The 45,415-nt window shown below is 62.5% G+C and carries 30 protein-coding genes and 1 tRNA gene; 10 read left to right on the top strand and 21 right to left on the bottom strand.

From position 1 onward, the window contains the following. Positions 1-49: 49 nt before the first annotated feature. The 7 genes from nifJ to dnaX all read right to left on the bottom strand — a co-directional run bounded on the left by nifJ (position 50) and on the right by dnaX (position 11,639). Positions 50-3,589: a pyruvate:ferredoxin (flavodoxin) oxidoreductase gene (gene nifJ / locus ACQRAJ_RS07040; protein ID WP_427748167.1), complete on the bottom strand. Its 3,540-nt coding sequence runs from the start codon at positions 3,587-3,589 to the stop codon at positions 50-52. Positions 3,590-4,065: 476 nt separating this feature from the next. Next, positions 4,066-5,004 carry an FHA domain-containing protein gene (locus ACQRAJ_RS07045; protein WP_154518466.1) on the bottom strand — a complete coding sequence of 313 codons (939 nt, stop codon included), beginning with the start codon at positions 5,002-5,004 and terminating at the stop codon, positions 4,066-4,068. Between the two features lie 3 nt (positions 5,005-5,007). After that, the gene (locus ACQRAJ_RS07050) at positions 5,008-6,849 is read right to left on the bottom strand and encodes a serine/threonine protein kinase (RefSeq protein WP_427727399.1); all 1,842 of its coding nucleotides are present in this window, start codon (positions 6,847-6,849) and stop codon (positions 5,008-5,010) included. Then, positions 6,846-7,748, bottom strand: a complete 903-nt coding sequence (locus ACQRAJ_RS07055; RefSeq protein ID WP_427727397.1) for a hypothetical protein — start codon at positions 7,746-7,748, stop codon at positions 6,846-6,848. Before ACQRAJ_RS07055 ends, ACQRAJ_RS07050 begins: the two co-directional genes overlap by 4 nt. A gap of 243 nt (positions 7,749-7,991) precedes the next feature. Further along, positions 7,992-8,588, bottom strand: a complete 597-nt coding sequence (gene recR / locus ACQRAJ_RS07060; RefSeq protein WP_099432550.1) for a recombination mediator RecR — start codon at positions 8,586-8,588, stop codon at positions 7,992-7,994. 13 nt (positions 8,589-8,601) lie between these two features. Further along, complete coding sequence (locus tag ACQRAJ_RS07065) at positions 8,602-8,922, bottom strand: YbaB/EbfC family nucleoid-associated protein (RefSeq protein WP_427719331.1); 321 nt, start codon at positions 8,920-8,922, stop codon at positions 8,602-8,604. Between the two features lie 221 nt (positions 8,923-9,143). Next, positions 9,144-11,639, bottom strand: a complete 2,496-nt coding sequence (gene dnaX / locus ACQRAJ_RS07070) for a DNA polymerase III subunit gamma/tau (RefSeq protein WP_427748168.1) — start codon at positions 11,637-11,639, stop codon at positions 9,144-9,146. 115 nt (positions 11,640-11,754) lie between these two features. On the opposite strand from dnaX, the gene ACQRAJ_RS07075 reads away from it, so the two are divergent. From ACQRAJ_RS07075 to pknB, 7 genes are all read left to right on the top strand, one after another. Next, complete coding sequence (locus ACQRAJ_RS07075; protein ID WP_427748169.1) at positions 11,755-12,480, top strand: hypothetical protein; 726 nt, start codon at positions 11,755-11,757, stop codon at positions 12,478-12,480. Positions 12,481-12,624: 144 nt separating this feature from the next. Further along, positions 12,625-14,478, top strand: coding sequence for a serine/threonine-protein kinase (locus tag ACQRAJ_RS07080; RefSeq protein WP_427748171.1), 1,854 nt, complete (start codon positions 12,625-12,627; stop codon positions 14,476-14,478). Further along, positions 14,475-15,482 (top strand): FhaA domain-containing protein, encoded by a 1,008-nt coding sequence (locus ACQRAJ_RS07085; RefSeq protein WP_427727391.1) that lies wholly within the window; start codon positions 14,475-14,477, stop codon positions 15,480-15,482. The genes ACQRAJ_RS07080 and ACQRAJ_RS07085 overlap by 4 nt, the downstream gene beginning before the upstream one ends. 6 nt (positions 15,483-15,488) lie before the next feature. Further along, positions 15,489-15,905 carry an FHA domain-containing protein gene (locus ACQRAJ_RS07090; RefSeq protein WP_055250779.1) on the top strand — a complete coding sequence of 139 codons (417 nt, stop codon included), beginning with the start codon at positions 15,489-15,491 and terminating at the stop codon, positions 15,903-15,905. After that, entirely contained in the window at positions 15,902-17,839 is a 1,938-nt protein-coding gene (locus ACQRAJ_RS07095; RefSeq protein ID WP_427727389.1) for a Stp1/IreP family PP2C-type Ser/Thr phosphatase, read from the top strand. Before ACQRAJ_RS07090 ends, ACQRAJ_RS07095 begins: the two co-directional genes overlap by 4 nt. A gap of 16 nt (positions 17,840-17,855) precedes the next feature. Then, positions 17,856-20,726 carry an FtsW/RodA/SpoVE family cell cycle protein gene (locus ACQRAJ_RS07100; protein ID WP_427748173.1) on the top strand — a complete coding sequence of 957 codons (2,871 nt, stop codon included), beginning with the start codon at positions 17,856-17,858 and terminating at the stop codon, positions 20,724-20,726. Between the two features lie 133 nt (positions 20,727-20,859). Further along, positions 20,860-22,809, top strand: coding sequence for a Stk1 family PASTA domain-containing Ser/Thr kinase (gene pknB / locus ACQRAJ_RS07105; RefSeq protein WP_154518435.1), 1,950 nt, complete (start codon positions 20,860-20,862; stop codon positions 22,807-22,809). A gap of 298 nt (positions 22,810-23,107) precedes the next feature. On the opposite strand, the gene ACQRAJ_RS07110 is transcribed toward pknB, so the two are convergent. The 7 genes from ACQRAJ_RS07110 to ACQRAJ_RS07140 all read right to left on the bottom strand — a co-directional run bounded on the left by ACQRAJ_RS07110 (position 23,108) and on the right by ACQRAJ_RS07140 (position 30,579). Next, positions 23,108-23,183 (bottom strand) — tRNA-Arg (locus ACQRAJ_RS07110). 331 nt (positions 23,184-23,514) lie between these two features. Next, on the bottom strand, positions 23,515-23,913 hold the full coding sequence (locus ACQRAJ_RS07115) for a DUF956 family protein (RefSeq protein WP_427719318.1): 399 nt from the start codon (positions 23,911-23,913) through the stop codon (positions 23,515-23,517). Positions 23,914-24,033: 120 nt separating this feature from the next. Then, on the bottom strand, positions 24,034-24,954 hold the full coding sequence (locus ACQRAJ_RS07120) for a PTS system mannose/fructose/sorbose family transporter subunit IID (RefSeq protein ID WP_154518429.1): 921 nt from the start codon (positions 24,952-24,954) through the stop codon (positions 24,034-24,036). Positions 24,955-24,970: 16 nt separating this feature from the next. Further along, positions 24,971-25,789 (bottom strand): PTS mannose/fructose/sorbose transporter subunit IIC, encoded by an 819-nt coding sequence (locus tag ACQRAJ_RS07125; protein ID WP_055285302.1) that lies wholly within the window; start codon positions 25,787-25,789, stop codon positions 24,971-24,973. 18 nt (positions 25,790-25,807) lie between these two features. Continuing rightward, the gene (locus tag ACQRAJ_RS07130; RefSeq protein ID WP_154518426.1) at positions 25,808-26,797 is read right to left on the bottom strand and encodes a PTS sugar transporter subunit IIB; all 990 of its coding nucleotides are present in this window, start codon (positions 26,795-26,797) and stop codon (positions 25,808-25,810) included. A 378-nt stretch (positions 26,798-27,175) separates the two neighbouring features. Beyond that, the gene (locus ACQRAJ_RS07135; protein WP_427719316.1) at positions 27,176-27,604 is read right to left on the bottom strand and encodes a hydrogenase maturation nickel metallochaperone HypA; all 429 of its coding nucleotides are present in this window, start codon (positions 27,602-27,604) and stop codon (positions 27,176-27,178) included. Positions 27,605-27,801: 197 nt separating this feature from the next. Further along, positions 27,802-30,579, bottom strand: a complete 2,778-nt coding sequence (locus ACQRAJ_RS07140; RefSeq protein ID WP_427748175.1) for an FAD-dependent oxidoreductase — start codon at positions 30,577-30,579, stop codon at positions 27,802-27,804. 189 nt (positions 30,580-30,768) lie between these two features. On the opposite strand from ACQRAJ_RS07140, the gene ACQRAJ_RS07145 reads away from it, so the two are divergent. The 3 genes from ACQRAJ_RS07145 to ACQRAJ_RS07155 all read left to right on the top strand — a co-directional run bounded on the left by ACQRAJ_RS07145 (position 30,769) and on the right by ACQRAJ_RS07155 (position 34,221). Next, a complete protein-coding gene (locus ACQRAJ_RS07145; RefSeq protein WP_427748176.1) occupies positions 30,769-31,431 on the top strand; it encodes a TetR/AcrR family transcriptional regulator in 663 nt (220 codons plus the stop codon). 62 nt (positions 31,432-31,493) lie between these two features. Then, positions 31,494-32,501: a DUF5692 family protein gene (locus ACQRAJ_RS07150; RefSeq protein ID WP_154518417.1), complete on the top strand. Its 1,008-nt coding sequence runs from the start codon at positions 31,494-31,496 to the stop codon at positions 32,499-32,501. 232 nt (positions 32,502-32,733) lie between these two features. Further along, the gene (locus tag ACQRAJ_RS07155; protein WP_427748178.1) at positions 32,734-34,221 is read left to right on the top strand and encodes a hypothetical protein; all 1,488 of its coding nucleotides are present in this window, start codon (positions 32,734-32,736) and stop codon (positions 34,219-34,221) included. A gap of 131 nt (positions 34,222-34,352) precedes the next feature. On the opposite strand, the gene ACQRAJ_RS07160 is transcribed toward ACQRAJ_RS07155, so the two are convergent. From ACQRAJ_RS07160 to dnaK, 7 genes are all read right to left on the bottom strand, one after another. Next, positions 34,353-34,547, bottom strand: a complete 195-nt coding sequence (locus ACQRAJ_RS07160) for a hypothetical protein (protein ID WP_427727355.1) — start codon at positions 34,545-34,547, stop codon at positions 34,353-34,355. Between the two features lie 133 nt (positions 34,548-34,680). Then, positions 34,681-37,308 carry an ATP-dependent chaperone ClpB gene (gene clpB / locus ACQRAJ_RS07165; RefSeq protein ID WP_154518122.1) on the bottom strand — a complete coding sequence of 876 codons (2,628 nt, stop codon included), beginning with the start codon at positions 37,306-37,308 and terminating at the stop codon, positions 34,681-34,683. Positions 37,309-37,930: 622 nt separating this feature from the next. Next, on the bottom strand, positions 37,931-40,231 hold the full coding sequence (locus tag ACQRAJ_RS07170; RefSeq protein ID WP_427727351.1) for a hydratase: 2,301 nt from the start codon (positions 40,229-40,231) through the stop codon (positions 37,931-37,933). A gap of 535 nt (positions 40,232-40,766) precedes the next feature. After that, positions 40,767-41,183, bottom strand: a complete 417-nt coding sequence (locus tag ACQRAJ_RS07175) for a heat shock protein transcriptional repressor HspR (RefSeq protein ID WP_427719306.1) — start codon at positions 41,181-41,183, stop codon at positions 40,767-40,769. A gap of 72 nt (positions 41,184-41,255) precedes the next feature. Next, positions 41,256-42,221, bottom strand: a complete 966-nt coding sequence (locus ACQRAJ_RS07180) for a DnaJ C-terminal domain-containing protein (RefSeq protein ID WP_427748180.1) — start codon at positions 42,219-42,221, stop codon at positions 41,256-41,258. A gap of 107 nt (positions 42,222-42,328) precedes the next feature. Beyond that, positions 42,329-43,171: a nucleotide exchange factor GrpE gene (locus tag ACQRAJ_RS07185; protein WP_427727348.1), complete on the bottom strand. Its 843-nt coding sequence runs from the start codon at positions 43,169-43,171 to the stop codon at positions 42,329-42,331. A gap of 2 nt (positions 43,172-43,173) precedes the next feature. Next, entirely contained in the window at positions 43,174-45,066 is a 1,893-nt protein-coding gene (gene dnaK, locus ACQRAJ_RS07190) for a molecular chaperone DnaK (RefSeq protein WP_154518137.1), read from the bottom strand. Between the last annotated feature and the right edge of the window lie 349 nt (positions 45,067-45,415).

Raw genomic sequence — 45,415 nt, forward strand, 5'->3', positions numbered from 1 at the left:
ATCCGAGGACGTCCGCGAAGGTTAGCCCTCAGATCCTGCGGTGGGAGACCTAGGCCTCGTTGTACACCGTCTTGAGCTTCAGCAGGTGAGCGTAGCGGTCCATAGCGGCCTGCTCGTTCTCCTTGAAGAGCTCCTCGGCGCGCTCGGGGAAGGAACGCGTCAGCGAAGCGTAACGGGCCTCGTTCATCAGGAACTCCTGATAGCCGCCCGCGGGCTCCTTGGAATCGAGCGAGAACTTCTTGCCGGCAGCAGCCTCGGGGTTGAAGCGGAAGAGGTTCCAGTAACCGCACTCGACAGCCTTCTTCATCTCGGCCTGGCAGTTCTGCATGCCGCCCTTCTTGATGGAGTGCATCTCGCAGGGGCTGTAGCCGATGATGAGGGACGGGCCGTCGTAGGCCTCGGCCTCGTGGATGGCCTTGAGAGTCTGAGCCGGGTTGGCGCCCATGGCGACCTGCGCCACGTAGACGTAACCATAGCTCATAGCGATCTCGGCCAGAGACTTCTTCTTGGTCACCTTGCCGGCAGCGGCGAACTGAGCAACCTGGCCCAGGTTCGAAGCCTTGGAGGCCTGACCGCCGGTGTTGGAGTAGACCTCGGTGTCGAAGACGAAGACGTTGACGTTGTGGCCAGAAGCCAGGACGTGGTCCAGACCACCGAAGCCGATGTCGTAGGCCCAACCGTCGCCACCGAAGATCCAGAAGGACTTCTTGGTGAGGTAAGCCTTGTCGGCGAGGATCGCCTTGGAAGCGTCGCAGCCGCACTTCTCGAGCTCGGCAACGTAGGCGGCAGCAGCAGTCTTGGAGGCCTCGACGTCGTTGACGGAGTCGATCCAAGCCTGACCGGCGGCCTTGAGCTCGTCGGACGGACCGTCAGCGGCGATGAGCTCCTGGGTGGCGGCGATCAGCTTATTCTGGACGGCCTCGTAACCGATGGCCATGCCCAGACCGTGCTCAGCATTGTCCTCGAACAGGGAGTTGTTCCACGCCGGGCCGTGACCGTCCTTGTCCTTGCAGTAAGGAGCGGTGGCAGCGGGGTTGCCCCAAATGGAGGAGCAGCCGGTGGCGTTGGAGATGAACATGCGGTCGCCGGCGACCTGGGTCACCAGACGTGCATAAGCGGTCTCGGCGCAGCCGGCGCAGGAGCCGGAGAACTCCAGGTAGGGCTGCTTAAACTGGCTGCCCTTGACGTTGGCCGCGATGAGCTCCTTCTTCTCGGAGACGTTCTTGACCATGTAGTCCCAAACGGGCTGCTGATCCATCTCCTGCTCGGCGGGAGCCATCTCGAGGGCGCCCTTGGGGCAGACCTTGACGCAGTTGGTGCAGCCCATGCAGTCGAGCGGGGACACGGCCATGGTGAACTTCATGCCCTTGGCCTTGGGACCCATGGCGTCGAGCGTACGGGTAGCCTCGGGCGCGGCAGCAGCCTCGTCCTCGGTCATCGCGAACGGACGGATGGTGGCATGCGGGCACACATAGGCGCACTGGTTGCACTGGATGCACTTGGTCTCGTCCCAGTGAGGAACGACCACGGCGACGCCGCGCTTCTCGTATGCGGAGGCGCCCAGCTCAAACTGGCCGTCGGCGCAATCGACGAAGGCGGAAACGGGCAGGCTGTCGCCATCCATGCGATCGATGGGCTCGAGCAGGTTCTTGACCTGCTGGGCGATAGCGGACTTGGTCTCCTCGGAAAGCTCGACAGGAGCGGCGTCCTCGGCGGTAGCCCAGTCGGCCGGAACCTCGAACTTACGGAAGGCGGTAGCGCCGGCATCGATGGCCTTGTGGTTGGCGTCGACGATGGCCTGGCCCTTCTTCATGTAGGACTTGGTAGCCGCGTCCTTCATGTACTGCAGGGCGTCCTCGGCGGGCAGGACCTTGGCCAGCGCGAAGAAGGCGGACTGGAGCACCGTGTTGGTGCGCTTGCCCATGCCAACCTTGGCGGCCAGGTCGATAGCGTCGATCAGGTAGACGTTGATGTTGTTGTTCGCGATGTAGCGCTTGGCCACGGCGGACATGTGCTCGGCGAACTCCTCGTCGCTCCACTGGCAGTTGACCAGGAAGGTGCCGCCAGGCTTGACGTCGCGGACCATCTTGAAGCCCTTGACGATGTAGCTGGGGTTGTGGCAAGCGACAAAGTCGGCCTTGGTCACGTAGTACGGCGAGCGGATCGGGGAATCACCAAAGCGCAGGTGCGAGACGGTAACGCCGCCGGTCTTCTTGGAGTCGTACTGGAAGTAGGCCTGAACGTACTTGTCGGTGTGGTCGCCGATGATCTTAATCGAGTTCTTGTTGGCGCCGACGGTACCGTCGCCACCCAGACCCCAGAACTTGCACTCGATGGTGCCGGGAGCTGCGGTGTTGGGCGCATCCTCGGCCTCGGGCAGGCTCAGGTTGGTCACGTCATCGACAATGCCGATGGTGAACTCGCGCTTGGGCTCGTCCTTCTTGAGCTCCTCGAAGACGGCAAACGCGGACGCGGGAGGCGTGTCCTTGCTGCCCAGGCCGTAACGGCCGCCGACGACCTTGATACCCGTCTTGCCGGCCTCGTAGAGAGCGGAGACGACGTCCTGGTAGAGCGGCTCGCCGATGGAACCCGGCTCCTTGGTGCGGTCCATGACGGCGATCTTCTGGACGGTCTCGGGGAGAACGTCCACGAAGTGCTTGATGGAGAACGGACGGAACAGGCGAACCTTGACCAGGCCGACCTTCTCACCGTGAGCGTTGAGGTAGTCGATGACTTCCTCGAGCACGTCGCAGAAGGAGCCCATGCACACGACGACGCGATCGGCATCGGGAGCGCCGTAGTAGTTGAACAGGCCGTAATCGGTGCCGAGCTTCTCGTTGATCTTCTTCATGTAGCCCTCGACGACGGCAGGGAGCTCGTCGTAGACCTTGTTGCAGGCCTCGCGGTTCTGGAAGAAGATGTCGCCGTTCTCATGGCTGCCGCGGGTGTGCGGGTGCTCAGGGTTGAGCGCGTGGTCGCGGAAAGCCTGGACGGCGTCCATGTCGCACATCTCGGCAAGATCCTTGTAGTCCCACATGGCGACCTTCTGGATCTCGTGGCTGGTGCGGAAGCCGTCGAAGAAGTTGAGGAACGGGGTCTTACCCTCGATGGCGGCAAGGTGAGCCACCGGCGAGAGGTCCATGACCTCCTGGACGTTGCCCTCGGCGAGCATGGCGAAACCGGTCTGGCGGCAGGCCATGACGTCGGAGTGATCGCCAAAGATGTTCAGGGCGTGGGAAGCGACGCAACGCGCGGAGACGTGGAAGACGCCCGGGAGCTGCTCGCCCGCGATCTTGTACATGTTCGGGATCATCAGGAGCAGGCCCTGAGAAGCCGTGTAGGTGGTGGTCAGAGCACCGGCGCCCAGCGAACCGTGAACGGTACCGGCTGCACCCGCCTCGGACTCCATCTCGACGACCTTGACCGGGGTGCCAAAGATGTTCTTGCGACCCTGGGCCGCCCACTGGTCGACATGGTCGGCCATCGGGCTGGACGGCGTAATGGGATAAATTCCCGCTACCTCGGTGTACGCATACGAAACATATGCGGCCGCCTCGTTGCCGTCCATAGACTTAAACTTACGCGCCATATACCCCTCTCCTCTCATATAGGTATACAGGCCCCGGCGATTACCGGGATGTTGGCGTGATGGGATTTTCGCTGTTGCTTCCAGTCATCTGACAGGCGGACTCAGCAGCAGATACATGGCGTGGAGAGAAGGCATGCCGAGGCGAGGAGGCTGCACGCGCTCCACAGGCCCAGCTACCCGTCTTGCACATGATCGAGCGCCGCAAAGGCCGCATGCCGGATGCTCCCGGGCACGCCCCGGTGATGGGAAGCGCCCGCAACGGAAATCCGCATGCGGGTTTATTGTACCCCGACGTCAAGTGTAATTTCGACAAATATAGGCGGGCGGTAAAGGTTTACCCCGAGCGACCATCAAGGGCAAAAATAATCCTTCCGTCACCGAGGGACCAAATGGCAGTTGCGGTGAAATAGGGACTGTTTTTGCCGGCCGTAGCCTTAAACAGTCCCTATTTCACCGCAACTTATTTGGGAGATGAGTCAGAGGGCGCCGAGGAGGATGGCGTAGGTTGTGGATTCTCCGAGCCTGAGCTCGTCACCGGGGTTCAGCTGAGCGGAGCGGCCGGGCTCGACCTGGGTGCAGACGTTCGTCGCGCCGTTTACCACCACAGTTCCGTTGGTGGACGACAGGTCCTCGACGTACCAGACATTTTGGTCATCGCACCACACGTGGGCATGGCGAGCCGAAACGTCATCGCCCACATCGGTGATATCACCCTCCCCCGTCGCCAGCGCGCCGATCTCGACGCCCTCCTCACTCGGCTGAATCCAGCGCGGGGCGCTCACCACGTAGCCGTTTTGCACGCGCAGCAGTCCCAACGGGTGCGCAGGCGCCGCCTCGTGCTCGCCCGTGACCGTCGAGGTGCTCAGCGAGCGCGGCGTCGACGTGGCGCCGCCACAGGTCGCATGAGCGTAGTCGAGGGCATAGGTCACCGACGAGCGGACATCTGCCGAGCAGCCCACGGCGACAAACAGCACCAGGATGGCCTCGGCGCGCTCGGCGGGCATGAGCTCAGCCGCCTGCGACAGGCGCTCGAGCGCATTGCGATAGAGATTCGTGTCCTGATGGCATTCCTCGAGTGCCCGCACCATGGGCTCGCCAGCGGGGCCGCACACCATGTTGGTCACGGCCGTGGCGTCCATGGGATTGCGGCGGCGCAGGGCCAGCTGCGACATAATGCGCGCGGCCGAGGTGCCGTAATCGGCAAAATAACGTTCCTGCAGCGTGCCGACCGGCGCGCGCACGATAAAGCGCGAAACCCAAGAGCGATCGGCAGCACGGCTCTGCGGACTACGGCCGTCGACGAGCGGGCGGCTCGAGAGTACCAGGCCGCACAGTTCGATATGGCTCAGGTGCGCTGCGCGCTTAAAGATGTCAAACATTGCCCCGCACGGGGTGAGCTCAGCTTGAGAAGCCATGGCTTAGCCCTCCTTGGTCGCAGAGATAGTGTCGGATACTTCGGCCGGCCCGCCAAAGGCGCGAGCAGCCGCGGCTCCGCCGGCAAGCGGCGTCGCCATGGAAATTTTCGCACGTCGCGCTGACACGACGGGAAGCTCAAAGGCAAACCCCATCGCCAGCAAAAACCACGTGAGCGCATAGGTTGCAATTAAGGCGGCAACGAAGCCGCTCGCTACGGCGCGCTGGGAAAACACGGTGCATGCAACCGCGATCAGCACCGGAACCTCGCAGGCAGAAAGCGCCAGTACGCCTTGCAGGAACCCCGTGCGACGATCGTGTGCCATGGCGCCGGCAGCGATGCCCACCATGCCCGGCGGTGCCAACGCCAGTGCGGCGATAATGGCCGGCAGCTTCCCGGACCACATAAGCGGTCCTACGACGAGCGTCACATGGGCGCCCGACGCCAACAGCGCAGCTGATACCACGACCACAGCCCAAAGCACGCCGCATACCGCCGTCGCACCAACCATCGCCGCACGCCGGGCCGTGTGCCCCGATACCTCCATCGGGCACGGCATGAGCGGCTCGGCCCGAAGCGAGCGGGCGACATTTTGCGCATAGTGGTCGCAAAATGCCGAGAGCGCCGCCTCCACCGCAGCCGGCTCGGGACGATCTTCCTGATGGCAGGACAGGCAGGCCATGACCACGTCGAACAACTGGGCATCGACAAACGCCAGCGCATCGCGCAGATCCTCGGAATTTGGATCGAGTCCCAGCTGCTGAGCCTGTTCGGCCGCGGCAAGTGCCACATCGGGCTCGCGTCGCAGCAGTTGCGTCAAGTCGCAGCCGGGCGCGTGGGCGCCAACGGGATAATCGGGCAGCGTATCCATCTTGAGGCGATAAGGGCTGGCGATATCGCACGTCTTTTTGCGCGAGCCCGAAGTACCCGACGCACCCGGCGCTACTTCGTACGGCGCGACACCGGCGATGAGCTCGTAGACCGTACTCGCCGCTGCATACACATCGATTGCCGGCGACATGCGAAGCATGCGCAGGTCGGGGATATCGTCGGTGAGCATCTCGGGCGGGGCGTAGGCCACCGTCGCGCGGCGCAACGTGGCATAGCGCTCGGTAAACGACGCCTTGCCGCCGGTGCCGGCCACCGCAGAGGCGGGCTCGAGCGCCAGCGAAGAGCCAAAGTCGATCAAGCACAGGTCGAAGGTGCCTTCGGCAAGCTGTCGGTCGAGCGGCAGGCGCGCCGTGCGCACCATAATATTAGCGGGCGAGATATCGCGATGGACGAACCCCTCGCCTACCAAGCTCATGCGGCAGAGCAGATCGAACAGGTCGCGACCCAGGCGCGCCGCCAGGAGCGGCGACAGACGCCCGGCATCGTCCACGGCAAGGCGCGAGCGCAGGCGAGCGAGCGTCTCGCCCTCGACCCACTCCATGACAATCGCGGGCACGCCGTCAACCTCGCCCCATCCATACAGGCGGGGAAAGCCTCTAAGGCCCGAAAGGGCGCGATGGCATTCATATTCCTCGCGAAACGCCGCCTTGAACTTGGTGACCAGCGCCTCGTGGGCGACATCGTCATCAAATTCGTCGCGCGTTGGTAAGATGAGCTGCTTGAGTGCCACGGCCTCGCCCTGCGCGTTGACGGCACGCGTCACACGGCCGATACCGCCGCGGCGCATGGTGGCGTCATCGGCAAACAGCATCGTAAAACGGCGCAGGTAGGCGGGAAGCTCGTCCGGGCCCAGCGCAATGGCGGGCTCAAACCCTCCAACGCGCGCCAGGCGCAGGCCCACCATGGGATCACGGCTGAGCGACTGGGTTGCCACAGAAGCAAGGCTATTCGTCATAGGGCGATCGCCGCCACTTTGGTATTGAAGTTGTTGAGCGCGACGTCGTCATCGCCATAATGCCCCACCCATTGGCACAGATTGGTGTAGCAACCCCATAGGTTGGCGTATTGCTGATACCACTTTGACTTGGGAGAAAACGTTTGCCGGCCAAACTCGGCACGGATGACAAACATATCGTTGGCCAGGCTGTCGCACGGTCCGGTATCGCCCGTAGCGTTATAGGTCGAAACCACGCTGTTGGCGCGGGCGACATAGCCATCGAGCATGTTGTATTTGGTCACGAGCCAGCTGTGAATACTCTCCTCCTCGGCAGCCGAGAGACCACCCGAGCCCGTGTCGCCGCCGGCACCGCCGTCCGTCGAGCCATCACTCGAAGATCCACCGCCAGAGGCGGAGCCCGAACCGGAACCGCCGCCCGACGAATCGGAGCTGGAGCCAGACGAACCCGAACCGCCGGGCTGGCCTGCCTGTTGGGCGTCCTGCCCCTTCTGCTGCTCGGCCTTATTGACGACAGAAGCCACACTGTTGTTGGAAAGCTTCGTAATGACCTTGGTGTTGGTGAGCACGATGGTCTTGCCGTTTGCCAGCGTGACCTCGTTGTCCGATGTTTCTGGACTGTCCGCATCGTCGCCACCGAACACAACATGCGAGACCACGCTCGCCCACGCATATCCGGTTGTCGTTCCCAAGTCGCTTTTGGCCTTGCGCCCAATATGCAGCTCGCGCGCAGCATGCGCCTGTACCATGGACGGCACCGTCATGCCATAAGCCGAAACACCGGCTATGACCAGCACGAGCGAGCAAGACAGCAGCACGTACGCCCGAGGCGCCAGGCCCAGCCGGCGTCGAATGCGCACCGCGGCGCCATGCTTTGTCTGAGTGCTAGCGGGCCGCATGCGTTCTCCTCCAACAAAAACACGCCGCTTAAAAGCGGCGCATTCTTTCATATCCACATTTGAGTGTATCAGCGAACCCAAAAGGTTGTGCAACGAATGGGCAAATACGAGGTGCGAGTGGACCCATCCACGCGATAAGCGGATGAAAAGCAGGTTTGTTGTACAACAAATGCATGAACGCGTGCCCAATTATGAGCGCCCCGTGCGGCAGGCCGACGGGACATGCCGCGGAGCTGACGCCGCCTAGATCGCACGACGGGCCTCGATAGCACGGCCGAGCGTAAGCTCGTCAGCATACTCCAGGTCGCCTCCCACGGGCAGGCCGCTCGCCAGACGCGACACCTCGACGCCCAGAGGCTTGATGGTGCGGGCAAGGTAGCTCGCCGTGGTCTCGCCCTCAATGTTGGGGTTGGTGGCGATAATGACCTCGTGGATGTCCTCGTGGCCCAAGCGCGCCAGCAACTCGCGGATGTGCAGCTGCTCGGGGCCGATCTTGTCCATGGGGCTGATCACGCCGCCCAGCACGTGGTAGAGGCCGTGGTAGCTGCCCGTGCGCTCAATCGCCTGGACATCGCGCGGCTCACCCACCACGCAGATGCGGGTGGTGTCGCGCATCGAGTCTTGGCAGATGGAGCACTCGTCAGCGGTGGCGTAATTAAAGCAGCGGCTGCAAAAATGCACTTCCTGCTTAACCTCTAGAATGGCCTCGGCCAGGCGGCGCGCCTCCTCGGCGTCGGCCTCGAGCAGGTAGTAGGCGATGCGCTGGGCCGATTTGGGGCCAATGCCCGGCAGACGGCCCAGCTCATCGAGCAGTTTTTGCAGACTATGGTTGGCACTCATATATGTGCGCGTCTTAGAACGGCATGCCCGGGATGTTGAGGCCGCCGGCGATGGCGCCCATCTGCTTGTTGGCGAGCTCGTTGACGCCGCGGACGGCCTCGTTGACGGCAGCCATAATCATGTCCTGCAGCATATCGACGTCCTCGGGATCGAGCGCATCGGGGTCGATGGTGAGGTTGACGAGCTCCATCTCGCCGTTAACGGTCACCTTGACCATGCCGCCGCCGGCAGAAGCGTCGACGGTCTGGGACTTGAGGTTCTCCTGCGCGGCGGCAAGCTGCTCCTGCATCTTGCGGGCCTGCTTCATCATCTGCTGCATGTTCATACCGGCCATGATGGCTCCTTTACGTGTGGTCGTGCGACAAGCTGCAAGGGCAGCCGGGCACGGCGGGACTTTCAAACTCAAAAATCGTACCACGGCGCGGGGCAAACGAGCGAGGCGGTCGCGCTAACTCAGTCGATGTACATGTCCTCTAGCGTGACGCGCCGCGCAAGACTATGCAAGGTTGAATTATGCAAGGTCTCACAACTCGGCGTATATACCCGCCCGCATAGTTACTCCACCGGCTTGAAGATAGTGGACTGGCCAAAGACACTACGCATGAGGGCTTTGGCCTCGTCCTCGGTCTGCGGGATGCCCGGGGCTGCGCCCTGGTGACCGAAAGGACTGCCGGCACCGGGGTTGGACTCCCAAGGGGCAGCGAGGGCGTCGTCACTTGCAGGAGCGGACGTCGCAGCCGCGGGAGCTGCGGCCGAAGCGGCAGGGCTGGGCGCAGGCGCCGCGGCAGGCATGCCGAACGGAGGAAGATCTTCCCCGTTCGCATCGCCGGCGAAGCCGCCGACCATGGCGTCGTCGTAGGGTACCTGCTCGGATTCCCATGGCGCAGCCTGTACAGACGGCTGAATCTTGGGAGCAGACGCGCACTCGGGCACTCGGGGCGCGGGCTCGGTCGGGAGCTTGCCCGTGGCAGGAGCACCGGCAGGGTTGTCGGAGCGCAGCCAAGGGGCCTTGGCCAGGTCGGATGACTTTGGTGCAGGCGCGGCAGCGGGCTTGGACGCGGGGACCGGAGCAGCCGGTTTGGACACGGCGGGTTCAGTCACCGACGGGATCGGTGCCGCTACCGGTGCCGCTTTTGGCTGCGTCGCGCTGGCGCTCAAGGATGCAGGGGGCGCCGAGGACACGGGTTGCGGGTCCGCAGATGCCGCAGCCCGTGCAGATGGAGAATGCTCCTCATGTTGAGGAGCCGGCCTGACACCCCCATCCAGGACATAGTCGACGGTGCGACGACCGAAGACCGCACTGACTGTCGGCAAAAACACTGCCTGTGTATCAGCACGCCCGAGCATCTTGATAGCAAATGCCGTAGGGAACAAGACCGTGAGCTTAGAACCATCGTCTGCCGTAGCGCGAGCGTTCAACAGGAGAGCCGCATAAGAAGGTTGTTGGGCCTTGACGCGCTCGACGACCTCGGCCCATTTGCGCTGCAGCTCTCCGGCGTTCTCGACCGCAGGGGTCTCGGCGGCGCCGGCGGCAGCGACCTGAGCGGCAGTGTTGGGCTGGGGCTTAGGCGCCGGCGCAGCGGCAGGTGCAGGAGCCGAAGCGGCGGTGGGCTGGGGCATCGGAGCCGGGGCAGGCTGAGGCGCAGGCGCAGCGGGCTTGGGGGCCGGCGCGGGCTGGGCCGCCGGAGCGGCGGCGCCGCGATCCCAGGGCATGCCGCCCTGGCGCGCGGGCGTAGCAGTGGGAGCGGCAGATGCCACAGGGGCAGCAGCTCGGGCACCCGAGATCAGCGTCGGTTGTTGTGTCGCCACAGGTGCAGCCGCGACAGCCGCAGGCGCAGCACTAGCAGCAGCCACGCTCGCCGGCACCGCGGCGTTGGCGACCATGGCCTCCAAGCGTGCCACGCGCTCGGCCAGGGCCTCAATGGTCAGATCGGCCTCGGGACGTGCCAGGCGCGTGCAGGCGATCTCGAGCACCAGGCGCACGTCGCTCGCACCCCTCATCTCCAACGCGGCATCGTCGAGCACTGTCAGCACGCGGGCCAGACGGTCGGCCGGATGCCCGCCAAAGGCAGCGGCCTCGGCAGCAAGCGCCTCAGCCTGCTCGGCCCCGCCCTCAAACAGCTCGGCACGGGTACCGGCAACGCAGGCCACATACACGTCGCGCACGTGCGCCACCAGGTCGCGCGTCAGCTCAAGCAAGTCATTGCCCTCCTCGACCTGTGCGCGAATGAGCCCATAGAGTCCAGCAATATCACGCTCGGCGATGGCGCGGGCAAACTCGCCCAGGATCTGGTCCGAAACCTCGCCCAAAAGCGAGCGGGCATCGTCCGCATGCACGGCGCCGTTGCCAAAAACGCTCAGCTGCTCCAGCGTGGAAAGCGCGTCGCGCATGCCGCCCTTGGCATGGCGCGCCACGATTGCCAGCGCCTCGTCGTCGTAATCGAAGCCCTCCTGCTCGCACACGTAGGACAGGCGATGCTCGATATCCTCGTTGCCGATGCGGTGGAAATCGAAGCGCTGGCAGCGCGAGAGGATGGTCTCCAGAATCTTTTGCGGATCGGTGGTGCACAACACAAAGATCACGTGCGCCGGCGGCTCCTCGAGCGTCTTGAGCAGCGCGTTGAACGCCGCCGTCGTGAGCATATGGACCTCGTCGATGATATAGATCTTGTACTTGCCACGCACCGGGGCAAAGTTAACGGAGTTGATGATCTCCTCGCGCACATTGTCCACGCCCGTACGGCTTGCGGCATCGAGCTCGTAGACATCGGGGTGGTTGCCCTCGGCGATGAGCTCGCACTCTTCGCAAGTGCCGTCGGGCATGCAGCCGCTTGCGCCCTCGGCGCGCGCCGCCTCGGCATTGCGGCATAGCAGCGCCTTGGCCAGAATGCGCGCCATGGTGGTCTTGCCCGTGCCGCGCGGTCCGCAGAACAGGTACGCGTGGGACAGGCGTCCCTCGGTGATGGCGTGCTCGAGCGTCGAGACGATATGCTGCTGGCCCACCACGGAGTCGAAGGTGAGCGGGCGATACTTTCGGTACAACGATTCCATGGGTGCTCCCCCGGGTATACTGAGTTTTGTTGCCGCGACGGCCATGCGGTCGCACGGCATACTGCACTCATAATAACCCGTACGGCGAGCCCGCCGCGATAGGAGTCCAAAGAGCATGGCAGACGCAGAGAGCAACCTCGTTCCCTCCGAAGCAGCCGACCAGGTCGAGGTCGCGCTCGAGAAACAGGCAGCAGCCGACGACGGCATCCTGTACCTCAACGAGTATCAGTACGAAAACGACCTCGTCACCGACTTCGCCCGCTTGGTCGCCTCGCCCAGGCGTCGCGGCTCGCTGTATGTCGCCGCGGCAATTGCCGCGCTGCTCGGCATCGGCATGTTGGTGGCCGGCGGCAACTGGATCAAGTTTGGCGTCGTCCTGATCGTGTTCGGCGCCTTTTTGGCCTGGTGGAGCAAAAACCTGCACCACACGCTCGCCCGCGACTTTATCGACGCCGTCGAGGCCGACAAGTCCATGGGTGGCCGCTATCGCCGCGTCGCCGCCAACGAGGACGGCTTGATGGTATGGGGCAAGAGCGGCAAGTCGCAGTTCTTCCCGTTTGAGAAGCTCGACCACGTACTCGACGGCGAGCGCATCTTTGTTGCCATGTTCGCAGACCAGGGCGTGACGATCCCCAAGGACACCTTTGTTCGCGGCGACGCCGAGCAGTTTGGCTCCTTCCTTAAGGCGCGCATCAACAAAAAGCTCCGCATCGAGACCAAGAAGAAGAAAATGAAGGCCGAGAAGGCTGCAGCCGAGGCCAAGCAGGGAGACAAGGCAGACAAGCCCCAGGACAACAAGGGCAAGCAGTGCTGGCAGAAGAAGGGCAAGAAGAAGCGCTAAGGCCAAGTCAGACAGGCAGCCTCGCATCCCGCTATCCTCCCCATGCACCAGAGCGTGCTACACTAGCAGCATCTATGCCGCCGCGAATGGCTCGGCCCCGCGCCCGCCGCTCGCAAACGAACTTTAAACGCACGAGGGTTGGCCATGCCGCTTTTCTCGCAACATACCGCCCGGTTCTCGCCGGACGTCCCTTTGGAGGGCACCAGCTCTCGCGAGCTGCTCAAGCGGTACCAGCCGCTCGAGACGCTTGCGACCGGCGGTTTTGGCTCCATCGAGATTTGCCGCGACACGCACCTGCGCCGTCGCGTGGCCATTAAGCGCATCCCTCTTATCAACGGCTCCGGCATGCCCGCCAGCGACATCATGGATGTACTGCGCGAGGCACATACCGCCGCCATGCTTCAACATCCCAATATCGTGCAGGTTATCGACTTTACGCATGACACCGCCTATGCCTACCTGGTCATGGAGTATGTCGACGGCATGTCGCTGGCCGAGTTTTTGCATCGCGTGGACGGCCACTCGCTCACCTTTGACGAGGCAGCGACCATTGCCGACGCGTTGGGTCAGGCGCTCACCTTTGCCCATGCAAACGGCGTGCTTCATCTGGACATAAAGCCCGCCAATGTGCTCATTGACCACTCGGGCAATGTAAAGCTCACCGACTTTGGCATGGCGCGGCTGTCATCTGCCGGCGGCTTTGGCGGATCGCGCGGCGGCACCATCGGCTACATGCCGCCCGAACAGCTCGATATCGAGACCGGCACGGTCGACGAGCGCGCCGATGTCTTTGCCCTTGCCTGCGTGATCTACGAGGGCCTGTGCGGCAGCGCCCCCTTTATGGCGGCAACGCCTGCCGACTCGCTCGACCGCATCATCGGCGGCGCCACCTACCCCAGCGAGCTGATCCCGCACTTTCCCCCGGGAGCCGAGGCAGCGCTCATGAGCGCCCTCTCCCCTATGCCGCAAGACCGCCCCGATAGCATCGAGGCATTCTGCGACCAACTCCTTGCCGGCTTGGGGAGCGTGCGCGAAGGCCGTCGCAGCTTGGAGCAGATGGTAAGCGAGCTTTCGGACGACGAGCACGCAACAGACGATATGGAGTCGCTGCCTTACGAGGATAACGCCATCGAGGTCGACCCCGCGCTCGGTTGGGCGGGCACGCGCTGGAGCTGCGCGCGCGATTACACCATGCGCGGTATCTCGGCACTAACGTGTGCAACCTTCAGCTTTTTGCTTATGCAGACAGCGGGCGTCGCGGCGCTTCCCGGGCTGGTCGCCGCGGCCATCGCTATTGGCGCGGCGGCAGGCTTGGCACCGCAGATCGGCTCGGCTATCTCGGCCGTGGGCTTTTTGGTGCTCATGGCCAACGCCACCATGCAGGCGCAGGGCATCCTGTCGATGCTGCCGGTCGCGGTCATTTTTGCCGCCGCCATGTCCGGATGGTGGATTGCCTGGGGACGCACCGAAGCGGCCGCGAGCGCGGCACTCACCTGCGCGCTTGCGCTAGGTTGTCTAACCGGCGACGCCATCCTTGCCGCCGGGGCCGCCGCGGGCTTCGCGGCGTTTTGGCTCGGCCCGGCAAGCGCCGCTGCCGCCACGGGTATAGGCGCGCTTTTTGCCCGCCTGGCCGCAGCTGCCCTCCCTACGGGAGGCGTGCTGGGGCTTGGCAATGTCGCCGCAGCGCTGGGCGACGCGTTCCTCTGGGCCGCCTTCGCACTGATCGCAGCAGCAGCCGCGGCAACGTCGCTGCTGCTCAATGCCCATGCCAAGCGTGCCGAGCAGGGGTCGAACCTCGCCGCCATCGTCGCAATTGCCGTCGCCGGTATCGGCTCGGCCGTATCGTTTTGTCTTGCACACCATATGGAAATTGCCAGCCTTGCGGGCACGGTCGTCGCCAAGGCGGCGGTTGCGGGAATCCTATCCTCTATAATCGTTGGGATATGCCTGTATTTGCTCGGATACCAAAGAACCTATACGGAGAGTGATCTTTCGTGAACTTCCTGAACATCTTCGAGGACCACGTGGCCGGCATCTTCGGTGCCACCCGTGCCCCGTTCTCCTTTAAGAAGCTTGCCAAGCAGGCTGCTCGCGACATGGAGGATCAAACTCTGGTGATCAACGGCGTCAACACCGCGCCGGCGCTCTATACCATCCTGATCGCCACCGATGACGATCCCATGCTTGCCCCGTTCTATCCCGAGCTTTCGCGCGAGGTGCGCGAGTTTGTGAAGGCGCAGGCCGAAAAACGCCGCTACGTCTTTGTCGGCGAGCCCCTTGTTCGCTTTATGATCGACCCTCAGCTGCGCGCCGGCAAGTTCTCGGTCTTTGCCGAGAACGTCGACGCTCCCACGCTCGGCCGTCTGTACGAGGAAGAGCGCGCCTATCAAAATGGCCTGGGACAGAACAGCTCGGCCACAAGCCGTGCCGCAAGCGCCCCCCGCGCCGGTCAGCAGCAGTTTGCATCGCCGCAGCAACACCCGGCCGCCATGCCCCAGCAGCAGCCGACACCCCGCGCTGTCACTCCCGACCCGCTCGCTGTGGCCGACCCCTTTGCACCCAATGTCCCCGATCCCGCAGCCCCCATCCCTGTGCCGCAAACCGTCTCGCGCGACGCACTTGCCGGTATGGGCGGAGCGGCTGCCACTGGCGCCGCCGTGGGCCTTGGCGCTGCGACCAGCATCGCCTCCAACATGGCAAGTCCCCGCGCCCCGCAGCGTCCGCTCGCCCAACTCGTCGACGTCGTGAGCGGCGAGAGCCACAACATCACCTCCGCGCAGGTGACCATCGGTCGTGAGCGCTCGGTATCCGACATCGCCCTGCGCGACCCCAACGTGTCGCGCCGTCATGCCCAGCTCACCTTTACCGGCTCTGACTGGTCGATCGAGGACCTCAACTCCACCAACGGCACGCTCGTCAACAACCGCCGCATCACGCGCTGCCCGCTGCGCAACGGCGATCTGCTAACGTTTGGCCTGAGCACCTTTGAATTTAGGGGTTAATCGCTTATGAACATCGATATCGTCCTTTTTGCAGGCCGCATCGTACTGGTCGTCCTGCTTTATATCTTCTTGTTCGCCGTCATGAAGACCGGCGTGGGGCTCGTGCGCGGCCAGCGCCGCGACTCTGCCATCTGGACGATCGATGTGGACAAGGGCCCGCGCGGCATCCGCGGTATTCACGTGGATATGCTTGGCCCCGTCATCGTCGGTCGTTCGCCGTCATCTGACATCTGCATCAACGAGCCGTTTGTCTCTGCCTCGCATGCGCGTTTTTCGCTGCAGGGCCCGGCACTTATTATCGAGGACCTCAACTCGCTCAACGGCACCCTTGTTAACGGCCGCCAGCTGGTGGAGCCCGCAACGCTGCGCGAGGGCGACGAAGTCCAGATTGGCGACGTGGTCATGAAGGTGAACCGTCGATGATCGACGAGGAGAACAAGTCCGCAACCATGTCCGAGGCACTGGCTGCCCCCGCGGCCGTGCCGGCTCATGCCGCCCCGGCGGGCCCTGCGCCCGTGGAGCCCGAGGACACCGTGTTCTCCCTGCCTCTTTCGCATGTAACGCAAGACCATCCGATGCCCACCGATGGCCAGGATGAAGATAATTCCACCGATGCCCCCATCGGCGCGCACGCCGTTGCCGATCAACCTTCGGCACCGGAAACTACACCTGCGCCGGCCCACTTTGCCGAGTCTGTCGCCGCGGCAATCGATGAGAGTGCCGCGGTGTTTTTGGCCCCCGAGCCCACGGCACCGGTGTTTCCCGTAGTTCCAGCACCCACCGCAGCGCCCGAGCCCGCATCTACACCGGCACCCGCGGCGGCATCCTCCCCCGCGGCCGCATCGGCGCCCGAGGCCGTGCAGCCTACGGCCGAAGAGATGCCCGTCGCAGCGACGGAGGACGCCTCTCAGCCCCACAGCACGCCCGCGCCCGCACACTTCGCGGCACCCGAGCCCGCAGCCGTCGCCCCGCAAGACGAAGAGCCTGCCGACCACACAACCGAAGTGCCCGCCACGTCTAAAGTCGACGACCCGAGCAACGAGGCCAACGCCGTCTCGCCCGGCGACACGGCCGAGATTGATGTCGCCGCCGTGGAGGCCAAGCTCAAGGACCCTGGTTCGACCATGAGTTTTGAGCCGCTGGCCGACGAGCGCATCGAGACCGATTCGACCTACGATGCCGGCACCACCACGCAACTCATGTGGGGCGCCCGCTCCGATGTTGGCTGCGTGCGTCCGCACAACGAGGACTCCTACCTGGTACAGTCGCCGCTCTTTTGCGTGTGCGACGGCATGGGTGGTCACGCCGCCGGCGAGGTAGCCTCCTCCATCGCGGTCGAGACCATCGCCAAGACGGCGCCACAGGCTGCCGACGCCGCGCGCCTAGCCGCAGCCGTCGAAGCTGCCAACGCCGCCGTCATCGAGGCCGCACTCAACGGCCTGGGCAAGCCCGGTATGGGCTGCACGGCGACCTGCGCCTATATCGAAAACGACATGCTCGCCATCGCCCACGTGGGCGACTCGCGCGCCTACCTGCTCCACGAGGGCACGCTCATCCGCGTGACCCGCGACCACTCCTATGTGGAGGAGCTCGTGGACGCTGGCGAAATTACAGCCGATGAGGCGCGCGTCCATCCCAACCGCTCGGTTATCACGCGTGCGCTGGGTTCGGACCCCGCCATGTATGCCGACCACTTTACCCTGCACATCGAAGAGGGCGACCGCCTGATCCTGTGCTCGGACGGCCTTTCGAGCATGATTCCCGATAGCGAAATCGAAAACATCGCCACGCAATCGTCTACGGCGCAGATTTGCGTCGACAACCTGGTAGACGCCGCGCTCGCTGCCGGCGGCCACGACAACGTGACGGTAGTCGTTGTGGACCTGGTCGACGACGGCGTCATGCGCGAGGCGAAGCGCGTTCGCCGCCGCAACGTCACCATTGCCGCCATCCTGGGCATCGCTTTTGTGCTGGCGGCAGCCATCTGGGCCTACGCGGGCGTCACCGGCTCGTATTACCTGGGCACCTACAAGGACACCGTCGCGGTCTACCGGGGCATTCCCGGCAAGCCGCTCGGCCTTAAGCTGCACTGGCTCGAGAGCACGACCGCCATCAAGCTATCCGACCTACCCGAAGACACGCAGAATCGTCTGAAAGCAGGCATTCCGCAAACGAGTGTCGACGACGCGCAGGACACTATCTCCAAGTACCGTCATCAAATCGATGAGGAACAGACCCGCCAGGTGATCGACGCGCAAACGATTCGCGACAACACCGACCAGGAATCGACTTCCAAATCGAATTCCGAAAAAACCGCCGAACAGTCCGCCGAGGCCGAAGCCTCCGATAAGAATTAGAAAGGGAGTGCCGCTTATGAGTCGCCGCAACACCGAAATGCTCTTGCTCATCGCCTCGGCGTTCCCCGTCATCCTGCTGTATGCGATGTACGTGCTCACCGCAGGCGCTTCCATCTCGTTTGAAACGCTCGCCGTGCCGATCGGTCTCTTTGCCGCCTTCGCCGCGGCGCATATCGCCGTGCGCATCCTGGCGCCCGGTGCCGATCCGGCCATCCTGCCCATCGTCTTTGTGCTTTCGGGTATCGGCATCACGTTCGTAACGCGTCTGGCACCCGCCCTCGCCATCTCGCAGCTCGTCATTCTGTTTGTCTCGGTGGCACTGATGGTGGGCACGCTCGCGATGATCAAGAATCTCGATGTGGTCATGCGCTACAAGTACACCTTTGGCATCATCGGCATCATCTTGCTGATGCTGCCCATCTTTATCGGCACCACCATTTCGGGCTCCAAGCTGTGGATTCGCATCGCCGGCTTCACCATCCAGCCCGGCGAGTTCGCCAAGATTTTTATCGTATTGTTCTTGGCCGGATACCTAGCCGAAAACCGCGAGCTACTCTCCATCTCCAATCGTAAGATCTTGGGCCTCAAGGTCCCGCGCCTGCGCCTGCTGCTACCGCTGTTCGCTGTGTGGGGTGTATGCCTTCTGGTCGTTGTCTTCGAGCGCGACTTGGGCTCCGCCGTGCTGTTCTACACCATCTTCTTGCTGATGCTCTACGTCGCCACGGGACGTTTCTCGTATGTCGTCATCGGCCTTGCGCTTTTGGCAGTGGGTGCCGTGGGCGCCTACAAGTTCCTGTCGCATGTCCAGGTACGTTTCCAGATCTGGGCCGACCCCTTTAAGGATGCCCAGGGCCAGGGCTACCAGATTGTGCAATCCCTTTTCTCGTTGGCTGACGGCGGTCTTATCGGCGTTGGCATCGGTAACGGCATGGCCAATAACATCCCCGTCGTCGAGTCCGACTTCATTTTCTCGGCCATCGGCGAGGAAATGGGCCTTTTGGGCGGCGGCGCCGTACTCGTCCTGTTTATGCTCTTTGCCGTGCGAGGCCTGACCACGGCCGCCCGCGCTAAGTCCGACCTTGCCGCATTTAGCGCCACGGGCCTCACGGCCGCCATTAGCTTCCAGGCCTTCTTGATCGTTGGCGGCGTTACCCGCCTGATTCCGCTGACCGGCGTCACCCTGCCCTTTATGAGCCAGGGCGGCTCCTCGCTGCTGGCGAGCTTTATCATTGTCGCGCTTTTGCTGCGCGCCGGCGATGAGGCCACCGGTCGCGAAGCCGAGCTCACCGGTACCGGCACCATGGCCGCTATCTCTGACGACCAGGTCGCTTCTGCCGCGGCGCATGCCGGCACGCGCTTCGCTTCTTCGTCTTCCTACGGCCGTGGCAGCCACTCCACCGGCTCGCGCATGCGTCGTCGCCTGCTCGATACGCCCGAATCTGGCGTGCTCGGCCGCGTGGCGCTCGCCAACCGCCTAACCCGCGCGGTGTTTGCCTTTACGGCCCTGTTCGCCATCCTCATCGGCAACCTCACCTATGTCCAGGTCATCAAGGCCAAGGATTACCAGGATATGCCGACTAACAATCACACCATCGCCCGTTCCAAGTACATCCAGCGCGGCTCCATCATCACGTCCGACGGCGTGACGCTGGCCGAATCGCTGCAACAGGAGGACGGCACCTACGTACGCTCCTACCCTAACGGCAACCTGGCCGCCCATGTGGTTGGCTATGTGAGCCAGCAGTACGGTACCGCCGGCATCGAGAGCGTGATGAACGACACGCTCACCGGTTCCAAGGATTACTCCAGCTGGAACAACGCCATCGCGTCGCTCGCGGGCCAAAACCAGCCGGGCAACACCGCCAAGCTCACCATCGACTCCCGCATCCAGACGGCCGCCGAACAGGCTCTCAAGGGCTTTAAGGGCGCCATTGTGGTCATGGACCCGCGCACTGGCGCGGTGCTCGCATGCGCCAGCTCGCCCACCTACGACAACACCAACATCGACGCCCTGCTGCAATCGGGCGGCGGTGAGGACGGTTCTATGTACGACCGCGCCATGGACGCCCTCTATACTCCGGGCTCCACGTTTAAGGTCGTCACGCTTTCGGCGGCACTCGAGACCGGCACCGCAAGCCTTTCGAGCACTTATCAGGCGCCCGGTTCCATGGATATCGGCAATGCACCGGTCACCAACTCCGCCAATGAGAGCTACGGCACGATTAGCCTGCAGCAGGCCTTTGCCGTGTCGTCCAACGTCGTCTTTGGTCAGGTGGCAAACGAGGTCGGCGCCAGCTCACTCGTACAGTTCGCCAACGCCTTTGGCTATGGCCAAAAGCTCGGTCAGGACCTAACCGCCACGGCGTCCATCATGGCCGACCCCTCGCTCATGACCGAGTGGGAAACCGCCTGGGCCGGCGCCGGCCAGCCCGTCGGCATGGACCACACGCCGGGTCCGCAGACCACCGTCATGCAGAACGCCGTTATTGCGGCGGCCATCGCCAACAGCGGCGTCGTCATGGACCCGTTCTTCGTTGCCCAGGTGCTCGCCCCAGACGGAACCGTGGTCAAGACCACGCAGTCCCGCTCACTGGGCCAGGCCGTCAGCGCCACCACGGCCGAACAGGTCAAACAGGCCATGCTCGACGTCGTTCAATCCGGCACCGGCACCGATGCCCAGATTCCGGGCGTCAAGGTTGCCGGCAAGACCGGCTCTGCCGAGACCGTCGGTACCACCGTCAACTCGATGTTCGTCGGTTTTGCGCCTTACGATTCACCCACGGTCGCCATCTCGGTAGCCTTGGAGGATTACGACAAGCACGACGTCGAGGCGGCAAAGATCGCCGGCATCGTCCTGACCGCGGCGCTTGCCGCCCAGGGAGCGTGATGCCCGTGATTGATGCGCAAGCATGGGGCGTGCCGCGGCCGATAACGCTAGCGGCAATGCGCCACACGGCCCCAGCGGCCTCAAATTTGGTACTACACACATCGTTGAGCGAATAGTCATGTTAGGAGCAGGAATGGAACAGAGGGTCCTCGGGGGAAGATACCTCCTCAAGGATAAGGTAGGGACAGGCGGCATGGCGACCGTCTACCGTGCACAGGACCAGGTCCTCGACCGCACGGTAGCTATCAAAATCATGCTGCCGCAATATGCCGGCGACGCCACCTTTGCCGCACGCTTTAAGCAGGAGGCCCAGGCAGCCGCCGGCCTCTCCTCCCCCTATATCGTCGGCGTCTACGATTGGGGCAAGGACGGCGACACCTATTACATCGTCATGGAATACCTGCGCGGCACCGACCTTAAGAGCGGCATCAAGAGCCACGGCGCCCTTGACCCCAAAAAGGTCGCTCAGATCGGCTCGCAGATCAGCTCCGCACTTTCGGTCGCCCACAAGCACGAGATCATCCACCGCGATATTAAGCCGCAGAACATCATGGTGCTGCCCGACGGCAACATCAAGGTCATGGACTTTGGCATCGCGCGCGCCAAGAACAGCCACCTTACGCAGGACAACAACGTTTTGGGCACCGCCCACTACGTAAGTCCCGAGCAGACCCGCGGGCAGGATCTAGGCCCCACCTCGGACATTTACTCGCTGGGCGTCGTGATGTACGAGTGCGCCACCGGCCGCGTGCCTTTCGACGGCGACGATGCCATCTCGGTCGCACTCAAGCAGGTCAACGAGCTGCCCGTGCCGCCGAGCCAGATCAACTCCGGTGTCGATGCCGATCTTGAGCGCATTATCCTCAAGTGCATGGAAAAAGATCCGGCTAACCGTTTCCAGACGGCCGACGAGCTGCGTCAGGTGCTCAACAGCTACCTGTCTGGTCGCGCCGTCAACGTGCCGGAGCCTACGCGCGTTATCGGCGCCGTTGGCGACCTGGGTGCCACCAAGACCCGAGAGCTATCCGACCAGACGCGCGCCATGGTACGCCCCGTCTCGGGCGTGAGCGGACAAAATAACGCTCGCAGCTCCGTCTCGGGTTCAACCGGCTCTTACGCCACCGAGCAGCCCAAATCCAACAAGAACAAGATCATCGCCGCCGTAGTTGCTGCGGTAGCCGTAATCGGCGTCATCGTGGCCTTTGCCACCGGACTCTTTGGCGGCGAGCAGGTCCCGGTTCCCGATGTGTTGGGTAAGGACCAGCAGACCGCCGTCGAACTGATTAAGGATGCCGGCCTTGACGTCGGAACCATTGACCAGAGCTACAACGACGACGTCGACGAGGGAAAGGTTGTCGAGCAGACTCCTAACGGTCACACCAAGAAGCCCAAGGGCACCAAGGTGAATCTGGTAATCTCCAAGGGTCCCAAGCCCTCCGAGAAGGTTGATGTCCCGCAGCTCGTTGGTCTGACCAAGGACCAGGCAGAGGCGGCGCTGGCAAGCGTCGGCCTTAAGGGCAATGCCACCGAGGAAGCCAACGAGGCCGAAAAGGGCGAAGTCTTTGAACAGGGCACCGATGCGGGCAAGGAAGTCGAGAAGGGCACGACCATTTCGTACAAAGTCTCGAGTGGACCCGACACCACCTCCGTTCCCGATCTGACCGACATGACCGAGGCTCAGGCACGCAACGCCCTCGATATGGCCGGCTTCGGCGTCGATGTGACCTACCAGGAGAACGATTCCGTCACCGAGGGCACCGTCATTAGCTGGAACCCCAGCGGTAAGCAAAAGCCCGGCGCCACGATTACCGTCGTCATCGCCAAGAAGTCCGGCAAGGCAAACGTTCCGGGCAACCTGTACGGCAAGAGCATCTCCTCCGCCGTCACCGCGCTCAACAACGCCGGATTCTACAACATCGCATTCTGCGATCAGAACGGCAACCCCGTGAGTGGTAACGAAAACGCCACCGTGACGGGCGTCTCCCCCACTGGCAAACAGTCCACCGACAGCACGATCACGCTGACGGTTTCGATTTCTGGCTCTGGCACCGATTCAGGCGACGATTCCGGCACGACCAACTAGTCATCGAGACATTGCCCACAGCGGCTGATGCCGCAAACATATTCGCTCACAGGCGCCCGCTTGCTCCCCCAGCAAGCGGGCGCTTTCTTTATCCGAAGCAGCGAAAACTACGGCATGCCTTTAAACCAGAAGAGCCCGGTACCGCAGCGGTACCGGGCTCGATATTGCTCTGGTGCCCCCGGGCGGATTCGAAAACTCCCCCCGCGGGAAAATCGGTGACGCGGGTGTCGACGGCCCGAATCCGGCCCTTAGACCAGAAGAGCCCGGCACCGTGGTGGTACCGGGCTCGATATTGCTCTGGTGCCCCCGGGCGGATTCGAACCGTCGACACCCGCTTTAGGAGAGCGGTGCTCTATCCCCTGAGCTACGGAGGCATGTTGTACTAGTGTAGCAGATTTGCGCCACTGCCATGCAGCGCATAGCCACTCTTCGAAGTTACGGTAGAGCAGCCCTCCGGAAAGCGTGTCCCACTATCCAGACGAATTCTGGGACGGGCTTTCCGGATGGGGCCTCTCTAGGAAACTACGACCCGAAATTTGAGCTCGAAACGGGATATGGTTTCCCAAATGAGCCTGTTCCGGAAACTGCATCCCAGAATAGGCGCTCAAACTGGGATGATATTTCCCCAGCGAATCCCGCGAAGAGCTACAGGTAGTCATTGGGGACGTTCTTAAATGACTAGTCGTATAAGAACGTCGCAGACGACTAGTTGCCTTTGTGAAAAAGGCCTTTGATAACGGAGGGGATGCTCTTGGCGCCCTTGGCCGTCACATCGATAAAGTCGGGCGAACGCACGAGCTTATCCTCGTCGACGTACTTGCGAACTGCACGAAGCGTCTCTTTGTCGTCGCGCGTCGAAAACGTAAAGTGGCCGTTATCCTTGGTAAAGATAGCAAAACGCGTGATCTTCTTAGTGCCGCGCAAAACCTCGGCGGCAATATAGTCGACCTCGTCCCACGGAATTTGAATAAAATCCTCGGGATTGCGCTCGTTGTAATACTCGAACGCCTTATTGCCCACCATCACGTTACCGTGGCTGGTAAGGCCCATCAGGCAGGTTGCCGGTGTTGCCAGATCGACCGTGCTGTTCTGAGATTGCGCCATGCGCGCCTCGCCCTCCAAATAAAACAATCGGACCGCATCCAGTGTACCCACCGGGTGCGGTCCGTTTCAATGGCTCAAAAGCCCTTGCCTAGCAACTCTCGGTCTTAAGCCGAAGCGTGCTTACATGAAGCCGCAAACGCGACCGATGATACCGACGGCGAAGAGAGCCAGGATGATGACGATCGGGCTGACCTTCTTCTTGAGCAGCTTGCAGACGAACAGCGTCAGGCACACGGCAGCAAGGCCGGGGATGAGCTGATCGAGGTTAGCCTGAAGCGTGGTGACCTTCACCTGATCAAGGGCGGTAGCACCGACGGAGTTGTACATCGTCAGCGCTTCCTTGATGCCCTCGGCACCGGAAGGCAGGTTAGCCCAGTCAATGAAGGCGCCGGCAGACTGCGTGACCTTGGAGACGACCGGGGTGAAGGAGATGGACACCCAACGCTCGACCAGGGCGCCGATGATGAACATACCCAGGATGGAAGCACCCTCGGTGACCTTGCCCATCAGACCGCCGGAGAGGTCCTTGGCGATGGAGGAGCCGACCTTATAGCCAAACTCCTGCGTGTACCACAGGAAGGCGTAACGGATGATGTTCCACGCGAAGAAGAACAGCAGCGGACCGGCGATGCTGCCGGACAGGGCCAGGGAAGCGCCCAGAGCGCCCAGGATCGGGCGAAGGGTGAACCAGAAGGCGGGGTCGCCGACGCCGGCGAGCGGGCCCATCATACCGACCTTGACGCCCTGAATGGCGACGTCATCGATCGGCGCACCGTTGGCGCGCTCCTCCTCGAGAGCGAGGGTAACGCCAATGACGGGGGCGGAAACATAGGGATGGGTGTTATAGAACTCCAGGTGGCGCTTAAGCGCGGAAATCTGGTCGTCCTTGCTGGTGTAGAGCTTCTTGATCGCAGGGATCATTGCGAAGCACCAGCCGCCATTCTGCATACGCTCGTAGTTCCACGAGCCCTGAAGGAACTGATGACGGAAGCAAACCTTCTTGCGGTCAGCCTTGGTGAGCTGAATCTTGTTCTCTGCCATATGTATCACTCCCCTCCTACTCGTAATCGTTCAGAATGTCGCCGAGCGGGTCACCGGAGCCACCGCCCATGCCGCCACCCTGCTTGGCCAGATCCTTGAGGCCAAGGTAGATGAGGGCAAGGGAGATGCCGATGAGGCCAAGAGCGATCAGCGTGAGCTGAGGGATGGCAGCAAGGACAAAGCCGAGGATGAAGAACGGCCAGGTCTCCTTGGTGGCCATCATGTTGATGACCATGGCGTAACCGACGGAGGCGACCATGCCGCCGCCGACAGCCATGCCGCCGGACAGCCAGTCGGGCATAGCGTTAAGCGCGTTGGTAACCGCCTCGGCCGGGATGATGCACAGAAGTACTGCCGGGATGGCGATACGAAGGCCCTGCATGAGGATGGCGGCGTACTGCCAGCGCTCGATGCCGGAGAAGTCGCCCTTCTCGGCGCAACCGTCCATGGCGTGAGCGATAGCGGTAGCCAGGGTACGGCAGATCATGGTCAGGAACAGACCAGCGACCGACAGCGGGACTGCGACGGCGATGGCGGCGGTAACGGCCTTGGCCGAATCGGTAGCGCCACCGTTGAGGGCGAGCACCATGATGATCGAAGAAGCGACCGAGGCCAGAGCGGCGTCAGGTGCGACGGCGGCGCCGACGTTAGCCCAGCCAAGGGCCATCATCTGGAGCGAACCGCCCAGGAGGATGCCCTCCTGAAGGTGACCGGTTACGAGACCGATAAGCGTGCATGCCACGAGCGGCTGATGGAACTGGAACTCATCCAGAATGCCTTCCATACCGGCAAGCAACGCGACAATCGCAACAAGCAGAATAGTGATTGCAGACATGTATCGGACCCTCCTTTACTATGCTTGAGCGGCCAGTTCGGCCTTAGCTTTCTTCAACATGGCGTCGAGATCCTCGGAGGAATCCGAAGGAACCTTGCGGACCTCGAACTTGACGCCCTTGGCCTTGAGGGCCTCGAGAGTCTTGACGTCGTCATCGCCCATAGCGACGGCGTTGGTGACGACGACCTTGCCCTTGGAGTGAGCCATGGAACCGATGTTGACTTCCTTGATGTCGACGCCGGCCTCGATAGCCTTGAGCAGATCCTGCGGGTTCTCAAAGAGCAGCATGGCCTTGGTGTCACCAAAGCGCGTGTCCTTGACAACCTCGGCCATCTTCTTGATGGGCACGACGTTGGCATGGACTCCCGGAGGGGCAGCCTGCTCGATCATGGTCTTGCGGAGCTCGTCGTGAGCAACGCCGTCGGAAACCACGATGATGCGGTTGGGGTTGATCTGCTTGGTCCACGTGGTGGCCACCTGACCATGCAGCAGACGGGTGTCGATACGGACGTGGGCGATCTTGATGTGCCCATCGCCGATGACCGTTCCCGGAGGGATGGCGCCTGCAGGAGCAGCGGCGGCCGTGGCCGGCTTCTTCTCCTCGGGCTCCAGAGACTCGGGCTTGACGCGCACGCCAGCCTTAGCCTCAGTCACGAGATGTTTTGCGATCGCATGTGCAGTGTTCTTTGCGTCAAAGCGCTGCGAATATGCCTCGATGAGCATAGGCAGGTTGACACCGGTGACGATAGCCCAGGAATCGTGGCCCTCGATGAGACCGCTGATCTGGTTGAACGGCGTGCCGCCCCACAGATCAACGAGGAAGAGCACCTGCTCCTGGTCCTCGAAGGAAGCGATTGCTTCCTCGACCTTGGCACGGAAGTCGTCGGGGCCCATGCTCGGCTCGAGCGAGACCACGGCCACAGACGGCTGATCGCCAAAGACCATCGAGCCCGTCTGCTTGATTCCGGCTGCCAAGTCCCCGTGGCTAGCAAGAACAATACTTACCATCACATAACCTCCTCTTTGTCTACGTATTTCCTACACGACATGAAAGGAGTATACCTGTTCGTCCTGTAAAATTATAGAGAAAAATGCGAATGATTGGATAATTTGTTTAAACGTCTAGGTTTGTTACAAGTTGATTACGTTACTGCTTTTTGACGGATTACACGCCAAGGCGTCACTTATCAAGCCATTCATTTTACAGATACAAGCAGGCTGGTCATTAATATCGATTTTAGGCAAGCGCGAATGCGCTTGTACTGCAGTTATTTTGTTTAAACAGACATAACTTGACTATTAGCGTGACTTATGCACTAACGTAAGTAGTCATTGGGGACGTTCTTAAACGACTAGTCAAACAAGAACGTCCCCAACGACTAGGGGCTAGACGATGTGGAGGGGGTTGGCAGCGTCGACGGCATCGGGGGCGTCGGAGAGGCCGTCGGGAGCAGCATCTGGCGGGTCCTCGTCGGGGGTCTCAATCTGCTTGATCATGACCTCCTGGCCCTGCAGCAGGTATGTCTCGCCGCTACCGCAATGGGGGCAGATCTTGCCATGCTCGACCGTCGCATAGTCGCGGCCGCACGCCTCGCAATGCGTCACGGCCTCGACAGGCTCCACGATAAGCTCCGCGCCCTCGGTGATAGGCTTTTTATCTGCCGCCCAGCGCCAAGCGTCGAGCAGCAAGTCGGGAACGACGCCCGAGACCTCGCCCAGCAGCAGCGTGACGCTCGAAACGCGACTCACGCCATTGGCGCGCGCCACGTTCTCGACATCGCGAATAATGTGATAGACGATTCCCAATTCATGCAAGGTAGAAACCTTTCAGCAACGGTTGATGCGATGTCAGCCAAACGTCAGCGAGCGGCGATCCAGGTGCCCCAGGTTGCCCCGAAACAAGGCGTCCGCTGGGCTTTTGCCCGCGGCGCCGCAGTTGAGGGGCAAGATGGGGTATCTGGGCGCCGCGCAGCGTCGGCAGTGCCGCCGTTCGTTAGAACGGCGGAACCTCATTACTTCTTCCCGAATTTGATCTTAATGGCACGCTTGAGCGCGTACTTGCCCAAGCTGGGGAGCTTTTGCTCGTATTTGACCATCGTGGAGCACTCGGGGCGGTCGCGATCCAGGTGGATGGCATCGAACGCGCACTTGGTAGTGCACAGACCGCAGCCGATGCACTTGTTGGGGTCGACGATCGAGGCACCGCAACCCAGGCAGCGAGCGGTCTCGGCGCGTACCTGCTCCTCGGTAAAGGTCTCGACGTACTCGCTAAACGGCGCGGCCTTCTCGCGCTCGCGGTCGACATGTGCCACCTCGCGGCTCGCGTTGTCATAGCTCTCGATCACGACATCGTCGCGGTCGAGCGCGATGTAGCGGCGCTGGTTGCGGCCGATGGTGAGCGTGGAGCCCGGTTGCACAAAGCGGTGGATGGACACGGCGGCCTCGTGACCGGCAGCGATGGCGTTGATGGCAAAGCTCGGACCGGTGTAGACGTCGCCGCCCACAAAGATGTCGGGCTCGGCGGTCTGGTAGGTCTGAGGATCGGCAAGGGCACCCTGGCCACGGCCAAGCTCCACCTTGGAGCCAGCCAGCAGGTCGCCCCACACGATGGACTGACCGATCGACATGACCACGCGGTCGGCGTCGACACGACGCAGGTCGTTCTCGTCGTACTCGGGCGCAAAACGGCCCTCGTCGTCAAAGACACGCGTGCAGCGCTTGAAGGTGATACCGCACACACGACCGGCCTCGTCCAGATGGACCTCCTTGGGGCCCCAGCCGCAGCTGATGTGGGCGCCGTCCTCAACGGCCTCGCGACGCTCCTCCTCGCTGGCGGGCATCTGGGCCTCGCTCTCCAGGCAGAATATCTCAACGTGCTCGGAACCCAGACGGCAGGCGTTGCGCGCGACGTCGATAGCCACGTTGCCGCCGCCCACCACGATGGTGCGGCCGGACAGCGCGTCGATCTTGCCACTGTTGACCTTGCGCAAAAAGTCGACGGCCACGGTCACGTCCTCGGCATCCTCGCCCGGAATACCGGCGAGGCGGCCGCCCTGGCAGCCAATGGCAACATAAAAGGCCTTAAAGCCCTGCTCGCGCAGCTCGTCGAGCGTCACATCGCGACCGACCTCCACGCCATAGCGGAACTCGGCGCCCATCAGGCGAATGACCTCGACCTCGGCCTCGATAACATCCTTCTGCAGCTTAAAGCTGGGAATGCCATAGGTGAGCATGCCGCCCGGGCGCTCGTTCTTCTCGAACACGACGGGCTTGTAGCCCTTCTCGGCCAGGTAGAAAGCGCAGGACAGGCCGGCCGGACCGGCACCGATGATGGCGATCTTCTGGTCGAAGCCGCCGGCGCGCGTCGGGGTCACCACAGGTGGGACATAGCGGGTCGCGGCATCCAGATCGCGCTGGGCGATAAACTTCTTGACCTCGTCGATGGCCACGGCCTCGTCCACGCGACCGCGGGTGCAGGCATCCTCGCAGCGGCGATTGCACACACGGCCACAGATAGCGGGCAGCGGGTTCTCGCGCTTGATGAGCGCTAGCGCCTCGTCATAGCGGCCCTGCGCCGCGAGCTTCAGATAGCCCTGAACGGCAATGTGCGCGGGGCAGGCCGTCTTGCAGGGCGCGGTGCCGGAATCGTGTGTCTCGATGCGGTTGTCGTTGCGGTAGTTGGGCGACCACTTGGTGTGGTCCCACTTGGTGGCATCGGGCAGCTCCTGGCGCGGATACTCGGGCACCTGTCCGCCGGCCTTTTTGCTGCAGAGCTTCTGGCCGAGCTTGACGGCACCAGCCGGGCACACCTCAACGCAGCGACCGCAGGCTACGCACTTGTCCTTCTCGACCTTGGCGACATAGGCCGAGCGCGACAGGTTGGGCGTGTTGAACAGCTGCGAGGTGCGCAGGGCGTAGCACACGTTGACGTTGCAGTTGCAGATGGCGAAGATCTTGTTCTCGCCGTCGATATTGGTGATCTGGTGCACAAAGCCGTTGTCCTCGGCCTGGCGCAAGATGTCATAGACCTCCTCACGCGTCACATAATGGCCGCGGTCGGTCTCAACCACATAGTCGGCCATATCGCCCACGGCAATGCACCAGTCGGCGGGGTCGTCGGCGCAGCCCTCGCCCATCACACGACGGCTCGCGCGGCAGCTGCAGGTGCTGGCGGCATATTTGCCATCGTATTTGTCGAGCCAATGCTCGATATGCTCGATCGGCACCGAGGTGCTCGAAGCATCGATAGCCTTCTCGACCGGAATGACGTGCATGCCAATGCCAGCGCCTCCGGGCGGCACCATCGGCGTGGCTTTGGACAGCGGCCCCTTGGACGCCTGCTCAAAGAACTTGGCATAGACCGGATGCTCCTCGAGCTGGCCCACGCGCATGTTGAGGAACTCGGCGGAACCCGGCACCAGCATGGGCAGTACCCACTGCTTGGCGCGCTCGGGATTTTCCCAGTTGTACTCGAGCAGACCCGTGTAGCTCATGTCGTCGAGCATCTTCTCGATCTGGGCCTCGGGCATGCCGGTGAGCTTGACCATCTCGGGCAGTGTATAGGGACGGCGCATCTTCATCTTGCAGAGCACTTCGGCCTGCTCGTCGGTTGCGGCCTCGGCAAACGACCAGTACTCGTAGCCCAGCAGCTCGTCGCGATGCAGCAGACGGTTGGTGCAATGCTCGCACAGCTTGACAATGGCCTCGCGCGGATGCTCCGGCAGCGGCGGCACGAACTCCGAACCGATGTCGGGCTCGGTGTAGCTAATTCCCGGTCCGTTGAGAATCATGGTTGTCCCTTCTCTTGCCGCAGCCCGACGAGGCCGCAGCGCCCCTCTTTTTTGCAGGCCGGGCATGCCCCCATGCCGTTCACCCGCCATTGTTGACATTATGTCAAAAATAGTATTGACGAACCGTCAACAATATTCAAGACTATTAGGCGAACGGTCGGGCCCAAACGGATGAAAGGCGGCAAGCGCATGAGCGATAACGCAGCGAGCACCCCTGTGGCCGACGCCGTCCCCACGCCCGACAGCGCGGCAAAGCGCCTGACAGGTGACGAGCGCCGTCGCGAGATTCTCGCCGCCGTGCGCGCCGTGAGCTCCGAGCTGGGCGTGTCCCATCTATCCGTCTCGGCCGTGACCAAGCGAGCCGGCTGCACGCGCTCGCTGTTCTACCACTACTTCGTCGACATGGACGCCGCCGTCACCGCCGTCATGGACGAGGCAATCGACGGTTTTATCTCCGAGCTCGAGCAGTGGAATGCCAGCCGCATCGTCGGTGATATCGAGGGCGCACTCGACACCGTCGCCCCGCTCTTTAAGCGCCTGGTTGTGAGCGGCCACGAGCTGCCGAGCACGCTCATCTCGAGCAGCGGCGCGCTCTACGGCGGCTTTCTGCACAACGTGGTCCAGCGCGTGGCGCAATACATCTGCGACACCACCGTGGTGGACTTTGTCGCCCATCATGACCTGCGCATCGACCATGTCTACGAGACGTTTTACACCCTCATCATGGGGCTGTTGATGTACATCCGCACGCACCCCGATGTGCCCGACGAGACGGTTAAGGAGATTATCGCCTCGACACTCCACATCGAGGGCTACACCGCCAAGTATTCCGAGCGCAAGCCCAGGAACTGATGACATTTGGCCAAACTGCCCGCGACGGAAGAGGGGCCGCGGGCGTATGAAAGGAGAGCAGCATGCTGTTCGATGTTTGGGGTAGCGATACCCTTATCCACTGGGCCGGCTGGGCGATGGTCTTTATCGGCTTGATCGTACTCAACGAGGTCGGCCGCCGTACCAAGCTCGGCGCGGCCATCATCTTTGGCGTGGCTCCGCTGGCCATGACTATCTACTGCATCGCCATCGCCGTCGGCGTTTCGCAGGGTGCCGAGTGGGCGCTCACCAACCCCACCCATGTATACCAGAACAGCTGGTTCCATTACGCCAAGGTATACGCGGCGCTGGCCGGCTGCTGGGGCTTCATTGCCATTAAGTACCAGTGGGGCAAGATCGGCAAGGCGCATTGGTTCCGCGCATGGCCGTTTGTGATCGTCGCCATCAACATCTTGATCGCCGTCGTGTCCGACTTTGAGAGCGCCTATCACTTCTTTGTCCTGGGCGAGTCCACCTGGGTCACCTCCGAAGGTGCTACGCAGCTGGCCGGCTGGAACAACGTGTTCAACGGCATCGCGGGCATCATCAACATCTTCTGCATGACCGGTTGGTGGAGCGTCTACGCCTCCGAGGACAAGACCGACATGCTGTGGCCCGACATGACCTGGGTCTACATCATCGCCTACGATATCTGGAACTTCTGCTACACCTACAACTGCCTGCCCACCCACTCCTGGTTCTGCGGCTTTGCGCTGCTGCTGGCGCCCACCGTCGCCGCCTTTATCTGGAACAAGGGCGGCTGGATCCAGAACCGCGCCTTTACGCTGGCCATTTGGTGCATGTTTGCCCAGGTGTTCCCCTACTTCCAGGAGGAGTCCATCTTTGTGACGCACTCCACGCTCGACCCCGGCGCCGCCACCGCGGTCTCGATCGTCGCGCTGGTCGCCAACATCGCCGCGATCATCTACGTCGCCTACCGTGCCAAGAAGCTCGGCCGCAACCCCTACAAGCAGGATGTCTTTGAGGGCACCAGCGATTGGGAGAAGGCCACTGCCCGTCGCGCCAAGGTTGATTACGCGCACGCCGAGTAACGCGCCTGACGCAAACATCGCTTGAGCACGAAGCGGCATAGCCGGCTCCGCGCAACTCAACGCACTGCAGAGCCCCCGAAACGTGATTCGTTCGCGTTCCGGGGGCCTTTTGCTGCCGCGAGGATGCGGCTGAACGATACGCTCGGGTTAAATCGGATCTTATATTTCGCATGCGCTTTATATGGCTCCATTTTTGGGTACAGTGTTGAGCCGATATTGCATTGGGGGATATATGAGCGATGAGACACGTGGCCGCGAGGATGCGGCCCAGGATGCGGAAGCATGTGCCGAGGCCCTGGAGAGCCTTGACCGGATTGCGCTAGACGAGCTCTCGTTGAGCGATTTGGCCGTCGACGCGCAGGACGAGGTGCGCGAAGGCACTGAGGACGAAGGCAGCGACGCCAAAGACGCTTCTGACGAGGCCGAAGCCGAAGAGGACGATAGCAAGGACGACGTCCAGTCGGAATCCGCCTCGGGAGAAGAGACCGCCCTGCTTGGCAGCTTGCCTGCCGATGACTCGCTCACCCGCGAGCTTCCTGGCCTGGGTTCTGCGCCGGCCGTCGACGAGACCATCGCCATGGGCGATATTCCCCTGCCGTCCGTTCCCTCGGCACGCGAAGCCGAGGCTCGCCATCACAAGATGTCGCCCAAGCGACGCAATTTGATGGTTGCCGGCGTCGTTGCCGCCGCGCTCGTTGCCGGCGGCGCGGGCTATGCCGCTTGGAACGGATACCAACAAGAACAGGCCGCCGTCGCTGCCGTCAACGCCCACACCATGATGTCGGTGCAGATTGGCGTACATGCCGCAGGGCTCGACTGTTCCACCGGCTCCAAGATTCCCGTGCAGGTGAGCGGGCAAGACTCTGACGGCTCCTCCGTGAGCGAGACGCTCTATGTTGATGAGCACGGTCGCGGTATTAAGCTGCTGCCTGGCGACTATACGCTCTCCATCGCTGGGTCCCCCATCGCAGCTGACGGTACCATTTACACCGTGCCGACCACCAAGGCGCAGGTTAGCGTAAAGAGCGACGGGCAGGACCTGAGCGCTCAGGCATCCTTTAAGCTTAAGGTACCTTCGGCAGACACGGTGACCGACGACCAGATCGATGCCGCGGCCAAGTACGCCGAGGAGGGCGGCGCGAGCTCTGCCGCGGTCGCAAAGGTGCTCCAGCAGGCGGCAACCGCGCGCCGTGACGCCGCCGTCAATGCCATGAGTTCCCGCGAGGCGCAGGCGGCCCGCGACGCCGATGCTCGGCATAAGGCAACGAACCTGTATCAGCTCGATATTCCCGTTGAGTGGTACGGCAAAGTCGCGACTTGGCAAAACGGCAATACGCTGTGCATCTATCTTGCCAGCGACAGCAATACGCCGATCGCGACGCTTGTCGCAGTGCGCGACGGCGAGAGCTTTACGCCCGATAAGGGTGATACGGTTTTAGGTGCGGCAAGCCTTGGCAACGGCTACACGGTCTACGCCAGCGGCCCCGTCTATCCGTATGTGGTGCCCCAGACCATCAACGGGCGCACGCAAGACCCCGTGTCGACCTACCCCATGGACACGGCCATCGATCTTGTCGAGCTTACAACCGGCAACCGCTATACCTATAGCCAGATCAAGAACGTACTGGTCGGCAAAGACGGCAAGGCCGACGCTGCCACCAAACTCGAGACCGACTACCTCGCTCAGATTCTGATGCCAAGCATCAAGGCCCAAGACTAGCCGGCCGCAGCGAGGGTAGCTAATTTGGGACGGGGCTTTTTAGCTGCCCCGACCGTTAATCGACTAAACCGGCACATTACCAGCCGGGGCAGCTAAAAAAGCCCCGTCCCAAATTAGCTACCCTGCAGGAGTTAGCGCCACGGATCGGCTTCGAACATCGGCTCGCGCTCGGGGCGGCGATCGCTGTAGGGATCGTAGCCGTCGTCGTCCTCGTTCTCGGCACGGATGTAGGGGTCGCGCGGCTTGGGTGCCGGCTTGGGCGAAGGCTTGGGTGCGGCGGGCGCTGGCTCAGGCGCCGGTGCGTTCGTCTCGTTCTCGTCTTTCATCTGCATAGCTCCTTGCCATGTACTCATGTTCAACACTATCGATTGTCGCACGAAAAAGGGCGGCGGACCCAATTGGATCCTCCGCCCTTGGCGTTTGGCTCAAAAGGTAGATTTTAAGGCATGGCCCAACAATCTACTCGGCGTCGGGCACCTCGTAGGTGGCAGACGGCGTGTTGTCGCACACGACGGTAAAGGCACCGTCCTTGTCGACGTCAACCGTCACCTGATCGCCCTCACGCACCGTACCGTCGATGATAGCGGCGGCGATGGCGTCCACAACCTCGCGCTGCACCAGACGCTTGAGCGGACGGGCGCCAAAGACCGGGTCCAGACCGCCCACGGCGAGCATCTGCTTGGCCGCCGGGGTGATGGCAAGCGTCATGCGCTCCTTGGCCAGACGTGCGCGGACGTCGGCGAGCTGAATATCGACGATCTTTTCGATCTGCGCCATGCCGAGCGGATGGAACACCACGATATCGTCGATACGGTTGAGGAACTCGGGACGGAAAGTCTGAGCCATGGCCGCGTCAACCTGATGGCGCATCTCCTCCTCGTCCTTGCCCGAAAGATCGGCGATAGCCTTGGAGCCCACGTTGGACGTCATGATGATGATCGTGTTCTTGAAGGACACCTGACGACCCTGACCATCGGTCAGACGACCGTCGTCGAGCACCTGCAGCAGCACGTTGAAGACATCCGGGTGAGCCTTCTCCATCTCGTCGAGCAAGATCACGGAGTACGGGCGACGGCGCACGGCCTCGGTGAGCTGTCCACCCTCGTCGTAGCCCACGTATCCCGGGGGCGCACCGATCAGACGCTGAACGCTGAACTTCTCCATGTACTCGGACATGTCGATACGCACGAGTGCGCGCTCGTCATCGAACAGGCACTCGGCCAGCGCCTTGGCGAGTTCGGTCTTGCCCACACCGGTGGGGCCCAGGAAGAAGAAGCTGCCGATGGGCTTGTCCGGATCGGAGAGGCCCGCACGGCTACGGCGCACGGCCGCGGCGACGGCGGAGACGGCCTCATCCTGGCCGATGACGCGCTTATGCAGCTCGCCTTCCAAGCCCTTCAGCTTGTCGAGCTCACCCTGCATCATCTTGGAGACGGGCACACCGGTCCAGGCGCTCACGACCTCGGCGATCTCATCGGAGGTCACCTGCTCGTTGAGGCCTTCACCGTCCTGCTGCTTTTGTGCCTCGAGCGCGGCCTCGGAATCCTGAATCTGCTGCTGCAGACCCGGAATCACGGAGTAACGCAGCTCGGACGCACGGCCCAAGTCTCCGTTGCGCGTCGCACGCTCCTCTTCGCTCTTGGCCTCATCGAGCTGGCCCTTGAGCTCCTGCACATGGTCGATGGCGTTCTTTTGGTTGAGCCAACCGGCCTTTTGCACGTTGAGCTTTTCCTGGACCTCGGCGATTTCCTGGCGCAGGGTCTCCAGACGCTCCTTGGAGGCGTCGTCGGTCTCCTTCATGAGCGCCTGTTCCTCGATCTGCAGCTGGGTGAGCTGACGCGTGGTGGCGTCGATCTCGACCGGCATGCTGTCGAGCTCCATGCGCAGGCGGCTTGCGGCCTCATCGACCAGGTCGATGGCCTTGTCGGGCAGGAAGCGGTCGGCGATGTAACGATCGGAGAGGTCGGCGGCGGCCACGAGCGCGCTATCGGTAATGTGCACGCCGTGGAAGATCTCGTACTTCTCCTTGAGGCCACGCAGAATCGAGATGGTGTCCTCGACGGTAGGCTCGGAGACCATCACAGTCTGGAAACGACGGGCGAGCGCCGCGTCCTTCTCGATGTACTTGCGGTATTCGTCGAGCGTGGTCGCGCCGATCGCGTGCAGGTCGCCGCGGGCGAGCGCAGGCTTGAGGATGTTGCCGGCGTCCATGGAGCCCTCGGTGGCACCCGCGCCCACAATGGTGTGGAGCTCATCGATGAACAGGATGACCTTGCCTTCGGACTTTTGCACTTCCTTGAGCACGGCCTTCAAGCGGTCCTCGAACTCGCCGCGGTACTTGGCACCGGCGACCAGCGCGCTCATGTCGAGCTCGATGAGGTCGCGGTCGCGCAGCGTGCTCGGCACGTCGCCGGCCACGATACGCTGGGCGATGCCCTCGACGATGGCCGTTTTACCGACACCCGGCTCACCGATGAGCACAGGGTTGTTCTTGGTGCGACGGGACAGGACCTGGATAGTACGACGGATCTCGTCGGTACGGCCGATAACCGGATCGAGCTTGCCGGCACGGGCCAGGTCGCAGATGTTGCGGCCGTACTGCTCCAGTGCCTCAAACTGGGTCTTGTCCTCGGCGGACGTCACGCGGTCATCGCCACGCAGCTCCTCGTAGACCTGCTCGATACGTTCCTTGGTAACGCCGGCGTCGCGCAGCACGCGGCCCGCCTCACCTTTGTCCTCGGCAAGCGCCATCAGCAGATGCTCGGTCACTACAAAGCTGTCGCCCATCTTGGTGGCCTTTTTCTCGGCCTTCTCGATGACGCGGACGAGCTCGTTGGACAGGCCCATCTGCTGGCCCTCGCCCGAAACCTTGGGTGCGCGGTCGATGGCATCTTGCGTGGAGTGTGCAAGCTGGGCTGGGTCGGCGCCGATGCGCTCGATAATCACGGAGATATTGCGCTCGCCGGCACCGAGCAGGGCGGACAGCAGGTGAATCGGCTCCACCGCGCCGGCCTGTGCGTCGGCAGCCGTGCTCATGGCGGTCTGCAGCGCCTCGCGCGACGTCATTGCTAGCTTATCGATTCTCATGGAATCACCTCTCTTGGGGCGGCCGCCCTACGGGGCGGCTTCACGTTGTCCGAGAAGTATTGTTGCCAGCTTTGTACGATCTTATACACAAATCTAAGTCTCTATATATAAGATTTTCTGAGTGATTGATGGATAGGGAGCAGGCACGCTCACCCGCTGCGGTCTCGTCCCCTTACTATCTCAATCTGTAACATCTAGCGGCTGTTTATGGCTCCAGATGTTACAAATCAAGATGAAATGACCAGCGGCAACCGTTTGTCTCAATCTGTAACATCTACTCGGCAAATAGAGCTCTATCTGTTACAAATCGAGACGAACAGAAGACACCCGAATCGAAAATCTAAATCTGTAACACCAGGCCCACTTTTAGCGGCCAAGATGTTACAGGTCGAGACAAACGGGACCATCACAAAGGTGCCTGCCCCCTTTGTGGCGGTTCTCGACAAAAAGAAACCGCCCCAATAAAAAGAGGCGGCATCAAGCAAGTCTATTTATTAGCGTCCCTCAAGACCCAACGAGAACGCAGAAATGTAGCCCGGGGCTTATCCTTTCCCGAACGCGACCCTCGCGAAGCGCGTGAGCGGGCGGGAAAGGATAAGCCCCGGGCGGACAATTAAGTGCGTTACTCGACAGCGGCCTTGAACTTGTTGTAGTTGATCAGGCAGCCGGCCTTGACGATGGCACGCTCCTCAGCCGTCATATCGGCAATGTAGAGCTCAATCTGCTCGACCGCACCATCGGCGCGCACCACGTAGGCGGCGATGTCCTTTAGGTCGCCGTCGAGCGCAGCGCGGATACCCGGCACAAAGACGTAGTCGCCCACCTCAAAGTTGGGCTCGGCCTCCATCTGGAAGGGCACCATGCCCCAGTTCATCACGTTGGAGCGATAGCGCTTGGTGGCGTACTCGTGGACGATGTTGGCCAGACCGCCAATCACGCGCTGGCAGCTCGCGGCCTGCTCGCGGGCAGAACCGTCACCGGGCTTCTTGGCATAGAGCATGGAGCCGTACTCGGTCGCCTTGGCATCTGCCGCGACGCCGGCGCCGGCCAGCGCCTCAAACACACCGGCAAGCTCGGCATCGAGTGCCGCCAGGTCGCCCGCCGCCTCGCCGGCAACGCGGCGCTTCTCCACGGCGTCGACCTCCTTGGAACGACCCACGTAGGCCGGATCGCGGCGGCTGAGCGTAAACTCTGCCAGGCCCAGAGGGTTGGAGCGGAAGGAGCTCGTCTCGCCCGAGGGAATGAGCTCGTCGGTCGTGGTGACCGGGTCCATGATCTTGGAGCACACCTTGAGCAGGATATCGTCGCCGAGAGGTTCCATCGCGGGCCACGGCTTGATGTTGGGGCCTTCGACCAGCTCGTCGGCAGGCTCTGCCTTGCCAAAGCCCCAGTACACGCGCTTTTTATACGGCGCGTCGTCAAAGGTGTACTCGCAGGCCTCGTCCCAAGTCTCCTCGGGCAGGTCGGTCGCCGGCGTCAGGACGCCTCCGTTGGCGGCCGTCGCCGCAATGGAGCGAGCGTCCATTAGGGCCACGGCGCTCAGCTGACCATTGCCCGGCTTGGAACCCTCGCGGTTGGGGAAGTTGCGCGTGGTGTGGCGGATGGACAGGCCGTTGTTGGCAGGCGTGTCGCCGGCGCCAAAGCACGGACCGCAGAACGCCGTGCGCACGATCGCGCCGGCCTCCATAAGGTCGTAGATATAGCCACGGCGCGTAAGTTCGAGCGCCACGGGCTGGCTCGTGGGATAGACCGACAGCGAGAACTCGCCGCAGCCGGTGTTGGCGCCCTTGAGCACGCGGGCAGCCTGGACCACGGAGTCGTAGTTGCCGCCCGAGCAGCCGGCGATAACGCCCTGTTGCACGTGAAGCTTGCCGTCGACGATCTTGTCGAGCAGGCTAAAGTGCGTCTTGCCCTCGCCGATCTTGGCGGCCTCGAGCTCCACCTCATGCAGGATGTCCTCGAGGTTCTCGTTGAGCTCCTCGATCTCAAAGCCGTTGGAAGGATGGAATGGCAGCGCGATCATGGGCTTGATGCTCGACAGATCGACCTCGACGCAACCGTCGTAGTAGGCGACATCGGCGGGCTTGAGCTCGCGGTAGTCGTCGCCGCGACCGTGCATGGCCAAAAACGCGTGCGTGTCCTCGTCGGTGGCCCAGATGCTCGACAGGCAGGTGGTCTCGGTGGTCATGACGTCGACGCCGTTGCGGTAATCGGTCGTCATGCTCGCGATGCCGGGGCCCACAAACTCCATGACCTTGTTCTTGACATAGCCCTTGGCAAAAACGGCACGGATGATGGCGAGCGCCACGTCGTGCGGGCCGACGCCGGGACGCGGGGCGCCCGTGAGGTAGATAGCGACGACGCCGGGATAGGCAACGTCGTAGGTGTCGCGCAGCAACTGCTTTGCCAGCTCGCCGCCGCCCTCGCCCACGGCCATGGTGCCCAGGGCGCCATAGCGGGTGTGCGAGTCGGAGCCCAGGATCATCTTGCCGCAACCGGCGAAGTTCTCGCGCATAAAGGAGTGGATGACGGCGATGTGCGGCGGAACGAAGATGCCGCCGTACTTTTTGGCCGCGGAAAGGCCAAAGACGTGGTCGTCCTCGTTGATGGTGCCGCCCACGGCGCACAGCGAGTTATGGCAGTTAGTGAGCACGTAGGGCAGCGGGAACTGCTCCATGCCCGAGGCGCGCGCCGTCTGGATGATGCCGACAAAGGTGATGTCGTGGCTCGCCATGGCATCGAAGCGAATCTTGAGCGCCTCGGGGTCGCCGGACGTATTGTGTGCCTGGAGGATCGAATACGCGATGGTGCCGCGCTTGGCATCCTCGGGCGTCTGCGTAATACCGCGCTCGGCAGCCTCGGCCGCAGGCACAACCTCGCTGCCGCCGCGCAGGTAGATGCCGTCCTCGTACAGCTTGACCATACTGTCTCCCACTCTGCCCAAAAAATTTGGGCGCATAGCATGCATTCGTTCAATATCGTGCCATAGAACGGTTGCGAATGGGTTACGAATCTGCACGTTCACTTTATCTCGGTAAAGTACAGGACGAGCCCGATGTGGGTCAGCAGATTTGGTGCAAGAGCGTCCCTTTCGACTAGTCATTTAAGAACGTCCCCAATGACTACCCATAACAACGCCGATGTTTTGGCAACGACAGCGAGCGGGCCCCAATGACTACCAACGACTACTGCATCCGGAGCAAGGCAACGCCGCAGGTAGAGGACGGACAGCGAGCAGGCCGTATTTCCAAAGTGAGGAACGTCCCCAAGTGCCGCATCCGGACCATGGCAACGCCGCAGGTAGAGGACGGACAGCGAGCGACGTCCAGAGCGAACAAGTTGGCATGAAAAAGGCAAGGCATAGACCTTCTGGTCATGCCTTGCCTTTTGAATGACAAATTGTCGCTCTGGGCGGCGCGCAGCGTCGACCGGTCCGCCGTTCGTTAGAACGGCGGAACCTAGAGATCCCCGCCGGCTCCCAGTAGCTTGCGCATGACCTGTTCGGGATTAACCGAGCCATCGCGCGGGGCCAGGGAGGTGATCTTCTTCTGCATCTTGTACTCGTGGAGCTCGTCCTCGAGCTGGCGCATGCGGGCGCGGAGCTTTTCGTTCTCGCGCTCGCGCTCCTCGGCACGCTCCTTCATATCGAGGATGCGCACCACGCCGGCAAGGTTGATGCCCTCGTCGGTCAGCTGGTTGATGAGCTCCAGGCGCTCGATATCGGCACGCGAATACAGGCGCGTGTTGCCGCCCGAGCGCTGGGGGTTCACCAGACCCTTGGACTCGTAGACGCGCAGAGTCTGCGGATGCATGCCGGTCAGCTCGGCCGCCACGCTGATCATGTACAGCGGTTTGTTCCTATTGTCCTCGGCCATGCTACCTGACCCCTTTCCGTCTCGTTATCGTCCATCATAAGCCCGCGGGCGTGGGCGTGCACCGCTGCCGCCCTAGAACGTCGCCTTGTAACGGTTAACCTTCTCGCGGTAGTCGCGCGTGTCGGCCTCGCGCAGCTTGGTAATGGCATCGCGCTCGTCATCGGATAGGTTCGTGGGAACCTGTACCTTGATCTCGACGAGCAGCGCACCCGTACGGCCACGGTGCTTAACGTCGGGCGCCCCCATCTCCTTAAAGCGGAACTTCTTGCCCGTCTGGGTACCCGCAGGCACTTTCAAACGGACCGTCGCACCGCCGGGCGTGGGCACGTCCACCGTGCAGCCGAGCGCCGCCTCGTAGACCGAGACCGGTACCTCCATGGTCACGTCGGCGCCTTTGCGCTTAAACAGCGGGTGCTCCTCCACATGCGTGGTCACGACCAGGTCGCCGCGCTCGCCACCGGCGACGCCATACTCGCCGCGACGCTTGTAGCGTAGCTTGCCGCCGTCGACCGCGCCCGCGGGCACCGAGACCGTAATGGTCTGCTGCTCGCCTGTCGAGGGAATGCGATAGGTGACCTTGTGCGTCACGCCGCGAAACGCGTCCTCGGCCGTCACATCGACGGTCAGCGACAGGTCGCCGCCCTTGCGAGCGCGGCTGCGACCCGCGCCGGCACCGGCAGCGCCCGCAGCCCCGGCAAAGCCCGAACCCCAATCGCTGCCCCAGGCGCCGTTGCCGCTAAAGATGCTGTCGAAGATGTCGCCCCAGCCGCTGGCACCCGCGCCGGCACCGTAGCCGCCACCATACGCGCCGCCTGCGCCCGGCATGCCGCCAAACATGAGCATCTGGTCGTACTCTTTGCGCTTCTTCTCGTCCGAAAGCGTCTCGTAGGCCTCGCTGATCTCCTTGAACTTGGCCTCGTCGCCGCCAGCGTCGGGGTGATATTTTTGCGCGAGCTTGCGAAACGCGCTCTTGATCTCTTTGTCGGAGGCGCTCTTGGATACGCCCAGGATGTCATAGAAGGTTTTGCCTGCAGCCATCGTAGCTCCTCTCCTGTTTTATCCGTCGCCCAGCGGGCGGCGGCTCATGCTTTCATATGGCACTAGGCCAGAAAGGGCCCCGGGTGTTGCCCCGGGGCCCTTCTCAATTACTCCTCGGTGCTCTCGGCCGTATCGGCCGCAGCATCCTCGGGCGCCGCTTCGGGCTCCGGTGCGGGGCGCTTTTCGCCACCGTAGGTCACCGTCACCATCGCGGAACGCAGGATGCGGTCCGCCATGCGGTAGCCCTTCTGGTACACGTCGTTGACGGTCTCGTCGTACTGCGACGAGTCCTCGACGCGACCCACAGCCTGGTGCTCGAGCGGATCGAACGCCTCGCCCTTGGGGTCGATGGGCTCAACGCCCTCGTGCGCAAACACATCGAGTAGCTTGGCATGCACCGCGTCGACGCCGTCGACGAACTGCTTAAAGTCGTCGGCAAGCTCTTGGCTGCGGGCATGGTCGATCGCGCGCTCGATATCGTCGACCACCGGCAGCAGCGCAGTGACGAGCTTCTCGGTCGCGCGCTCACGCTCGGCGATACGCTCGCTGGCGGTGCGGCGACGGAAGTTCTCCCAGTCGGCCTGCAGACGGGCGGTGCGCTCGGTGGCGTCCTTCGCCTTGTCCTCGGCAGCCTTCTGAGCCTCTGCCGCAGCATCGAGCTCATTGCGCACATCGGCAAGCTCCTTCTGGGCCTGCTCGAACTTGAGCTTAAAGTCGTTGTCGGCGGCTTCCTCACCGGCGCGGATAGCGGCTTCCACCATCTCGTCCTCGGTCATCGTCGCCTCCTTGTTGGAATCCTCTACCTGGTTCTCGACAGCCTCGGCGGCCTCGGCCTCGTTGGCCTCGGTATCGTCGACGGCCTCTACGGGAATCTTCACGTCCTTCTCCTCAGAGTCAACGGGGGCGGCTCCAACGGCAGCCGCCTCCGTGCGAGCTTTACGGGCGGACATGATTACTTGTCCTCGTCGTCCACAACCTCGTAGTCGGCGTCGACGACGTCATCGTCGGCAGGCTGGGCGCCGGCGGCACCGTCGGTCTGCTGCTGAGCGTCGGCGTAGACAACCTGAGCCAGCTCGTAGGCCACGGACTGCAGGGACTCGCCAGCGGCCTTGATGGCCTCGACGTCAGAGCCCTCGAGCGCCTTCTTGGCATCGGCGATAGCGGCCTCGGCCTTGGACTTCACGTCGGCGGAAACCTTGTCGCCCAGCTCGTTGAGGGTCTGCTCGGTGGAGTAGCACAGGCTGTCGGTCTGGTTGCGGACCTCGACCTCTTCCTTCTGCTTCTTGTCCTCCTCGGCATGAGCCTCGGCGTCCTTGACCATACGATCGACTTCTTCGTCGGACAGAGCGGTGGAGCCGGAAATGGTGATCTGCTGCTCCTTGCCGGTGCCCTTGTCCTTAGCGGAGACCTTGACGATGCCGTTGGCGTCGATGTCGAAGGTGACCTCGATCTGCGGCACGCCGCGGCGGGCAGCCGGGATACCGGTCAGCTGGAACTTACCGAGCGACTTGTTGTCGCGGGCAAGCTCGCGCTCGCCCTGGAGCACGTTGATCTCGACGCTGGTCTGGTTGTCGGCAGCGGTGGAGTAGACCTCGGTCTTGGAGGTCGGAATCGTGGTGTTGCGGTCGATCATCTTGGTCATGATGCCGCCCATGGTCTCGACGCCCAGCGACAGCGGGGTAACGTCGAGCAGCAGGATGCCCTCGACGTCGCCGGTGAGCACGCCGCCCTGGACGGCAGCGCCGTCGGCAACGACCTCGTCGGGGTTCACGGACATGTTGGGCTGCTTGCCGGTCATGGTCTTGACGAGCTCCTGGACGGCGGGCATACGGGTGGAGCCGCCGACGAGGATGACCTCGGTCAGATCGGAGAGCTTAAGGTTAGCGTCGCGCAGGGCGTTGGTGACAGGCTGCTTGCAGCGCTCGAGCAGGTCGCGGGTGATCTTCTCGAACTCGGCGCGGGTCAGCGTGTAGTTGAGGTGCAGCGGGCCGGACTGGTTCATGGTGATGAACGGCAGGTTGATAGTGGACTGCTGGGCGGCGGAGAGCTCCTTCTTGGCGTTCTCGGCGGCCTCCTTCAGACGCTGCAGGGCCATGGGGTCCTGACGCAAGTCGACACCGTTCTCCTGCTGGAACTTATCGGCCATCCAGTCGATGACGCGCTGATCCCAGTCGTCGCCGCCCAGGTGGTTGTCGCCCGAGGTGGACAGAACCTCAAACACGCCGTCGGCGAGGTCGAGGATGGAGACGTCGAAGGTACCGCCGCCCAGGTCGAAGACCAGGATGCGCTGGTCGGAGCCCTGCTTGTCCAAGCCATAGGCCAAAGCGGCAGCGGTCGGCTCGTTGACGATACGCTTAACGTTGAGGCCGGCGATCTTACCGGCGTCCTTGGTGGCCTGACGCTGGGCGTCGTTGAAGTAGGCCGGGACGGTGATGACGGCGTCGGTGACGGTCTCGCCCAGATACTTCTCGGCGTCGGCCTTCATCTTTGCGAGCGTCATGGCGCTCACCTGCTCGGCGGTGTATTCCTTGCCCTCGATGTCGACGACGGCACGGCCACCCTGGCCCTCCTTGACCTCATACGGCACGGTCTTGAGCTCGGAGGTGCACTCGGAGTACTTGCGGCCCATGAAGCGCTTGATGGAGAACACGGTGTTCTTGGGGTTGGTGACCGCCTGGTTCTTAGCGGCCTTGCCCACGACGCGGTCGCCGTCGGCACGGAAGCCCACGACAGACGGGGTGGTGCGGTCGCCCTCGGCGTTCACGATGATGGTCGGAGAACCGCCCTCGAGAACGGCCATTGCGGAGTTAGTAGTACCAAGGTCGATACCAAGAATCTTGCCCATTAGAAATTCCCTCTCTCTTGTGCGTTTGCACCGACTCGGCGGTCTGCCAAGCGGTCTTTCGGTTTGTCTTTCAGGATGTAGTGTATCCCCTTATGGACCGGAATATACAAAATCTAAGTCAATTCATATAAGATTTCTTATCACTTAGAGTTTAGGTTCTCGAATGCGCAGGTAGATGTGCTGATTGAGTTCTCGGCAAATCTATCGAAATCTATGTAGAGATGGCTGAGGTTTGGGCCGGGGGTGCCTGGGGCTGCTTTACGGAAAGCTCGTCCCGGTTTGAGCGTGGATTCCGGGTCGTAGTTTCCGTCTGAAGGCTCAACCGGAAACCATATCCCGTTTTGAGAGC

The sequence above is a fragment of the Collinsella sp. SGI.184 genome (assembly GCF_050313415.1).
Lineage (GTDB): Bacteria > Actinomycetota > Coriobacteriia > Coriobacteriales > Coriobacteriaceae > Collinsella.

Excerpts from the sequence above, each read along its gene's own strand:
- nifJ (WP_427748167.1), bottom strand. The coding sequence starts at position 3,589 with ATGGCGCGTAAGTTTAAGTCTATGGACGGCAACGAGGCGGCCGCATAT.
- ACQRAJ_RS07045 (WP_154518466.1), bottom strand. The coding sequence starts at position 5,004 with ATGGCTTCTCAAGCTGAGCTCACCCCGTGCGGGGCAATGTTTGACATC.
- ACQRAJ_RS07050 (WP_427727399.1), bottom strand. The coding sequence starts at position 6,849 with ATGACGAATAGCCTTGCTTCTGTGGCAACCCAGTCGCTCAGCCGTGAT.
- ACQRAJ_RS07055 (WP_427727397.1), bottom strand. The coding sequence starts at position 7,748 with ATGCGGCCCGCTAGCACTCAGACAAAGCATGGCGCCGCGGTGCGCATT.
- recR (WP_099432550.1), bottom strand. The coding sequence starts at position 8,588 with ATGAGTGCCAACCATAGTCTGCAAAAACTGCTCGATGAGCTGGGCCGT.
- ACQRAJ_RS07065 (WP_427719331.1), bottom strand. The coding sequence starts at position 8,922 with ATGGCCGGTATGAACATGCAGCAGATGATGAAGCAGGCCCGCAAGATG.
- dnaX (WP_427748168.1), bottom strand. The coding sequence starts at position 11,639 with ATGGAATCGTTGTACCGAAAGTATCGCCCGCTCACCTTCGACTCCGTG.
- ACQRAJ_RS07075 (WP_427748169.1), top strand. The coding sequence starts at position 11,755 with ATGGCAGACGCAGAGAGCAACCTCGTTCCCTCCGAAGCAGCCGACCAG.
- ACQRAJ_RS07080 (WP_427748171.1), top strand. The coding sequence starts at position 12,625 with ATGCCGCTTTTCTCGCAACATACCGCCCGGTTCTCGCCGGACGTCCCT.
- ACQRAJ_RS07090 (WP_055250779.1), top strand. The coding sequence starts at position 15,489 with ATGAACATCGATATCGTCCTTTTTGCAGGCCGCATCGTACTGGTCGTC.
- ACQRAJ_RS07095 (WP_427727389.1), top strand. The coding sequence starts at position 15,902 with ATGATCGACGAGGAGAACAAGTCCGCAACCATGTCCGAGGCACTGGCT.
- ACQRAJ_RS07100 (WP_427748173.1), top strand. The coding sequence starts at position 17,856 with ATGAGTCGCCGCAACACCGAAATGCTCTTGCTCATCGCCTCGGCGTTC.
- pknB (WP_154518435.1), top strand. The coding sequence starts at position 20,860 with ATGGAACAGAGGGTCCTCGGGGGAAGATACCTCCTCAAGGATAAGGTA.
- ACQRAJ_RS07115 (WP_427719318.1), bottom strand. The coding sequence starts at position 23,913 with ATGGCGCAATCTCAGAACAGCACGGTCGATCTGGCAACACCGGCAACC.
- ACQRAJ_RS07120 (WP_154518429.1), bottom strand. The coding sequence starts at position 24,954 with ATGGCAGAGAACAAGATTCAGCTCACCAAGGCTGACCGCAAGAAGGTT.
- ACQRAJ_RS07125 (WP_055285302.1), bottom strand. The coding sequence starts at position 25,789 with ATGTCTGCAATCACTATTCTGCTTGTTGCGATTGTCGCGTTGCTTGCC.
- ACQRAJ_RS07130 (WP_154518426.1), bottom strand. The coding sequence starts at position 26,797 with ATGGTAAGTATTGTTCTTGCTAGCCACGGGGACTTGGCAGCCGGAATC.
- ACQRAJ_RS07140 (WP_427748175.1), bottom strand. The coding sequence starts at position 30,579 with ATGATTCTCAACGGACCGGGAATTAGCTACACCGAGCCCGACATCGGT.
- ACQRAJ_RS07145 (WP_427748176.1), top strand. The coding sequence starts at position 30,769 with ATGAGCGATAACGCAGCGAGCACCCCTGTGGCCGACGCCGTCCCCACG.
- ACQRAJ_RS07150 (WP_154518417.1), top strand. The coding sequence starts at position 31,494 with ATGCTGTTCGATGTTTGGGGTAGCGATACCCTTATCCACTGGGCCGGC.
- ACQRAJ_RS07155 (WP_427748178.1), top strand. The coding sequence starts at position 32,734 with ATGAGCGATGAGACACGTGGCCGCGAGGATGCGGCCCAGGATGCGGAA.
- ACQRAJ_RS07160 (WP_427727355.1), bottom strand. The coding sequence starts at position 34,547 with ATGAAAGACGAGAACGAGACGAACGCACCGGCGCCTGAGCCAGCGCCC.
- clpB (WP_154518122.1), bottom strand. The coding sequence starts at position 37,308 with ATGAGAATCGATAAGCTAGCAATGACGTCGCGCGAGGCGCTGCAGACC.
- ACQRAJ_RS07170 (WP_427727351.1), bottom strand. The coding sequence starts at position 40,231 with ATGGTCAAGCTGTACGAGGACGGCATCTACCTGCGCGGCGGCAGCGAG.
- ACQRAJ_RS07175 (WP_427719306.1), bottom strand. The coding sequence starts at position 41,183 with ATGGCCGAGGACAATAGGAACAAACCGCTGTACATGATCAGCGTGGCG.
- ACQRAJ_RS07180 (WP_427748180.1), bottom strand. The coding sequence starts at position 42,221 with ATGGCTGCAGGCAAAACCTTCTATGACATCCTGGGCGTATCCAAGAGC.
- ACQRAJ_RS07185 (WP_427727348.1), bottom strand. The coding sequence starts at position 43,171 with ATGTCCGCCCGTAAAGCTCGCACGGAGGCGGCTGCCGTTGGAGCCGCC.
- dnaK (WP_154518137.1), bottom strand. The coding sequence starts at position 45,066 with ATGGGCAAGATTCTTGGTATCGACCTTGGTACTACTAACTCCGCAATG.